The organism is Mesobacillus sp. ABV4_180, from assembly GCF_056158485.1.
In genome coordinates this window covers 4,346,908-4,390,986 of the sequence record NZ_JBSWTJ010000001.1, presented here as the reverse complement: position 1 = coordinate 4,390,986, position 44,079 = coordinate 4,346,908, and the positions used below count along the sequence as shown (strand labels likewise).

Below are 44,079 nucleotides of genomic sequence, written 5' to 3'. Positions count from 1 at the left end.
CACGAAAGAACAGCTGATTTCAGCTGTTCTTTTTTGTGTTCAAAATCCGTCATTGGAAAATTTTATACAGCTACCAAGAATAAATTTAGCTTAATGGTAAAATGCCTTTTACTGGCCAAAAATTTAAGGATGACATTATTAAACTGATTCTAACTTTTGTCCCCAAAAATCAGGAGAGTTTTTAGTATTTCTTCAGGATGAATGTCTATACCGCCTCAGTATTCTTGAATAAAGTGATAGGGAACTGTATAGTGGGGTGGAAAAATGAGAAGTGTAGTAACGAAATGCTGTATTGCTGCGGCTATAGCATTAATGGGTTTCATAGGGATTGGTCTTGGAATTGGAATATCAGGAGCGGCTGCGGTTGAAGCTATTGCAAGACAGCCTGAAATAGCTCAAAGGCTTACTGAGTTTTATTTATTATATGTACTCATACCTGAACTAATCTTGGGTTTAGTGTTAGTCTGGATATCTTGGATGCTGGCATTCAAAGTCGAGTGCCATAAAGATTGAATCGAGATATAAAAGGAAAGATAAAAAGGACAGTGTAGTGTCCTTTTTTCTTTGTCTATTTTTTTACAAATCTAGAGTTGAAGCCAACTTCTCATTCTTAACTTCTAAAAAATGTGTTTTGTGTACATATTCCCGTCCGCCATGTGCTTCGTACCAATTTTGGATGCGTTTGACGTGTTCACTGTCGCTTCTTACGTTATCTTCTATTTTTACGTAATCCTCGTAACTGTCATACTCCCAGATCGCGAATATTTCCGTTGTTGATTCATCGTGAGGCAGCATCCATCTTCCGGTTAACCTGGCACCATGCTTGAGTTGATTAGGAAGGTTAATTTCATTAAAAAGCTTATTAAATATATCTACAAAATCGTTTTTTACAATGTAAAATTTTCTTCTGTAAAACATTGACTACAACTCCTCTTTCTAAGAATAAAAACATTGAAAATTGGTATACTCTTCCATGCTACTTGTATTTATCAATCATAGTCAACTTAATTTGGAAAAACGAACTCAAAAAAAAGTTTCAAATTCTGGGCTTGAGGAAACCTAATATAAGATGTCTATTTCGTTAAAGAACTTGCAACTTGCTTTACAAGCGGTTTGATTAATGCGAACATTAAGGCTTATTAGAAGAGATGTCTGGAGGTTTTTAAATGCTGGAGAATAGTTTTGTCATGGTAGCCATCATCCTAATAATCAATATTGTCTATGTGTCGTTTTTTACAATCAGGATGATCCTGACGTTGAAGGGGCAGCGTTATCTAGCTGCTGGCCTTAGTACGATCGAGGTCGTGATTTATGTGGTTGGGCTCGGTCTGGTTCTTGAAAATTTGAATGAAATACAGAATTTGATTGCCTATGCAGTTGGATATGGTATCGGGGTCATTGTCGGTATGAAAATTGAAGAGAAGCTGGCACTTGGTTATATTACTATTAATGTGATCACAAAAGAATATGATGTTGACCTTCCCAAGGCTTTGCGTGCACAAGGCTATGGTGTAACGGACTGGGCAGCACATGGACTGGAAGGCGACCGCATGGCGATGCAGATATTAACCCCGAGGAAATATGAACTTAAGCTGTACGAAAAGATCAAGGAATTGGATCCAAAAGCGTTCATCATTGCCTATGAACCGAAGGCAATCCATGGCGGGTTCTGGGTAAAGTCTGTACGGAAAGGAAAGTTGTTTTCATGAGCAAGGTTGAAAAGAAAAGAATGTATGAAGTCGGAGAAAATGAATCAATTGATGATTGCCTCAATAGAATGAAGAAGGATGGATATGCTCCTGTACGCAGGATGGAGAAGCCGGTTTTCAAGGAAGTGGAGAAGGGCGGTTCGGTTGATTATGAGCCTGCGGGAAGACAGATTATTTTTGAAGCAAAGCTGATTGAAGAGTAAAATCCGTTAGTTATTTAAAGTGTCAAAATACGAACAATAGAAATTTAAAAACAATGCAATGTTCGATTATTGATTGACAAAAAGTCGATTTGGTTGGTAATATGTAGTTGTCGAAAGTGATATTTAGTTTTTCCCTCGTATAATAATGGGGATATGGCCCATGAGTCTCTACCCGGTAACCGTAAATCGCCGGACTATGAGGGGAAGTAGTTTTGCAGTGAAGGGAACAGGAATCATATTCTTTTGAGTATCGATTTCTTTGCGCATGCACCCGGACAGACTACTTTCTCTTCTTTATGTAGAGAGAGTAGTCTATCCGGGTTTTTTGTTTTGATACTCCAAACAGGGAGGTTAGATAGATGAGTGCATCGGTTGCAGTCATTATGGGGAGCAAATCGGATTGGGAAACAATGAAACATGCGTGCGACATACTTGATCAGTTAGAGGTTACATATATAAAAAAGGTAGTTTCAGCGCATCGGACACCGGACTTGATGTTTGAGTTTGCAGCAGGTGCGAGGAATGAAGGGATCAAGGTCATCATTGCTGGAGCTGGCGGAGCGGCGCATTTACCAGGAATGGTTGCGGCGAAAACGACTTTGCCGGTCATCGGTGTGCCAGTTCAGTCAAAAGCGCTTAACGGACTGGATTCACTTTTGTCGATTGTGCAGATGCCTGGAGGTGTGCCGGTTGCGACTGTGGCGATTGGCAAGGCGGGGGCAAAGAATGCGGGGCTGTTGGCAGCGCAGATTCTCGGTGCTTTTGACAGTCAAGTTGCCGAGAGACTCGAGCGATTAAGGGAAGAAACAAAGATGTCGGTGATAGAAAGCAGTGATGAGCTTGTCTAAAGTGATTTTACCAGGACAGACAATTGGGATCATAGGCGGAGGCCAGCTTGGCAAAATGATGGCTCTTTCGGCAAAAGCGATGGGGTTTCGGGTAGCAGTTCTCGATCCAACCGAGGATTGCCCGTGCGGCCAGGTGGCGGATGAGCAAATTGTCGGGGGCTATGATGAACTGGATAAAATAAAAGAGTTATCGGACATCAGTGATGTAATCACATATGAGTTTGAGAACATCGATGCGGATGCACTTGATTGGCTGAAGGAAAATGCGTATGTACCGCAGGGGACTGAATTGCTGCGGGTCACACAGGACAGGATAGAAGAGAAGCGCAATATCGAGGCTGCCGGGGTCAGAGTGGCGCCGTACACGTCGGTTGTTCAGATAGAAGATCTCAGGGCTGGAGTCGAAGTGCTTGGATTGCCTGCCGTCCTGAAAACGGCACGGGGCGGTTATGACGGCAAGGGACAGCTGGTCATCAGGTCTGTGGACGATATCCCGTTAGCTGAAACACTTGTCAGCCAGGGTGTGTGTGTGCTGGAAAAATGGATTTCGTTCGAGAAGGAAGTTTCCGTGATTGTTACCCGCGGTACGAATGGGGAGACCACTATATTCCCAGTAGCTGAAAATATCCATATGGACAATATCCTGCACCAGACAATCGTACCGGCTCGAATCAGCAAGCAGGCTGAAGAGAAGGCAATTATAGCGGCAAAGCAGATTGCTTCAGCACTTGAATTGACCGGGACACTTGCTGTGGAGATGTTTTTGACTATTGATGATGAGCTTTACATAAACGAATTGGCACCGAGGCCGCATAACTCGGGGCATTACACAATCGAAGCATGCGAGACATCACAGTTTGAGCAGCATGTCAGGGCGGTCTGCGGCTGGCCATTGGGCATCACGAATTTGCTGAAGCCAGCTGTAATGGTGAACATTCTTGGCGAGCACCAGCAACCTCTGCTGGATCGAATAACAGGTTTACAGGATTGGAAAATTCACTTATACGGCAAGAAGGAAGCAAAACATAAACGCAAAATGGGGCATGTGACCCTTTTACGAGAAAAAGTGGAGGTTGCGCTCCAGGAAGCTGAGGAAAGCGGCATCTGGAAAGGCGCAGCAGAAATGATCGGAGGACAAAAAAGATGATAGATCGTTATACAAGACCGGAAATGGGAGCAATTTGGACAGAGGAGAACCGCTTTAAGGCATGGCTGAAGGTCGAGATCCTCGCATGTGAAGCATGGTCTGAAATTGGTGATATTCCTAAGGAAGATGTACAGAAAATCCGCGAGAAAGCTTCGTTCGATATTGACCGGATCAAGGAAATCGAAGAAGAGACGCGTCATGATGTCGTTGCTTTTACAAGAGCGGTGTCAGAAACACTTGGAGAAGAACGTAAATGGGTACATTATGGCCTGACTTCGACGGATGTTGTTGATACAGCATTATCTTATGTACTGAAGCAGGCAAATGAGATTTTGCTAAAAGATCTCGAGAACTTTATTGAGATTTTAACAAACAAGGCAAAGGAACATAAGTACACAGTCATGATGGGGCGTACCCACGGTGTACATGCAGAGCCAACAACATTTGGCTTGAAGCTGGGTCTTTGGCTGGAGGAAATGAAGCGCAATCTTGAACGCTTTAAAATGGCGTCTCGGGATGTGGAATTCGGCAAGATTTCAGGAGCGGTTGGTACGTATGCGAATATTGACCCATTCGTTGAAGCTTATGTTTGCGAAAAGCTTGGCCTGCAGCCAGCGCCAATTTCTACGCAGACGCTGCAGCGTGACAGACATGCTTTTTATATGTCGGCTCTTGCCTTGATTGCTACTTCGATTGAAAAATTCGCTGTTGAAATTCGCGGGCTGCAAAAGAGCGAAACAAGGGAAGTTGAAGAGTTTTTTGCTAAAGGCCAGAAGGGGTCTTCGGCAATGCCTCATAAGCGCAACCCGATCGGATCAGAAAATATGACGGGGATGGCTAGGGTCATCCGAGGCTATATGACGACGGCATACGAAAATGTGCCGCTATGGCATGAACGAGATATCTCACATTCATCTGCAGAGAGAATCATTTTGCCTGATGCGACGATTGCATTGAACTATATGCTTAATCGCTTTGGCAATATCGTGAAGAATTTGACGGTATATCCTGAGAACATGAAGCGCAATATGGATCGTACTCTAGGCTTGATCTACTCCCAGCGTGTGCTGCTTGCCTTGATTGACAAGGGTATGTCCCGCGAGGAAGCGTATGATACAGTCCAGCCACGGGCGATGGAAGCCTGGGAGAAGCAGGTGCAGTTCCGCAGCTTAATCGAAAGTGATGAGAAGATTTCAGGGTTGTTAAGCGAAGCGGAAATCGATGACTGCTTTGATTACAACTACCATATCAAGCATGTTGATATGATTTTTGAACGCTTAGGTCTGTAAAAGAAACATTAATAGAGGGTGAGGATTTTCCTTGCCCCTGTTTTATCTGTTAGTGACTGAAGATTGCTAATTATCTCAATCGGAGGCGTTGAAATGGAAGAGCAGGCATTGTTGTATGAAGGAAAAGCCAAGTGGATTTATGCTACTGAGGATGCGGCGATTGTCAGGGTTCAGTATAAGGATTCGGCTACGGCGTTCAATGGAGAGAAGAAGGCCGAGATTGTCGGAAAGGGCACCTTGAATAACGAGATTACGAGTCTCCTATTCTTGAAGCTTAGCGAAGCGGGGATCCAATCTCATTTTATCGAAAAAATTTCTGCCAATGAGCAGCTTGTAAAGCGAGTGAGTATTATTCCGCTCGAGGTGGTCGTGAGGAACTACGCTGCCGGCAGCTTTTCGAAGAGGCTTGGCGTCGAGGAAGGCAAGAAGCTTTCACGGCCGATCGTTGAGTTTTACCTGAAGGATGATGCACTTGGCGATCCGTTGATTACGGATGAGCATGTTGATGTGCTGGAACTGGCTTCAGCTGAAGAAGTTGCACAGCTTAAGGATGCTGCTTTAAAAATCAATGGTGTGCTTGGAGGAATTTTCGCAGAGATAGGCGTTACATTGATCGATTTCAAGCTTGAGTTCGGGAAGGATGCTGCCGGGCAGATTTTGCTGGCTGATGAGATCTCGCCTGACACTTGCCGCCTTTGGGATAAGGAGACGCAGCAAAAGCTTGATAAGGATGTATTCCGCCGTGATTTAGGGAATCTGACAGATGCTTATGAAACTATTTTAACGAGATTGGGAGGACAACTGCATGTTTAAAGTAAAGGTGTATGTCACGTTAAGGGAAAGTGTTTTGGATCCACAGGGAACGGCTGTGAAAAGGGCGCTTGCGACGCACGGATACGAAGGCATTCAGGATGTCCGGATTGGCAAGTATATGGAATTGGTTTTGGATGAAAGTGTGAAGGACGTTGACGCGGCGGTCAAAGAAATGTGTGAGCGATTGCTGGCAAATCCGGTGATCGAGGACTACAGGTACGAAGTCGAGGAGGTTGTTGCACAGTGAAATTTGCGGTGATCGTATTTCCTGGTTCGAACTGTGACATCGACATGTATCATGCGGTAAAAGATGAGCTAGGCGAAGAGGCTGAATATGTCTGGCATGACTCTGAAAGTCTGGAAGACTACGATGCTGTGCTTCTTCCTGGAGGATTCTCTTATGGAGATTACTTGCGCTCTGGCGCGATTGCGCAGTTCAGCAATGTCATGAAGGAAGTCGTAAAGGCCGCTGAAGCCGGCAAGCCTGTGCTTGGCGTCTGCAATGGATTCCAGATTTTGCTCGAGGCAGGTCTTCTGCCGGGAGCAATGCGCCGGAATGACAGTCTGAAATTCATCTGTAAGCAGGTAGAGCTTCAAGTAGAAAATAACGAGACGATGTTCTCTGCTGGCTATCAAAAAGGCGAAGTCATCACGATTCCGGTTGCGCACGGTGAAGGCAACTACTATTGTGATGAACAGACTTTAGCTAGTTTGAAGGAAAATAACCAGATTGTGTTCACATACCATGGCGAGAATCCGAATGGAAGCCTTGAAAATATCGCGGGGATTATCAACGAACGCGGAAATGTCCTCGGGATGATGCCACATCCGGAACGTGCAGTGGATGAACTGCTTGGCGGCGCGGATGGTCTGCAGCTTTTCAAATCAATCGTCAAACAATGGAGGGAAGCAAATGCGGTTAATGCTTGAACCAAGTCCAAAGCAAATTAAACAAGATAAAATTTATCAGGAAATGGGACTTTCAGACAGCGAGTTTGCTTCTGTTGAAAAAATCCTTGGGCGTTTGCCTAACTATACCGAAACCGGATTGTTTTCGGTTATGTGGTCAGAGCACTGCAGCTATAAGAATTCTAAGCCTGTGCTGAAAAAATTCCCTGTCACTGGGGAGAAGGTTTTACAGGGACCAGGTGAAGGTGCGGGAATCGTTGATATTGGTGATGGGCAAGCAGTAGTTTTTAAGATCGAGAGCCATAACCACCCATCTGCGATTGAACCTTATCAGGGGGCCGCTACTGGAGTCGGCGGGATCATCCGCGATGTTTTTTCAATGGGAGCGAGGCCAATTGCATTATTGAACTCCCTCCGTTTTGGCGAGCTTGAGTCGCCGCGCGTGAAATATTTGTTTGAACAGGTTGTAGCAGGGATTGCTGGCTACGGCAACTGCATCGGCATTCCGACAGTTGGCGGCGAGGTCCAGTTCGACGGCGCTTATGAAGGAAATCCGCTTGTAAACGCGATGTGCGTTGGACTGATCAACCATGAGGACATCAAGAAAGGCCAGGCGCACGGTGTTGGCAATACGGTCATGTACGTTGGCGCGAAGACTGGCCGCGATGGCATACACGGGGCGACTTTTGCTTCTGAAGAATTGACTGAGTCATCTGAGGATAAGCGTCCTGCTGTCCAGGTTGGCGATCCGTTCATGGAAAAATTGCTCCTTGAAGCTTGTCTTGAGCTTGTTAAGAATGATGCACTTGTTGGAATCCAGGACATGGGAGCGGCTGGCTTGACGAGTTCATCTGCAGAGATGGCGAGCAAAGCTGGTTCCGGAATCGAGATGAATCTTGATTTGGTTGCACAGCGTGAAACAGGGATGACTGCATATGAGATGATGCTTTCCGAGTCACAGGAGCGCATGCTGATTGTCGTAGAAAAAGGGCGCGAGCAGGAAATCATCGACCTTTTTTCAAAGTATGAGCTTGAAGCGGTGGCAATCGGAAAAGTTACCGATGACAAGATGCTTCGTCTTTTACATAAAGGGGAAGTCGTTGCCGATGTACCGGCAGATGCACTTGCTGAAGAAGCTCCTGTCTATTACAAGCCTTCTTGTGAACCTGCTTATTTCCGTGAGTTCCAGGCGATGGCTAATGAGATTCCTCTTGTTGAAAACTATGAAACTACTTTGCTGGCATTGCTGCAGCAGCCGACGATTGCGAGCAAAGAGTGGGTGTATGACCAGTATGACCATATGGTGCGCACGAGCACTGTTGTATCTCCAGGATCAGATGCTGCTGTTGTACGGATCCGCGGCACAGAGAAGGGCCTGGCGATGACGACAGATTGCAACTCGCGCTATATCTATCTTGATCCGGAAACAGGCGGAAAGATTGCTGTTGCCGAGGCGGCGCGAAATATAGTCTGCTCTGGCGGTGAACCGCTGGCGATCACGGATTGCCTGAACTTCGGAAATCCGGAGAAGCCGGAGATTTTCTGGCAGTTTGAAAAAGCGGTCGACGGCATGAGTGAAGCGTGCCGGACATTGAGCACACCTGTTATCGGCGGAAATGTGAGTTTGTATAACGAAACGAATGGAACAGCTGTCTATCCGACACCGGTTGTCGGCATGGTCGGACTCGTTGAAAATTTGAAACATGTTACGACGCAGCATTTTAAAAATGCCGGCGATTTGATCTATCTGCTGGGTGACACAAAGGATGAGTTCGGCGGCAGCGAACTGCAGAAGCTTGTGTATGGCCGGATTTTCGGAAAGGCGCCTGAACTCGATTTAGAAGTGGAAGCAAGCTATCAAACTCAGATTTTAACAGCGATCAAAAATGGCCTTGTTGCATCAGCGCATGATGTCGCGGAGGGCGGCGTGGCAGTTGCGCTTGCTGAATCCGTAATCGGCAGCAATAGACTTGGAGCTAAGGTAGAACTGGAAGGCAATGCTGTATCGGCCTTATTCAGCGAATCACAATCCCGCTTTATTTTATCGGTAAAACCAGAGCACCAGATCGAGTTTGAAAGTTTAACAGACGCGGTGCTGATTGGTAAAGTCGTTGAAACTTCAGTTTTAAAGATTGATGTGAATGGGGAGAACGTGATCAATCATGATGCAGAGGGGCTGAAAAAGGCCTGGAAAGGAGCCATCCCATGCTTGCTGAACTAAAAGGCTTGAATGAGGAATGCGGCGTATTTGGTATTTGGGGACATCCCGAGGCAGCGCAAATTACGTATTATGGACTCCACAGCCTGCAGCACCGCGGCCAGGAAGGTACTGGCATTGTAGTGACGGATGGTTCTCAGCTAAAGGGCAGAAAAGGCGAAGGGCTTGTTACTGAGATTTTCACTGCTGATGCGATGGAGGATTTACAGGGAGTGGGCGCAATCGGCCATGTGCGCTATGCGACGGCAGGAGGCGGCGGCTATGAGAATGTCCAGCCGCTTCTGTTCCAATCGCAAAGCGGAGGATTGGCACTTGCCCATAATGGAAATCTCGTAAATGCAGATGCACTGAGGAACCAGCTTGAGGCACAGGGAAGCATTTTTCAAACTAGCTCTGATACTGAAGTCCTTGCTCACTTAATCAAGCGTGGCGGTTTCAGCCAGCTGAAGGAACGAGTAAAAAACGCGCTTCCGATGCTGAAGGGTGCGTATGCATTCTTGATCATGACCGAAACCGAAATGATGATCGCACTCGATCCGCATGGATTGCGCCCGTTGTCGCTTGGGAAGCTTGGTGATGCTTATGTAGTCGCTTCTGAGACTTGTGCGTTCGATATCGTCGGAGCTGAGTTTGTCAGGGATATCCTTCCTGGGGAACTGCTTGTGATTGATGCAGATGGCCTTCACTCCGAGATGTATTCGATGACTTCGACTACGGCGATCTGCACGATGGAATACATTTATTTTTCAAGACCTGACAGTAACATACATGGAATCAACGTCCATGCAGCTAGGAAAAACCTCGGCAAGCAGCTTGCAAAAGAGGTGCCAATCAAGGCGGATGTCGTAACGGGTGTTCCGGATTCTAGCATCTCCGCGGCAATCGGGTATGCGGAGGAATCAGGTATTCCTTATGAAATGGGTTTAATCAAGAATCGTTATGTTGGCCGGACTTTCATTCAGCCTTCCCAGTCATTGAGGGAACAGGGCGTGAAGATGAAGCTTTCACCTGTCCGCGGGATTGTGGAAGGAAAGCGGGTCATTATGGTCGACGATTCGATTGTGCGCGGCACGACCAGCCGGAGGATTGTGAACATGCTGAAGGAAGCAGGCGCAACTGAGGTCCACGTCGTCATCAGCTCACCGCCGATCCAGAATCCGTGCTTTTACGGAATTGATACGTCAACTCGCGAGGAACTGATCGCTTCCGAGCATTCGGTTGAAGAGATTCGAGAATTGATCGGCGCTGACTCACTGACGTTTTTAAGTGTCGAGGGAATGCTTGAGGCGATCGGACGCAATGAACCTGGCGAAACGCGTGGCCAGTGTCTCGCTTGTTTTACCGGGAAGTACCCGACGGAAATCTATCCGCAGGCAGTGACTGCCGGGCAGAAGTGCTGATTGGATTTGTGTTTGTAATCAGGTTGCAATTCCTGTTCAAAAATGAGGAAAATTGAAGGCTAAAAGAAGAAAAACAGCCAAATCGGAGGTAGTGAACATGGCAAACGCGTATAAGCAGGCTGGTGTGGATATTGAGGCCGGGTATGAGGCGGTCGAACGGATCAAAAAGCATGTGAATCGGACGGTCAGGCCCGGTGTGATGGGGGCTCTTGGCGGATTCGGCGGGATGTTCGACCTTTCCAGCCTTGGGCTTAAGGAGCCGGTGCTGGTTTCTGGTACGGATGGCGTCGGCACGAAGCTGATCCTGGCTTTCATGATGGACCGCCATGATACGATCGGCATCGATGCGGTCGCGATGTGCGTGAATGATATTGTCGTCCAGGGAGCCGAGCCTTTGTATTTCCTTGATTACATCGCCTGCGGAAAGGCCCAGCCTGAAAAAATCGAAGCGATCGTCAAAGGGATCGCCGATGGCTGCGAGCAGGCCGGCTGTGCGCTTGTCGGGGGCGAAACCGCGGAAATGCCAGGAATGTACTCTCCTGAAGAATACGATTTGGCTGGATTTGCGGTTGGTGCCTGTGAAAAAGCGAATATTATCACAGGACAAACGATCAAAGAAGGCGATGTGCTGATCGGGCTGGCATCAAGCGGAATCCACAGTAACGGCTATTCGCTTGTCCGCAAGGTGTTTTTCGAACAGGCCGGATGGGAGCTTGACCGCCATGTTGAGGAGTTCGGCTGCACTCTTGGAGAAGAGCTTTTGAAACCGACCCGCATATATGTAAAATCAGTGCTTGCCGCGATGAAGCAGTTCGAGCTTAAAGGGCTTGCCCACATCACGGGCGGCGGATTTATCGAAAACATTCCAAGAATGCTTCCGGAAGGACTTGGCGCAGAGATTGAAGAAGGCAGCTGGGAAATACCGCAGGTGTTCAATACTTTGGAAGCATTAGCCCAATTGGATCGCATGGATATGTATAATACTTTTAACATGGGCATCGGAATGATAGCCGCTGTAGATAAAGAAACTGCCCAGGAAGTTGTACAGTTTTTTAATGAGCATGGCGAACAGGCTTCAGTGATTGGAACAGTCACTGGTTCTGAAGGAATCCAGGTAAAATCGGCTGGTGAAACTTTATGAAGAAAATCGCGGTATTTGCATCGGGAAGCGGGAGCAATTTTCAGTCGATCGCCATCGCTGCCCAGTCAGGAAGCCTGAATGCTGAAATCAGCCTACTCGTATGCGACAAGCCAGGTGCTTTTGCAGTTGACCGTGCAGAAATGCTTGGAATTCCTGCTCTGGTCATCAGCCCAAAGAGTTATTCATCCAAGGAAGCATATGAGGCGGAAATTTTACAAAAACTAACCAGTCTGGATGTCGATATGATTGTGCTCGCCGGTTATATGCGGCTGATTGGCCCTATACTGCTGAATGCTTTTGAAGGGAAAATTGTGAACATCCACCCGTCACTTTTGCCGGCGTTTCCCGGGAAGGATGCGATTGGCCAGGCGCTGGCCGCGGGAGTCGAGACAACGGGAGTGACCATTCATTATGTCGATGAGGGCATGGACACCGGTCCGGTTATCGCGAGTGCGGCGGTAAGAATTGCTGCCGGCGAGACACGGGAGTCACTCCAGAAGAAAATACAGCGGATTGAACACAGCTTATATCCAGAGGTTCTGGAGGAGCTGCTGAACGGAGAAGAGGAGGCAGTAAAATGGGAAAAAAGCGTGCACTGATCAGTGTTTCGAATAAAGAAGGAATCGTGGGATTTGCGCAACAGCTTGTCGAGCTTGGTTTCGAAATCGTGTCGACAGGCGGTACGAAAAATACACTTAAGGAAGCCGGAGTTCCGGTCATTGGCATAAGCGACGTGACAGGCTTTCCGGAAATTCTCGAGGGACGGGTAAAGACGCTTCATCCCAAAATCCATGGCGGCCTGCTTGCGAAGTACGATGATCCATCCCACCAGGCCCAGCTGTCTGAAAATGAAATCGAGAAAATCGAGCTTGTCTGCGTCAACTTGTATCCTTTTAAGGAAACTGTTTCAAAGCCTGGAGTGACGCCGGAGGATGCGATTGAGAACATTGATATCGGAGGTCCGGCAATGCTCCGAGCTTCAGCTAAAAACCACCAATACATATCTGTACTTGTCGATCCTGCCGATTACCCGCAGGTCATTGAGGAGTACAAAAATAACAACGAAACTACTCTAGAAACCCGTCGCCGCTTGGCTGCGAAGGTATTTCGCCATACAGCAGCATATGATACGCTGATTGCAGAATACATGACGAATCTCGCAGGCGAGGAACAGCCGGAAAAAATGACGGTCACTTATGAGTTGAAGCAAAGCCTCCGTTACGGGGAGAACCCTCATCAGAAGGCTGCTTTTTACCAGAAGCCACTAGGTTCTGCTTTTTCGGTTGCGGCAGCAGAACAGCTTCACGGGAAAGAACTGTCTTACAACAATATCAATGATGCCAATGCAGCATTGCAAATTGTAAAAGAATTCTCAGAGCCTGCTGCGGTTGCAGTCAAGCACATGAATCCGTGTGGAGTTGGCACAGGAAAAGACATATTTGACGCTTTTGGAAAAGCGTTTGAAGCGGATCCTGTTTCGATTTTCGGAGGCATTATCGCGTTGAATCGCGAGGTCGATGGAGAGACAGCACGCAAGCTGTATGAAATCTTCCTCGAAATCATCATCGCGCCTTCTTTTAGCAACGAAGCCCTTGAAATTTTAACGGCAAAAAAGAACCTTCGTTTATTGACGGTGTCATTTGATGGAGAAACGTCAAAGGAAACCACACTTTCTTCTATTGAAGGCGGATTGCTCGTCCAGGAGCAGGATGCTTTTGGATATGAGGAAGCGGAAATCTCGGTTCCGACGAAGCGTGAACCAACGGAGGCAGAGTGGGAAGCGTTGAAGCTGGGCTGGAAGGTTGTTAAGCATGTAAAGTCCAACGCCATTGTGGTAGCAAATAAGGATATGACAATTGGGATCGGAGCCGGACAGATGAACCGTGTCGGAGCAGCGAAGATTGCACTAGAACAAGCTGGTTCGAAAGCGGAAGGAGCTGCTCTTGCATCTGATGCATTCTTCCCGATGGACGACACTGTTGAAGCAGCGGCAAAAGCAGGAATCACTGCCATCATCCAGCCAGGCGGTTCTGTCCGTGATACAGATTCGATCAAGAAAGCGGATGAATATGGCATTGCGATGGTATTTACCGGAGTAAGGCATTTCAGGCATTAATCATGTTTGTTAATAGGGCGTGAATTACTAAGCAGTCCAGAATTTAGGGAGGTGCGGTTATGAAGGTTCTTGTGGTTGGAAGAGGCGGCCGAGAGCATGCAATTTGCATGAAAGTCTGTGAGAGTCCGCTTGTGACGGAGGTTTTTGTGGCCCCGGGCAATCCTGGTATGGAGGATTGCTCGAAGCTGGTCCCAATTAATGAAACCGAGACAGAGGAGCTTGTTGCATTCGCGAAGGAGCAGGAAATCGGTTTGACGATCATCGGTCCTGAGGTTCCATTGCTGGAAGGGCTGGCTGACCGCTTCATCGAGGAAGGCTTGAGGGTTTTTGGCCCAAGAAAAGCAGCTGCGATCATTGAGGGCAGCAAATCGTTTGCCAAGGATTTGATGAAGAAGTATGGCATCCCTACTGCTGCGTACGAAACATTCACTGACTATGCATCGGCAAGGGATTTTCTTATGAAGGCCGGTGCCCCGATTGTCATCAAGGCGGACGGACTGGCAGCGGGAAAAGGCGTTGTGGTGGCGATGACCATGCAGGAAGCAGAACAGGCATTGCAGGAAATGTTGCTTGACGGGAAATTTGGTGAAGCTTCGGCAAGTGTGGTCATGGAGCAATTTTTAACAGGGGAAGAGTTTTCACTGATGGCGTTCGTGAACGGTGGAACGGTGATCCCGCTTGAGATTGCCCAGGACCATAAGCGTGCATTTGATGGAGATCACGGACCGAACACTGGCGGCATGGGTGCATACTCCCCAGTTCCGCATATCCGCAAGGAAACAATTGATGAGGCTGTGCAAAAAGTTCTCCATCCAGCGGCGATTGCGATGGATATGGAAGGCAGGAGCTTTACGGGCATCCTTTACGCTGGACTGATCGAGACGGCGGAAGGCCCTAAGGTCATTGAGTTTAATGCCCGATTTGGCGACCCGGAAACGCAGGTGGTTCTGCCAAGGATGAAATCGGATCTGGTCGAGGTCATGCTGGGGCTCCTTGATGGCCAGCAGCCTGAGCTTGAATGGTATGAAGAAGCAATGGTCGGCGTAGTTGTCGCGGCCAATGGCTATCCAGAGGAATATAAAAAAGGGGCTGTGCTTAAAGGCATTGAGAGCATGTCACAAGTTTTCCATGCCGGCACGGCGAAAAACAGCCAGGGCGAGTTCGTGACTAACGGTGGCAGGGTGCTGCTTGTCGGTGCAAAAGCGGCATCGTTAAAAGAAGCGCAGCAAAAGGTATATGCTGAGCTTGAAAAGCTGGACTGCCCGGAAACCTTTTACCGTAAGGACATTGGCAGCAAGGCTATCGGGCACGTCTCTTGCTAGAACCTTTCAAATAAACAAGAAGCAATGCGATGATGCTTCCAATCAAAGCAATCCAGACGAAGCTTACATCCATTAAATATTCCCAGAACATAGTATCATCTCCTTTTGATGAAGCCCCCAGGTTTGGGGGCTTTTATATATATTTCACTTAGAGAACTGTCCAGCGCCTAGCCCCTCGAGTCGTTTCGGTCCGCTCAGGTGAAGTCAAAGAGCGACTTCACTGGTCGGCCCTCCAACGCTTGTCGGGGCTGACTAAGGGCTTACGCTTTTCTAATTAACTAGGGTTATAAGGAATCCAGCCTTCTGACTCGCCGTTCTCGGCATTTTTCTGCTCCATCATATCCTGGCCTTTCTCATAGGCGGCAGTCAGCGGGCAGTAGCGGACAATCCCTTCGCCGACTTTCATCGCGCCAAGCATCGCCATGAAAATATAGGAGTCCTTCCATGGCCGTTTCACCATTTTTGACGTGGACCATGCTAGAATCGTCAGCCCTGCTGTGATTCTCACGAGTGCGTTGATGATACCGATATTCGGACGAACATTCATTTTCCCATCGCTCCTTTACAGATTTTTTACAGTTAAATTCAAATTCTTTAGTGCGTTAAACAGTGAAATATGTTACGATAATACAATAATGTAAGGGCTTTCTTTTTTTATGGAACTTTGATTTTTTTAAATAGAGAAAAGGGGAACATGGCATGGAACAACGTTATCGATGGAAAAACAAACAATTGCGCGACCATGCTGCTGTTTTGGACGGCACCCTTTCACCGACGGTCTTATTGAAGAATGCGACGTATTTGAACCAGACATTCCGCAAGTGGATGACTGCGAATATTTGGATTTACAATGACAGGATTGTGTATGTTGGTGAAAACCTGCCTGAAAATACAAAGCAGTGTGAGATCGTGGACTGCACAGGAATGAAGCTGGTGCCTGGTTATATTGAACCTCACGCCCACCCGTTTCAACTTTATAATCCCCATTCTTTCGCTGCCTATGCATCGCAGACGGGGACGACAACCCTGATCAATGACAATATGGTGCTTGCTTTACAATTAGGTAAAAAGAAAGCGTTTTCTTTTATTGAAGAGCTGAATGACAATCCGGTCACGATGTACTGGTGGTGCCGTTTTGACGCACAGACTGAAATCCAGCATGAGGACGAGGTGTTCTCCAACAGCAATATAAGGGCATGGCTGGAGCACGAGAATGTAGTACAAGGCGGTGAGCTGACATGCTGGCCGAAGCTCATGAACGGCGATGATATGATCCTTCACTGGATGCAGGAAACGAAACGCCACCACAAGAAAATCGAAGGACATTTCCCTGGCGCATCGGAAAAAACGCTCGCAAAAATGATGCTCTTCGGCGCGGATTGCGACCACGAAGCAATGACTGGCGAAGAAGTCAGAAGAAGGCTGATGCAGGGATATATGGTGTCGCTGAGGCACTCATCGATTCGTCCGGATTTACCGAAACTGCTCGATGAGATCCATGAGCTTGATATCGCGGTGTATGAACGTTTCATGATGACGACGGACGGCGCTTCGACTGCTTTTTACGAAAATGGCGTGATGGACGAGTTGATCCGCATCGCGCTCGATAAGGGTGTTCCTGTCATTGATGCCTACAATATGGCGACGATCAATGTGGCGCGCTATTATAACTTCGAGCATCTTCACGGTAATATTGCGACTGGCCGGATTGCGAACATCAATATCTTGAGCGATGAGAAAAATCCAACACCTGTTTCAGTGCTGGCAAAAGGCGAGTGGGTGAAGCGTGATGGCGAGGCGATCGATGCAGCGAGGGAACTTGACTGGTCCAAAATGGGATTTGAGCCGCTGAAATTGGATTGGGATCTTACGATGGACGATATGCAATTCTCGATGCCGTTCGGGATCAAGATGGAGAATTCGGTGATTACGAAGCCATATTCCATCTCAATCGATGTGTCGGATGAAGAACTATCTTCAAATCATGACGAGTGCTTTTTCATGCTGATTGACCGTCATGGGCATTGGCGAATCAACACAGTCCTCAAAGGCTTCGCTACAGAGCTGCAGGGGCTTGCAAGTTCCTTTTCCAATACCGGTGACATCATTTTAATCGGTAAAAGCAAGCACGATATGATCGCTGCTTTTAACCGGATGAAAGAGCTGGGCGGCGGCATTGTTGCCTGTGAAAATGGGGTGCCTGTCAGGGAAATACCGTTGAGGCTGCAGGGGATCATGTCCAGCCATCCGGTAGCTGAATTGATGGCGGAAGAAAAGCATTTGCTTGAGTACTTAAAGGAAAAAGGATATAAGTTCGCCGATCCGATTTATTCGCTATTATTCTTCAGTTCAACGCATTTGCCTTACATCCGGATTACGCAGCAAGGCATCTATGATGTGATGAAAAAAACGGTACTCTTTCCAACGATAATGCGTTAAAATATAAAAGTGCATCTAGACAGAAACAGCCATGAACGAACTAGGGGTTCAAGGGGTGGCGAGAATGATGAAAAAATGGATCGCTGTGCTGGCAGCATCAATGGTGCTAACAGCTGGCTGCAGCAGTAAAGAGACAGAAAAAGAAGAAGTAAAAGAACATAAAGAAAAAGAAGTAGAAAAGGTCGTAAAGGAAGTAGAGGAATTCAAGCATCAATTCCCTCTGACCGGTGTTGGCAGCAAAGAGGAATCCTCAGCTAGAGCAGTTGCAGTGGTGGTCAATAACCATCCTAAAGCGCGTCCGCAATCAGGCCTCCATAAAGCGGATATCGTCCACGAAGTTTTGGCTGAAGGGGACGTCACAAGGTTTGTCGCGGTTTTTCAGAGTGAAAAGCCTGAGAAAGTAGGTCCAGTCCGCAGTGCGAGGGAATATTTTATCGACATTGCTTCTGGGTTTGACAGCTTTTTCATTGCGCATGGCTACAGTCCAGAAGCGAAGGCAAGACTTGAACAAGGGGAAATCGATAACATCAACGGCATGCAATATGATGGAACGCTGTTCAAGCGCGCAGATTTCCGCAAGGCACCTCACAATTCTTATATTACCTATGAGAATATTGTAAAAGGTGCGGAGAAGAACGGGTATGGCCTGGATGAAGCACCTGATGCAGCGGTATTCCTCAGCAGTGAGGAAACTGAAGCGCTGGAAGGTGTTGCTGCCGAAGAATTCATGGTGTCCTACGGATCGCCTTCGTTCGATGCCATCTATGAATACGACGCGGAAAAAGGGAAGTATCACCGTTTCTCAGGCAGTGAAGAAACGGTCGACCTTGAATCAAAGGAACCTGTTTTGCTCGACAACGTACTCGTCGTGCAAATGAATCATAAGGTGGTCGACAACGCAGGACGCAGGGTGATCGACATGAACACCGGCGGCAAGGGATATCTGTTCCAAAAAGGCAAAGTCAATGAGATAGAATGGAAAAATGAAGCTGGCAGGATCGTCCCTTATAAGGATGGGGTAAAAGCTGGTTTCGTTCCCGGGAAAACATGGATCAATATCGTCCCATCAATCAGCGATGTCTCATTCGACTCACAGCAATAAGGCGATTTCGCTGATGCGAAAACAGCCGTAATAAATTCTGAGTGAATTAAGGGGTAGACTATATGCAAATTGATAAATTAAGAGGTAAAGAGCTCGATCAATTATTCAAGGCGGTTTTATCGCTAAAAGATCTGGATGAAGCGTATCGTTTCTTCGACGACTTGGCGACAGTGAATGAAATTCAATCACTCGCACAGCGCCTTGAAGTTGCCCGCATGCTTCGCGAGGGCAAGACTTATCATAAAATCGAGACAGAAACAGGCGCAAGCACGGCAACAATTTCCCGTGTGAAGCGCTGCTTGAACTACGGAAACGATGCCTATGAAATGGCTCTTGAAAGACTGAAAGAGCAAGAGAATACCGAGAAAGAACAAGCGAAATAATCTTTTGCAAAGAGGACGGAACCTGAGAGGTTTCGTTCTTTTTATTTTGGTTCAAACAACCTTATGTTTCCTTTTTTATATACAAGCAACAAATGCTATAATGGTGGAATGGAAAGATAGAATGGGGGCAATTCAAGGATGTACGATGTTCGCGAGTGGAGACATGTGTTCAAACTCGATCCTAATAAAGAGATAACTGATGAAGAATTAGATAGAATTTGCGAGTCTGGTACCGACGCGATCATGGTTGGAGGAACGGATGGGATCACCCTTGAAGGAGTCCTTGATTTGATGTCCCGCGTCCGCCGTTACACGGTTCCGTGCATTCTCGAGGTTTCGACGCTCGATTCGATCACTCCTGGATTCGATTTTTATTTTATCCCGACGGTGCTGAACAGCGGCAATCCTGAGTGGATCACCGGGCTTCACCATGAGGCTGTCAAGGAGTATGGTGACCTGATGGATTGGGAAGAGGTTAGAATGGAAGGTTATTGCATCCTTAATCCGGAATGCAAGGCAGCAAAACTGACTGAAGCGAAGACTGAGCTTTCAATCGATGATGTTCGGGCCTATGCAATGATGGCGGAGAAAATGTTCAGCCTGCCGATTTTTTACTTAGAATACAGCGGCACTTATGGCAATCCTGAATATGTTGAAGCGGCTAAAGATGTCCTTGAAAGTACCGTCCTTTTTTATGGAGGCGGAGTTGAAACGGCACAGCAGGCGGCGGAAATGGCCGGACATGCCGATGTCATTGTGGTTGGAAATGTTGTTTACAGCAATCTTGATGAGGCATTGAAGACAGTAGCAGCAGCGAAAAAATAAGCTAATGGACAAGTTGTATGTCACTTTGTTTTGAGATAAAATAAGAACAAATGTTTGTATGGTGGTGAAAAATGTGCAATTTTTAACAGATAAATTATTGAATGGCCTGAACCCGGAGCAGCAGAAGGCTGTCAAGACACTGGATGGGCCACTCCTGCTGATGGCAGGGGCAGGTTCTGGTAAAACAAGAGTATTAACACACAGGATTGCGTATTTAATGGTGGAAAAAGGGGTAAATCCTTATAACATCCTTGCGATTACGTTTACGAATAAAGCAGCACGCGAAATGCGTGAGAGGATCCAGAAGATGATGGGCGGAGCGGCAGACGATATTTGGATTTCGACGTTCCACTCGATGTGCGTGCGCATTTTGCGCCGTGACATCGACCGACTGGGATACAACCGCAACTTCACGATCCTTGATTCGACGGACCAGCAATCGGTCATCAAGTCGATTTTGAAGGACAAGAACATGGATCCGAAAAAATTCGATCCACGTGCAATTCTTGGTACGATCAGCTCGGCGAAAAACGAATTGATCACACCTGAGGAATACGCAAAAACGGCAGGCGATTATTTTTCCCAGAAGGTCAGCGATGTTTACGAGGAGTATCAGCGCAGGCTTCGCAAAAATAACGCCCTCGATTTCGACGATTTGATCATGACGACAATTACGTTGTTCATGCGCGTGCCGGAAGTGCTTGAATATTATCAGCGCAAGTTCCAATACATCCATGTCGATGAGTACCAGGATACGAACAGGGCGCAATATATGCTCGTGAAATTGCTCGCGCAAAGATTCCAGAACCTTTGTGTCGTAGGTGACTCCGACCAGTCGATCTATCGCTGGCGCGGCGCGGATATCGCGAATATCCTTTCGTTTGAAAAAGATTACCCGCGGGCGAATGTGATTTTGCTTGAGCAAAACTACCGCTCGACGAAAAAGATTTTGCTGGCAGCGAATATGGTCATCCAGAACAATATGAACCGTAAGCCGAAGAATCTCTGGACAGAAAACCCTGAAGGAAACAAAATCATGTATTACCGAGCTGACAGCGAGCAGGGTGAGGCGCAGTTCGTCATCGGTAAGATTCAGGAGCAGATGCGCAATGGCCGTAAGCTCTCCGATATCGCGATTTTATACAGAACGAATGCCCAGTCCCGTGTGATCGAGGAATCGTTCCTGAAGTCGAACATCGAGTACTCGATTGTCGGCGGCATCAAGTTCTATGACAGGAAGGAAATCAAGGACATCCTTGCGTACCTTCGTTTAATATCTAATCCGGATGATGACATCAGTTTGCAGCGCGTCATCAATGTGCCAAAGCGTGCGATCGGCTCGACTTCGATTGATAAAATCGCAAATTTCGCAGCGATGCACGACTTATCAATGTTCCAGGCACTGGAGACAATTGAAATGATCGGCCTCAGTCCGAAAGCAGAAAAAGCGGCGGTTGAATTCCGCAACTTGATCAGCAACTATACACACCAGCAGGAATACCTGTCGGTGACTGAACTGGTTGAAGAAGTTCTTGATAAAACTGGCTATCGTGACATGCTGAAGGCGGAAAAATCGCTGGAATCACAGAGCCGATTAGAGAACTTGGATGAATTTTTAACGGTTACAAAAAGCTTTGAAGAAAGCAGTGAAGATAAGAGCCTGGTTGCGTTCCTGACAGATTTGGCGCTTGTTGCTGATATCGACAAACTTGACGATGATGGCCAGCAAAAGACGGAATTTGTCACGCTGATGACATTGCACTCAGCGAAGGGTCTCGAGTTCCCTGTTGTGTTCCTGATCGGAATGGAAGAGGGAGTTTTCCCGCACAGCCGCTCCCTGATGGAAGAGGAAGAAATGGAAGAAGAACGACGACTTGCATACGTGGGTATCACCCGTGCTGAGGAAGAGCTGTTCATCACGAACGCCCAGATGCGTACCTTGTTTGGACGCACGAACATGAACCCTGAATCACGATTCATCAAGGAAATTCCGGCTGATCTCGTTGAGGACGCAGTGCCAAGAGTGAGAAAGCCTTCACCATCAAGCGGTGGTGGAAGACCTGTAACTTCGGCAAGGCCATCCATGCCAGCACGAGGAGCCGTTTCCCGTCCGGTCGCAGCAGCAAGCGGCGGCGAAGGAATAGAATGGAAAGTCGGCGACAAAGCCCAGCACGGCAAATGGGGAACAGGAACGGTTGTCAGTGTAAAAGGCTCCGGAGAAGGAATGGAGCTTGATATCGCATTCCCAAGCCCAACAGGCATCAAGCGTTTGCTGGCAAAGTTCGCCCCGATCACAAAAGCGTAACCTATTTTATTCTTACAATTAAATTACTGTCTAGCTCCAGCGCCTAACCCCTCGAGCCGCTTCGGTCCTGCCAATGAAGTCAAAGAAGACTTCACTGGCAGGATCTCCAGCGCTTGTCGGGGCTGACCAAGGCGCTTGCGCTTTTCGGTTATGAAAGGGCTGGATTTATGGATTTTCAGAGCGCTGAGAAAAAAGCCAAGGATTTGCAGAATCTGCTTAATCAATATAGTTATGAATATCATGTTCTTGACCAGCCGTCCGTTCCAGATGCGGAATACGACAGGCTGCTGAGGGAACTGATTGAAATTGAGGAGCAATTCCCTGAATTGCAGACTCCCGACTCTCCTACACAGCGTGTCGGCGGCGAGATTTTAACAATGTTCAATAAGGTCCAGCATGCGATTCCGATGCTGAGTCTTGGGAATGCCTTTGATGAACAGGATCTGCGCGATTTTGACCGGCGTGTCCGCCAGGGTGTTGGCGACAATGTATCTTATGTATGCGAGCTGAAGATCGATGGACTGGCTGTTTCGCTCATTTATGAAGATGGGATGCTTGTCCGCGGAGCGACACGCGGAGATGGTACGACAGGCGAGGATATTACGTCCAATCTGAAGACGATCCGTTCCTTGCCGATTCGGCTGAAGGAGCCGGTCTCGCTTGAAGTCCGCGGCGAGGCATTCATGCCGAAGAAATCATTTGAAAAATTGAACAAGGCGAGGCTGGAAAGAGAAGAAGAGCCGTTTGCGAATCCGCGTAATGCGGCGGCAGGCTCTCTTCGTCAGCTCGACCCTAAGATTGCGGCATCAAGGAATCTCGATGTTTTCCTATATGGGATTTCGAATGTTGGTGATACCGGTATTCGTGCTCACAGCGAGGGTCTTGATTACCTGGAAAAACTGGGATTCAAGGCGAATAAAGAACGCAGGAAAGTCGACAGCATCGAGGGTGTCATCGAATATGTGAAGAGCTGGGTCGAAAAACGCCCGAACCTTCCGTATGATATTGATGGCATCGTCATCAAGGTTGATTCGCTTGACCAGCAGGCCGAGCTTGGCACAACCGCGAAAAGCCCGCGATGGGCAATCGCCTTCAAGTTTCCTGCAGAAGAAGTCGTCACGACCCTGAAGGACATTGAACTGAGTGTCGGCCGTACAGGCGTTGTCACTCCAACTGCCATCCTTGAGCCTGTGCAGGTTGCAGGAACCACTGTTGGCAGAGCTTCACTGCACAATGAAGACCTGATTCGTGAAAAAGATATCAAGATTGGCGATAAAGTCGTTGTCAAAAAAGCAGGCGATATCATTCCTGAAGTCGTGAATGTGCTTGCCGAGCAGCGGACTGGTGATGAAGTCGAGTTCCATATGCCGACTGAATGCCCTGAATGTGCTAGTGAGCTTGTGAGGATAGAAGGAGAAGTCGCACTTCGCTGTATCAATCCAAAATGTCCGGCGCAAATCAGGGAAGGTCTGATTCACTTCGTTTCCCGTGATGCGATGAACATCGACGGCCTTGGCGAAAGGGTGGTCAGCCAGCTTTTTGCGGAAGCGTTGATCAAGGATGTTGCTGACATTTATAAGCTGACACGCGAGCAGCTGCTGTCGCTGGAACGGATGGGCGAGAAGTCCGCCAGCAACCTGCTGTCTGCGATCGAGGCTTCGAAGGACAATTCATTGGAAAAGCTGATGTTCGGGCTTGGCATCCGCCTGGTTGGGGCAAAAGCGGCTAAGACATTGGCGCAGGAATTCGGTACGATGGACCAATTGATGCAGGCAACAAAGGCTGAATTGACGGCGATCAATGAAATCGGCGACAAAATGGCCGACTCGATCGTCACTTATTTTGATAATGAAGAAGTAAAGGAATTGGTTTCCGAGCTCAAGGCAGTCGGAGTCAATATGGAATACAAAGGACCGAGAAAAGTCTCGGCTGAAGACTCTGATTCATTTTTTGCCGGTAAAACGATCGTGTTGACCGGTAAGCTTGAGCAGATGGGCCGGAACGAAGCGAAAGAAAAAATCGAGGCGCTCGGCGGAAATGTGGCCGGCAGCGTGAGCAAGAAAACGGATTTAGTCATTGCTGGTGAAGATGCCGGCTCGAAGCTGACAAAAGCGGAAAGCCTGGGCATTGAAGTGTGGAACGAGGAGAGAATGCTGGAAGAATTAAATAAATAAGAGGTGTAAACCATGAGAAAGCTCTCAATGGTCGCTCTATCCCTTGTCCTTCTGCTGACGGCCTGTGCTCCTAATTTTCAAAAGCAGGAAGAGGTCGTCCAGGAGAAGGATGATGATACAAAAGAAAAAGCGATTATCCCGAAATACAAGATTTCGGACAAATATTACCGAACAATCATGCCGTTCGAGCCTGGGGAAGCACGTGGCATGGTCGTCAACAATTTAAGCACGCGCTACGATATCACCGAGTTCGAAACCGGCCTGATGCGGATTGCGCAAAATTCTTTTCCGACTGAAGACTACGTCTTCAAGGAAGGTCAGTACCTTGACAGCAATACAGTCTCGTCATGGCTCGAACGATTGATGACGGAAGAACAGGTCAAAGCCAAGGAAAAAGAATTGCAGGCTAAAGAGGAAAACAAAGACAAAAAGAAAAAAATAACCGTCAAAAATATTGGGCTTAATCCCACTGATTCAGGAAAGGGAGACGTCCACGCACGTAATGAGAAGAACCCAATTTACCTTGCCCATATCCTTGAGCATAACTACCTTGTCCAGTCAGGCGGGGATAAGGGGACGTACCAGCTTGGCGGTGTAGCCATCGGACTTGCGCTGAATTCTGTACATTATTACCGTACAGAGGCATATGGTGCTGTGTATGAGAAAAATATTTCCCGATCGGTTTTAGAGGCGGAAGGGAAAAAAATCGCCCAGGAAGTCGTGAAAAGACTTCGAAACATTGAAGAATTGAAAAACGTCCCGATCACCATTGGATTGTTTGAGCAGGAGAGCAGGTCCTCCGTCGTGCCAGGAAACTTCTTCGCCTATACTGAGGTTTCCCAGGGCAGCAGCAATATCGGCAGCTGGAAGGATGTTAAAGAAGACTACATCTTGTTCCCATCAGAAAAAGCAGAGAAGGAACACAGGGATGACCTGACATTCTTCCAAAACTTCAAACAAGACGTGGAAGAATACTTCCCGAACTTCAATGGCGTCATCGGAAAAGGATTCTATCTTGAAGGACAGCTTCAAGAGATGAACATCGACATCCCGATCCAATTTTACGGAAAAGCCGAGGCCATCGGCTTCACCCAGTATGTAACAGGACTGGTCATGGAACACTTCCCGAACTACGTATCCGTGCAGGTCAAAGTATCATCCGTAATGGGGCCGGAAGCATTGATCGTCAAGAAACCAGACCAGGACGAACCATTTGTGCATATTTATCAGTAAAAAAGCAAAGAGCTGCGGCTCTTTGCTTTTTTTGTGTGGCTGAGGCAAGGTGGGAAAGTGCCCAAAGAGAGGTGAAAATCTTGAATACAGTCACATAGGAGTGGTCTATGTGCCCGATGTGAAGGAGAAACCAGGATGACGGTCACATGAAAGCGAATTATGTGCCTGCCCGAAGTCCCGGCAGAATCGAAATGACGGTCACATGGTTTCGGAGCAATGAGGAAATTACTCAAAAAGTGTATCTAACAGTCTTTAAGGAGCGTCTTAATAGGAAAGTGGTTCAAGGGGGAAATCGAGTTGCGGCTATGGTCCTTTGGTGGAATGCTTCTTATTTTATTATTGGCGGGATGTTCACAATCCGGGTCAATCACTGTCTCGGAAAAAGACAAACGGGAGATTGATAAGTACATCCGGCAGGAAGTGATGTCACCCAACTTTGGTGGAGAGGTTTTCAGTGCTTATGAAATACTGGATTCTGATCGAAAGAAGGGTGAACTTTACATATGGGCGCTTATCCAGGAATACTACAAGGAAGGCACAGGGATAGAGCAGGGCACAGGCATGTCTGTGCCGATGGTACTGAAGATTGAACGAACCGGAGACTCACTCACAGTGTTAAGCCATACCTTGCCAAGAGACGGAAGTTTTTACGCAGAGGACATCAAAGACATGTTTCCATACTTTGCCGGCAGGAAAGCTATTGATCATCCTGACAAGGTGGTCAGCGAATTAATTGAAGAAGCAGAGGCTGAAGCAGAGAAGAAGCTGAAGTGACCTTTATTAGTGTAATTAAGTAAAGAGAATATGTCTCTTTGCTTTTTTTTTATGGCTCTGTTTTGACCAATGTGGGTTATTAAAACCTGTTGATTTTAGTGGAAGGCGCACAGACTCCTCCTAAAATGCTAACGCATTTTCATCGTGCGTGAGCGGGTTCGAGGAGGCTCCCAGACTGCCCGCGGAAAGCGAAGCGCCTGGAACGAAAATCAACAGTCAAATTAAACAGAGCCAATTTTAAAAAAACTCGTCCACCACAAAAAAGTACAGATGATATTAAAAGAGTGCTAGTGTTAGCGCTTTCACATAAATCCACCCTAGCTATAATTAACTTGTAAGCAAATAAATACAAGTTTTGAAAGGGGAATGGCAATGAAGAAAGCTTGGAAAATGATTTCTCTTATGCTGGCTGTGCTGATGTTTACGGTGCTGGCTGCTGGATGTAACAACGGTGGAGGCGAGGTAAACGTCGGTATCGTGCTTCCGACTAAGGATGAGCCTCGTTGGGTGCAGGATGAGCAGCGTTTCAAGGATGCTTTAGCTGATACAAAGTACTCGACAGAAGTTCTTTTCAGCCAGGGGTCTTCTGCAAAGGAAAAGGAAAATGTTGAAACTTTGATTAACAAAGGGATCAAGGTCCTGATCATCTGTCCGCAGGATGGCGATGCTGCAGCGGCTGCAGTAGAAGCTGCAAAAAAGGAAGACATCACGGTTATTTCTTATGACCGTTTGATTACGAATACAGATGCAGTTGATTACTATTTAACGTTTGACAGCTTGGCTGTAGGTGCTGCACAGGCGCAATATTTAATTGACAATGTTAATGGTTCTGGAGTGCCTCTATATTTATATGCTGGCGCTGCTTCTGACAACAACGCGTTCTTGTTCTTCGAGGGTGCATGGAAGGTGCTTCAGCCGAAGATTGCTGATGGAACATTCAAGATCGCAAACTCAAGCGAAGCTGAAGCTTTGAAGGATACTGCTGAACTTACACGTGACCAGCTAAGCAAAATCCTTGGACAGGTTACAACAAACTGGGATCCAAACGAAGCGAAAAACAAAGCACAAACACATTTGACTGCTGCTGGCGCTGACATGAAAGGCGATGTAGCGATTCTTGCACCAAACGATGGAACAGCTCGTTCAATCGCTGACGTTTTTGCGACAGATGGCGATGTATCAAGCTTTGTTGTAACTGGTCAAGATGCTGAAAAGGCATCGATCCAATACATTATCGATGGCAAGCAATCTATGACAGTATTCAAGGATGTACGTACTCTTGTAAAAGATGCAATCGATATGGCGGTAACAGTACTTGATGGCAAACAGCCTGAAACAACTGGAACTTACGACAACGGCAAAATCGATGTAAAAGCAAAGCAAACAGACGTCATCGTTGTGGATAAGGAAAATGTGAAAAAAGAACTTATTGACTCTGAGTACTATAAAGCAGACGACTTTACCGGATTAGAATAAAACTCAAGATCTGTGCGGAATAGTGGTGGAGCAATCTGCCACTATTCTGTAAAATGCAACAGTTGTTTGGTTAAGGGAGGGATCAGGATGAGCGACTATATTTTGGAGATGAACCAGATATCGAAGGAGTTTACAGGAGTCAAAGCGCTCTCTGATGTGAATTTTAAAGTGAGAAAAGGCGAGATTCACTGTTTGATTGGGGAGAACGGGGCCGGCAAGTCCACCCTGATGAAGGTGCTCAGCGGTGTATATCCATATGGCACATACGAGGGTGATATCGTTTTCGAAGGAGCCGTGCAGCAGTTTAATAGAATCAGTGACAGCGTAAACGCCGGCATCGCAATTATTTACCAGGAGTTAGCATTGTTTCCTGATCTTACGGTTTATGAAAATATTTTCGCGGGCAACGAAGTAAAGCGCGGTTCGATCGTCGACTGGAACCAGACCATCGTGAAAGCGAAGGAAATGCTGCATAAGGTGAAGCTGGATGTAAGCCCTGAAACGCTTGTAAAGGACTTGAGCGTAGGGAAGCAGCAGCTCGTCGAAATCGCCAAAGCGCTAAGCAAAAATGTAAAACTGCTCATTCTTGACGAACCAACTGCGGCACTTAATGAGGACGACAGTGAAAATCTCCTCGAGTTATTGGCAGATCTGAAAAATCAAGGCATCACAAGCATCATGATCTCGCACAAGCTGAAGGAGGTCATTTCGATCGCCGACCAGGCGACAGTTCTGCGGGACGGCCGGACAATCTGTACACTCGACGCTTCCAAAGGAGAAGTAGCCGAAAGTATCATTATCAAGAATATGGTCGGACGGGAAATCGAAGATATTTATCCTAAGAGGCCTGAAAAGAACTTTGGGGATACCATTCTCGAATTGAAGAACTGGTCAGCATATGATGCCCAATTGGGCCGCCAGGTGGTTAAGGAAGTCGACCTCCATGTGAAACAGGGGGAAATCGTCGGGATTGCCGGATTGATGGGCTCTGGCCGAACTGAACTTGCTTTAAGTATTTTTGGGAATCCAAGATCGTATAAAGTGCAGGGTGACCTGCTGCTGAACGGCTCATCGCGGAAGCTTAAGCACCCAAGAGAGGCCATCAAGGCAGGCATCGCTTATGTGACGGAAGATCGCAAGGGTGATGGGCTGTTCTTGCTTCAGGATATCAAGAGCAATGTCTCTGCGGCACATCTGCAAGGTGTATCCGCAAATGGTGTCATAAACGATAACGAAGAGATTAAAATCGCCACGGATTACAAAAAATCCTTGAACATCAAATCATCTTCCCTCGAGCAAGTGGTAGGCAACTTAAGCGGCGGCAACCAGCAGAAAGTATCACTTGGAAAATGGCTGTTCGTTGGACCGAAGCTGCTGATTCTCGATGAACCGACTCGCGGGATCGATGTTGGAGCCAAATTTGAAATCTACACAATCATGAACAAGTTAATCAGCGAAGGCATGAGCATTATCATGATTTCCTCTGAACTTGGCGAGGTGCTCGGAATGAGTGACCGGGTGTATGTCATGGCAGAAGGACAAATCAAAGGTGAATTGTCTATCGACGAGGCAAATCAAGAAAATATCATGCAGCTTGCTACGCAATAGGAGGTTATCCCTTTGAACTTTTTCGCAGAACTAAGGTCGTTGGTCAAAGTCAATATCCGTGACTACGGAATGTATATCGCATTGATATTCATCATGCTTACTTTTTCAATCATGACAGATGGACTGTTCATGTCCTCACGAAATATAAGCAATCTGCTCGATTCAGCAGGTTATATCGCAGTACTGGCGGTTGGAATGACACTCGTCATCGTCATCAGGCACATCGACTTGTCCGTTGGCTTCCTGGCAGGTTTTCTCGGCGCAATCGCTGCGATTCTGCTTACGCAGGCAGGAGTGCCTGTTCTTTTAACGATTCCAATCATCCTCGTGCTTGGAATCATCATCGGAATGTTCAACGGCCTTTTGGTCGCTCAAATCGGAATTCCTTCATTTGTGGCGACACTGGCTGGGATGCTCATTTTCAGGGGAGCATTGCTCCAGGTGACGGAAAAATCAGGAACGATCATTATCAAGGACGATCATTTCAATGCAATAGGGAATGGTTTTATCCCGTCAATCGTTGAAGTGAATGGACTGCACCTGCTCTCTTTAATCGTTGGAATCATCGGCATACTAATCTATATCTATAGTGAAATCTCCACGCGCCAAAATAAACTGAAGTACCATTTTGAAGTAGTTTCTAAAGGAATCTTCACTCTGAAACTAGTATTCGTTTCAGCGATCATTGCCTATATTACCTGGATTCTCGCAGGATATAACGGGTTCTCCTGGACAGTTGTCATCATGCTGCTTGTCGTCCTTGTTTATCACTTCCTGACGACGAAAACCGTGCTTGGCAGACATATTTACGCTGTTGGAAGCAACCCGGAAGCAGCCCATCTTAGCGGAATCAACGTCAAGAAAATCACTTACACCGTCTTCGGCTCAATGGGTATGCTCGCTGCTTTGTCTGGGATTTTATTCACTTCCCGACTGCAATCAGCGACGACGACTGCCGGAACATTGTTTGAACTTGACGCGATTGCCGCGGCCTATGTTGGCGGTGTTTCATCTGCAGGCGGTGTCGGTAAAGTTACAGGCGCGATCATCGGTGCCATCGTAATGGCCTCCCTGTCAAACGGGATGAACCTGCTTGGTGTCGGTATTTCCTATCAGTACATCATCCGCGGAGGAGTATTGGCTGCTGCCGTAATCTTCGACGTCATGACACGCAGGAAAAAAGCATAAACAGAACTAGAATATCTAAGGCTGTGTGAGTGATTCACATGGCCTTAAATTTATTAAAAACACTTTCCGGACTCCCGTCCTAATAAGCTATTGAACATTCTCCAGCAGATGGTATTATGAAACTAATTTACTAGTAGAAAAGGAGAGTCTTCTTTTGCGAAAAATAGGCATATCCCTGCTCACTGTCATAACTTTGATTCTATGTTATTTTACATTTTCATCTGCAGGAAAAGTCTTTCGTTCAGATTGGGAAGTACCTGAGACAGCTTCATCAAAAGAGTCACAATACCGTCTCGTGCTGATTACACAGGAGCTGGATACCCCTTTTTGGGATAAAGTAGGAGCCGGCGCGAAAAAGCAGGCAGGAGATGAGGGTGCTAGCCTTGAGGTATGGGGCAGCTACGGGAAAAACCAGGAGGATTTCCTGAAAAAAGTAGAGATCGCCATCCATTCAAAGGTTGATGGGATCATCGTCCAGGGCCTGGATACAGATGAATTTAAAAACCTGACAAAGGTGAAGGCGGCTTTTTACGGAATACCCATCATAACGGTTGCCAATGATGTGCCGATGACGGAAAGCCTGAGAAGGACTTATGTTGGGTCCGATCAATATATGGCCGGAAGGATGATCGCCAATCAGATGGTGGCCGACATGGGCTCCACAGGAAAAATCATCCTGATGTCTGATAGCCGCCATGAATATTATCAGGATCAGCGGCTGACCGGTATGCAGGATGTTCTAAAGGATTATCCGGATATACAGATGATCAATGCGGAAACAACCGAGGCGCGGGACCAGGTCATCGCAACGACCAGGGACATGCTGAACAAGATGCCTGACGCAGATGGTTTTATCGCTGTCAATGCAAATATTGCAGGGTCGATGATCCAGGAAATCAGCAGACGCTCGCAAGTAGAGCCTTTTCATATTTATACCTTTGACGATGCCCCGGATTCACTATCGCTCTTAATGCGCGGAAAGATTGACGGAGTGATCGAGCAATCCCCTGAGGATATGGGGAAGGTCAGTGTCAACCTGATCATGAAATGGCTGAGGAATGAGACGGTTCCACTTAATGAAAATGGCTACCTGACAGACATTCGGATGCTGAAAGCGAAGGACGAGAGATGAACAGAATTCAGAAGAAAATATGGATGCTCGCTATGGTCGTCCTGGTTTTTATGTCGGTAATTTGGATAGCGCTTACATATTACAACCATAAAACTCAAAGTCAGTATAACAATATTTTGCAAAGATATCTGGGGTTTAACGAAGTATCGATTGCGAGCCAGCAGCTGGTCACGGACCTGAATAATTACCTGCTGCTTCCTTCGACGGCTAATTTGGAGAATATCAGCGAGAGCAAGGAAAAGATCCGTTCAGCGAAATATGAGGTCTATAAGCTGAAAAATGCTGAAAATGATTTCGCGCTTACAAACTATATGAATCTTATTGATAGTCTGATGGAAACAGCAGACAGGGCATTGCTGTACCAGTCGGAAAAGGAAACCGAGGATTCTGCAAAAGAGTTTTCTGAAGCGACAAGGATTTCGATGTATATTTCAGAGACTTCGCTCACGCTTCTTGATAAGGAATTGAAGACATACGAGTTGATGTACAGGGGAATCATTGCCCAGTCAAAAGAACTGAACAAGCTCGGGGTCTGGCTGTTCCTGCTGATTACTACATTAAGCATGCTATTAACCTATTGGATCTCGTTAAGCATTACGAGACCGGTAGAAAACTTGACCAAGGCGGCGAATGAACTGTCGAAAGGCCGGTTCGACCTGCAAATCAAGGTTGATTCCAACGATGAAATCGCCTTCCTTGCCAAGACATTTGACCATATGCGCGTCAATATCAATAACCTGATTTCAGAAATTCAGGAGAAGGCTCAGCTTGAGCATGAACTCCAGCAAAATAAGCTCCTGTTACAGGAAAGCCAGCTGATCAGCCTGCAAAGCCAGATCAACCCGCATTTCCTGTTCAATACTTTGAATACCCTTTCAAAAAAAGCCTATCTTGAAGGATCTGAGGAAACGAGCGATATAATCGTGAATGTTGCAGGTTTATTGCGCTACAGCCTGAAGAGACTGGACAGGTCCGTCACGTTATTTGAGGAAGTAGCGGTTTTGAAGCAGTATATTGACATCCAGAAAGCAAGGTTCACGGAACGTCTGCAATTGCATATGGAAGTGGATGAAGCGTGTCTCGGTGTTCAGATTCCTGGCCTTACCTTGCAGCCAATCATTGAAAACGCTGTGATCCATGCGGTTGAGCCTGAGGAAAATGGAGGCGTCATCTGGTTCCGTATTGCGGAAGTTGGAGACAATGTCCGAATTGAAATTGAAGACGACGGACCGGGAATGCCAGAGGAAAAAATAAGGCAAATCCTTGAGGGACAGCAGGTCGTCCAAACCGGCGGCCATTCGACTGGAATTGGGCTAAGCAATGTGGTGAAGCGCATGCGGTTATTTTACGAAAATGAAGATGTGCTTGAGATTCAAAGCGAAATGGGACACGGAACAAAGGTAGTGTTAACGATACCGAAAACAGGGAGGGACGATCATCATGATAAAACTCCTGATCGTGGATGACGAGCAAATTGAACGGCAAGGGATGCAGGCGATCCTGCAAAAAGCATATCCGGATTTGATCATAGAACAAGCGAAAAATGGGAAAATCGCTGTGGAAATGGTGGGAGAATTCAGGCCAGACTTGATCCTGATGGACATCATGATGCCAGGAATGAACGGACTGGAGGCAATCGAGCATATAAGTGCTGAATATCCAGAGGTAAAATTCGTCATGGTGACGGCCTATGATATGTTCGACTATGCCAGAACCGCATTGAAGCTGGGCGTGAAAGATTATTTGCTGAAACCGAGCAGGCCAAGTGAAATCGTCGAAACTGTCGGGAAGGTGCTGAAGGAAATCGAGGCAGAACAAGCATCACATGCCGTAAACAAGCTTCAGCAGGACGCACTTGAAAAAGCATTGAGCGTCGTCGAGACCGATGTGGTGACACAGTTGCTCTATGACCATGTTCATGAGGTCCATATCGACCTGCTGATGGAAATGCTCGGAATCCAATCAACAAGAGAAAGCTTTGTCATGGTCGTGATGCTTCCGGCGGGCTCTGAACAACTCTATCATGTGATCAAGGAAAAAGTGCGCAAAAACGGAAGCGGCTGGGTAGGAGCATTATCAGGCTGCCAGCTTCCGATCATCGTTTTCCGCGAACAGGACAAGTCTTTCCGGTCCCAGGCGGTTTCACTGGCAAGGGATATTTTGATGTCTTCGAAGGCGGAATCCTTGGGAAAGGACATTCTCACACCTGTAAACCCCAATCCAGCTGCCAGGTGGTTCATCGGGATTGGAAACCCATACAGCTCACTCGATGAGATCAGGCAATCCTATCAGGAAGCATTGAAATCCACGATGGATGTTTCCATCCCTGCCAAATACCGCTTTTATTCAGACATGCCGATTCTTGGAGCAGTCAGTGACGGGCAATTGGGCAGGCAGAGGGAAAAGCAGTTGTTTGATCAAGTCCGGCTTGGACAATGGGATCTCGTAACGGAGACTATCATGGATGTGATCCATAGCTATGCTAACGCTGGAGCAAATCTTTTACAGGCGCAGCAGCGGATTCTTGAGCTGCTTTGGATGGCATCCCGGGTGATGAGTGAGCTTGGAATTGAAATCGATACACCCACATATTCGCTCCAGGCTCAGGATTACCGCCAGCTTCGGATTGAAACAAGCCATTTGCTAGGACAGATGAGGCAGGTACATGAACAGTCCTATGACCGCCTGGAAGCTGATAAAATCCAACAGATCAAACAATACATCATCGAGCATTCCCACAAGGATATCTCGCTCGATGCCCTCGCAAATAAAGTGGGCTTAAGCCCGATCTATATCAGTAAAATGTTCAAGGAAAAGCTGGGCATCAACTATATCGATTTCCTGACAGAATGCAGGATTGAAAAGGCGAAGAAACTCCTCGCCGATTCAGAGAAAAGCCTGAAGGAAATCACCTTTGAAATTGGCTACCATGAGCCGAATTATTTTAGCAAGGTGTTCAAAAAAATGTGCAGCATTTCGCCAACGGAATACAGGAAAACTTTGCTCAGCAAGCAGGTCTGACGCAAGTGGAGGTGGGAGATTGACAAAGGCTAGAATCTTTTTAAAAGTTGGTTTGATCATAAGCATCCTGTCTCTGCTGTTCGCAGCCTCTGCATGCAAGGCGGAAAAAGAGAAAGCTGTTGTACCGATTCAGACATCCTCTCCAGAAAAAGAAAAACCAGCTTCCGCGGAGAAAATCAAAGTCGGTTTTACGATGGATACTCTCGTCGAGGAACGCTGGCTTAGAGACAGGCAATTGTTCAGGGATGCCGTTCGGGCGCTTGGCGCGGATGTGGAGATTTTAGCAGCGAATGGGGACGACGTCCTGCAAATCGCGCAAGCGGAATCCTTGATCAGCCAGGGAGTGGATGTGCTTGTGGTCGTTCCTCATAATGCCGAAGCGACCGCCACCATCGTCAAGAAGGCCCATATGGCCGGAATCAAGGTGATGGCGTACGACCGGCTTGTGAAAAATGCGGATATTGATATGTATGTGTCCTTCGACAATGAGAAGGTGGGCGAGCTACAGGCAGAAGTAATCACCCAACTGGTCCCTAAAGGCAAATATGTCTATATCGGCGGCGCCATCACTGACAATAATGCACACTTATTCAAGAAGGGCGTCTTCAACGTGCTTCAGCCATATATCGATAGAGGGGATATTTCGGTCGTATTCGATCAATGGACGAAGGACTGGACCCCTGCCAATGCCAAGGAGAATATGAGAGCTGCCCTGAAGGCGAACAACAATCAAATCGATGCGGTGATCTGTGCCAATGACGCAACGGCAGGCGGCGTGATCGAGGCATTGGCTGAACAGGGGCTCGCTGGCAAAATTCCGGTTTCCGGGCAGGATGCGGAGCTGGCGGGTGCTCAGCGGATTGTGGAAGGAACCCAGACCATGACCGTCTACAAGCCGCTCGAGGCACTGACACAAACAGCAGCCGAAATTGCCGTCCAGATGGCAAAAGGCGAAACCGTGGCCATCAACAGAAAAGTGAACAACGGGAAGATCGAAGTGCCATCCGTGCTGCTGACACCTATAGCAGTGGATCGCTTGAATATGGATGAGACAATTATCGCAGATGGCTTTCATTCAAGGGAAGATGTGTATCAGAATAAGGATTGAAAGACTACAGGCTGCATGGAGTGTATTACTCTTGCGGCCTTTTTTTATCCATTTTTCAAAACAAATAGCTTTTTTGAGCTGTCAATGGTTGATAAAAAAACGTCTTTAAGATCAGTGATATTTTGGGCTGAGAGTTGAGTAATCAGCCAAGACTCGGTTACTCCGGCTTCTTGAAGGTTTTCTCTAATGATTTTTCCTTCGTTGATGACAATTAAAGGCAATTCCGTCGCCTTGGCAGGGAGATTTAAATCCGATGGCGTCACCTGTGAGTGAGAGTCGTATTTCATGACCGTAATATGGCCATTGGGCTCCAAAACCGCATACTTTACTTCGCTTATGTCAAAAACATCATATGTTCTAAGCTCGGATAACAATAATTCAACATTAATAAATTGCTTTTTCAGCGTCTTTAGAACGACCTTTCCGTTTTCGATCAGAATGGCAGGCTTTCCGTTAAAAAAGAAGCTGAACTTCCTATTTTTCATTGAAATGAAACTGAAAGTGGTATGCCAGAAAAACAAGGTCAATAGAGGAACGATCATATAAGTGAATGAGACTTTTCCATCCAATAAAGGTGAAACGGTAATTGCACCTAAAATCCAGATTAGCGCAAAATCATAGGTGGTCAGCTGGCTGACTGCTCTATTAAAGACGAACCTTCCGACAAGGAACCCAACAAGCCCGACAATTAGAGTCCGGAGTAAATAGCCTAGTAATGTGATTTCTTCTATGCTTCCAAAAACGTCTGGCAAAGGTAGTCCTCCTATTTATTGATGTATAATTGTTGGTCTGGTGTTAGCAGTCCGATATAAACCTCGTTAATATCCGTGACATTGTTTAATTTAAGCTGCTGATGGACCCAATCCAGGTTAAGGTTGGAATCCTTGAGACTCTTTACATCTAAAATCCCCTCGTAAATTAATATCCTCGATAATTCCTTGGTTTTCGCTGGAATATTCATAGCTGTTTTCGTAACGGGCAGCACCCTGCTTTTTTTAGCTACACTGTAATCGCCATTGGGCTCGGCAATAAGGTAATCCACATTGCTTAGCTCAAATATATCTCTTTGCCTCATGATTGAAAGGAGATTATCGATGGTGAGCCTGGACTTTCGCAGATTCTCTTTCCGAACCTTTCCTTTCTCCACAAGCACCATTTGCCTTTTTGATGCAAAGTAGGGGGAGAGTTTTAAATAACTGTACGAAATCAATAAGATAATCAGGATATAGACGATGATAATGGCGATCGCGTCTACAGGCCTGGATTGAGGTTGTACCATCCGCGATGCTGCGATATGGCTGATCCCTGCGGCGACAAGGAAGTTATAAGGAGTGACAATCCCTGGCTGCCGAAACCCCAGTGATTTATCGGCTAAAAAAAGGACGAAATAGAGGATCGATGTCCGGATGAATAATTCCAGATAATTCAGTTCGTCTGCTTTAAAAAATACATCCTTCCAGTCCATTGTTGCTTTCACTCCTAATCTCATTTCTTTTTTATATTTTGCGGAGAGGCTGGAAATTTATTCTTAAGGAGAAGATCTTAATGAGTAACAATCGAGGCTGTGAAAAAGTTAAAAAGCAAAGAGCTGGCTCTTTGCTTTAGATGTATTTCTTAATATCGAGGATCGTCTGCAAATGCATGCCTTCATGAAAGATCGTTCGGGTGAGGACCTGTTCGATCGTATGCATGCCCATCTCGGTTGGCGCGAATTCCTCTTCCAGGCGGTCACCAAAGGTTTCTTTGATTCTTGCTGGCTGGGTTTTTAGCAATTCTTTTAACTAAGCGAAGGAGGGAGTATCTTCGTTGAAATTCGCCGGAGAGCTGCCGTAGCCGAACCAAGAATTGAACTCTTCTGGAACATCTGCCTTTTCCTTCGTCACCGCCTGGATCCATAGATATTGGTCAAGGTAAATATGCCCGAGGTTCCAGCGGATATTATTATTGAATCCGGCCGGAATTTTATCAGCATCCTCTACTCTGTCACCCCAATTAAATAGCTGCGATAGGTCTCCAGTTGATTGAACAACACTTCATGCCGTTTTTTCATGTAAAAATAGACCCCTTTTTTGAATGATAGATAAATATTCGGTAGATTCTGGGGACTGCTAAAAGTAAGTACGAAATTGGAAATGGATCAGGTTTATCAGTGAAAAATAGATTTTATCGACCACTTTTTCGAATATATCAGCGGAAAATGAAATATATCGACCACATTTGGGATTATATCGACCACATTCATGAATATATCGACCACATTTCTAAATATATCGACCAAGTTGAAAAAAGGCCCAAATTATAATATTGCTATAACGAAAATTAAGAAAATTCTCAATCCAATACTTGCTAGTACGTTGGCATTGAACACTATGAGATACTCGTGATAGAATGGGTAAGGATGTAAACGTTTTAATACATAGGAGGGGATAGGAATGGTTCAGCCATACAAACACGAGCCTTTCACGAATTTTAAAGATGAGGAAAACCGCGAAGGTTACCTAACAGGATTAAAGACAGTTGAAGGCTATCTTGGCCAGGATTACGACTTGGTGATTGGCGGAGAGAGAATCTCGACTGAGGACAAGATTGTATCTTACAACCCATCCAATAAAGAAGAGGTTATTGGACGTGTTTCCAAAGCAAACCGCGATCTAGCTGAAAAAGCGATGCAGGCTGCTGTAGAAGCGTTCAAGACTTGGAAAAAAGTGAAGCCTGAAACACGTGCAGATGTATTATTCAAGGCCGCTGCGATCATTCGCCGCCGCAAGCATGAGTTCTCAGCGCTTTTAACAAAAGAAGCTGGTAAGCCATGGAACGAGGCAGATGCTGATACAGCTGAAGCAATCGACTTCCTTGAGTACTATGCTCGCCAAATGCTGAAAATCAAAGACGGTATGCCAGTAAACAGCCGTCCAAATGAATATAACCGTTATGATTACATTCCTCTTGGAGTGGGAATCGTTATTTCCCCATGGAACTTTCCATTTGCGATCATGGCTGGTACAACTGTAGCAGCAATCGTTACGGGCAATACAGTTCTATTGAAGCCAGCTTCAACAACTCCGATTGTTGCTGCTAAATTCGTTGAAGTGATGGAAGAGGCAGGTCTTCCTGCAGGTGTCCTTAACTTCGTACCAGGAAGCGGTGCAGAAGTTGGTGACTACCTTGTTGACCACAAAGACACTCGTTTCGTAAGCTTCACAGGTTCACGTGACGTAGGTCTGCGCATTTACGAGCGCGCTTCTAAATTGAACGAAGGCCAAATCTGGCTTAAGCGTGTAATCGCAGAAATGGGCGGAAAAGACACGATGGTTGTCGACAAAGATGCTGATCTTGAATTAGCTGCTCAAGCGATCACGGCTTCTGCTTTCGGTTTCTCCGGACAAAAATGTTCTGCATGTTCACGTGCAGTCATCGTAGAAGATGTATACGACCAGGTTCTTAACCGCGTTGTTGAATTGACAAACGAGCTTAAGCTTGATGATCCTACAGATCAAAGCACATTCATGGGCCCTGTAAACGACCAGGGTGCATTCGACAAGATCATGAGCTACATCGAAATCGGCAAGGAAGAAGGCCGTTTGATGACTGGCGGCGAAGGAGACAGCTCAAAAGGCTATTTCATCAAGCCAACAGTATTTGCTGACCTTGATCCAAATGCAAGAATCATGCAGGAAGAAATCTTCGGGCCAGTTGTGGCATTCGCAAAAGCGAAGGATTTCGACCACGCGCTTGAAATCGCGAACAACACTGAATACGGCCTGACTGGAGCGGTGATCACACGCAACCGTGAAAACATCCAGAAGGCACGTGAAGATTTCCATGTCGGAAACCTTTACTTCAACCGCGGTTGCACAGGCGCAATCGTAGGTTACCAGCCATTCGGCGGCTTCAACATGTCAGGAACAGATTCAAAAGCTGGCGGACCAGACTATCTGCTTCTTCACATGCAAGCTAAGACTACTTCTGAAATGTACTAATACAGATTGGAATCCCCTTCTCGTTGTGAGAGGGGGATTTTTTTGTGCTCCTTTTATTTTTACTCCAAATCGTACCTTCCCCATTTTTATGGAAAAAACAAACTCCTTTTCGACTGAAATCAACGTGCATTCATTAGGGCGTTTTCCTTATTTTTAAAATTTTTCAGAAAAATTTAACAAACTAGTTGCAATCTAAAAACTCTGTTATATAATACATATTAGAGTTATCGACACTGTACTATAACAAAGGGGTGAAGACAGTAAATGTCGACACAAACTACAGGAATTGAAATTATAGGCAGCATGAAAAACGGATACGAAGAAATTTTGACACCCGAGGCTTTGAGTTTTGTAGAACAGCTTGAGAGACGATTCGGACAGCGGCGGGTGGAACTGCTGGCAACACGCGAAAAACGTCAGAAGGATATCAACGCAGGCAAGCTTCCGGATTTCCTGCAGGAAACGAAGCACATCCGTGAAAGCGAGTGGACGATCGCTCCGCTGCCGGAAGACCTGCAGGACCGGAGGGTTGAAATCACCGGACCGACCGACAGGAAGATGATCATCAACGCGCTCAATTCCGGAGCGAAGATTTTCATGGCGGATTGCGAAGATTCCACTTCACCGACATGGGATGCGATTGTGGATGGCCAGATCAATCTTAGGGACGCAGTCAACCGGACGATTTCCTTTGAAAACCCAAACGGAAAGAAGTATCAACTGAAAGAAGAAACAGCTGTTTTAATGGTTCGCCCGCGAGGCTGGCACCTGGAAGAAAAACATGTATTGCTCGATGGCAACCCAATATCAGGCGGCTTATTCGATTTCGCGATGTACTTTTTCCATAACGCGAAAAAGCTGGTGGAACAGGGAACAGGCCCATACTTCTACCTTCCTAAAATGGAAAGCCACCTCGAAGCGCGACTATGGAACGATGTGTTCATCTATGCACAGGATGAGCTTGGCATTCCACAGGGAACGATTAAAGCCACTGTTTTGATTGAAACGATTCTCGCTTCATTCGAGATGAATGAAATCCTATACGAATTAAAAGAGCATTCTGCAGGTTTGAATTGCGGCCGATGGGATTATATATTCAGCTTTCTGAAAAAGCTGCGCTCGCAAGAAAATGTCATTTTACCGGATCGCTCGCAGGTGACGATGACGGTTCCGTTCATGAGATCCTACTCACTGCTGACGATCCAGACTTGCCACCGCCGAAAGGCACCGGCAATGGGCGGAATGGCAGCGCAAATCCCGATTAAAAATGACGAGGAAGCAAATGCTGAGGCCTTCGCCAAGGTACGTGCCGACAAAGAACGCGAAGCGCGCGACGGCCATGATGGCACATGGGTAGCGCACCCTGGACTGGTTCCTGTAGCACTCGAGGCATTCAATAAGGAAATGCCGGAACCAAACCAGATCAACTCCGGTAAACAAATGGATATCGAGGTAAAAGCAGAAAATCTGCTCGCTGTACCAGAGGGCACTATAACAGAGGCAGGCGTGCGCATGAATATCAACGTCGGCATCCAGTACGTCGCTTCTTGGCTGAATGGCCGCGGCGCTGCTCCGATCCACAACCTGATGGAAGACGCTGCAACAGCGGAAATCTCCCGTGCCCAATTGTGGCAATGGATCCGTCATCAGAAAGGTGTTCTCGATGACGGCCGGAACGTGGATGTTGGAATGTACCAGCAGCTGAAGGAAGAAGAGCTTGTGAAAATCAAGCAGGAAGTCGGAGAAGCTGTTTTTGAAAATGGCAGATTCGAGCAGGCATCGAAGCTGTTTGACGAATTGATTTTAAATGATGAGTTTGTTGAGTTTCTGACATTGCCTGGATATAAGGCGTTAGCATAATAGATTGCTAGATTCATATAAAACCAACCATTTAGGAGGAACGAAAAAATGACTCAAGATCGTGTAAAGCAATTGCAGGAAAGCTGGGAATTGGATAGCAGATGGGGTGGAGTGGAAAGGACGTATTCAGCGGAGGATGTGATCAAGCTTCGCGGTTCGGTTGATATTGAGTACACACTTGCGCGTCGCGGTGCGGAGAAGCTTTGGAAGCTTGTGAACGAAGAGGATTTCGTCAATGCTCTTGGTGCATTGACTGGAAACCAGGCTGTCCAGCAGGTAAAAGCAGGCTTGAAGGCGATTTACTTGAGCGGCTGGCAGGTTGCTGCGGACGCGAACCTTTCCGGAAATATGTATCCTGACCAGAGCTTGTACCCGGCGAACAGTGTTCCTGCAGTTGTGAAGCGAATCAATCAGGCATTGCAAAGGGCAGATCAGATCACTCATGGTGAAGGCGACAACTCAATCGACTGGTTCGCGCCAATCGTTGCAGATGCAGAGGCTGGCTTCGGCGGACAGCTGAACGTGTTCGAATTGATGAAGGGGATGATCGAAGCTGGCGCAGCTGGCGTTCACTTCGAGGACCAGCTTTCTTCTGAAAAGAAATGCGGACACCTTGGCGGAAAGGTGCTCCTGCCAACACAAACTGCTGTACGCAACCTGATTGCAGCTAGACTTGCAGCTGATGTTATGGGCACTCCTACACTGATCGTTGCCCGTACCGATGCGAACGCCGCTGATTTAATCACAAGCGATGTTGATCCATATGATGCTCCGTTCATCACTGGTGAAAGAACTCCTGAAGGTTTCTTCCGTGTGAAGCCGGGCCTTGACCAGGCGATTGCCCGCGGTTTAGCCTATGCTCCATATGCAGACCTTGTTTGGTGTGAAACATCTGAGCCGGATTTAGAAGAAGCTCGCCAGTTTGCAAAGGCAATTCATGCGAAGTACCCTGGTAAGCTGCTTGCTTACAACTGCTCGCCATCATTCAACTGGAAGAAGAAGCTGGATGACGAAACCATCGCTAAATTCCAGGTGGAGCTTGGCAAGATGGGCTACAAGTTCCAGTTCGTTACACTTGCTGGCTTCCATGCATTGAACCACAGCATGTTCGAATTGGCTCGCGGCTACAAAGAGCGCGGTATGGCTGCATATTCCGAGCTGCAACAGGCGGAATTCGCCAGCGAGCAGCATGGCTACACAGCAACAAGACACCAGCGCGAAGTCGGAACAGGCTATTTTGATGAAGTTTCAATGGTCATTTCCGGAGGGACATCCTCAACTACTGCGTTAAAAGGTTCCACGGAAGAAGCGCAGTTTACCGCTTCCTGATCTGTTTGATTTTAGTGACGGGTTTTCTCTCCGCCCGAGCTGTTTTTCGGCCCAGGCGGGGATTTACCATAATTGATTGATTTTTTCACCTTGCATTCTCCTATTTGTGTCCTCCTCTTCAGGCCGAAGAGGAGGTTTTTTTTGCTGAAAATAGGTTAACCTTAAACTAGCACAGACTTTTGGGCTGATTCATACATAGTAGTAATGGAGATTTTAGCAAGTGGCGCAGCCGTGTTGCAGGATCAACAGATTTCAGTGCCCGAACGAGCGGTGGAAGAGCCTGAAAGGGAACGGAAGCTGGATTTCAGTGCCCCAACGAGTGGTGGATTAGCCTGAAAGGGAACGGAAACTGGATCTCAGTGCCCGAACAAGCGGCAGAAGAGCGTAAAAGGGAAAGGAAACTGGATTTCAGTGCCCGAACGAGCGGTGGAAGAGCCTGAAAGGGAACGGAAACTGGATTTCAGTGCCCGAACAAGCCGGAAAACGTTGCATACGGTAAAATAAATGAGATTACAGGTGAGTAAAACACGGAGGTGACCAGGTTGAGCAACAGCAAATTGGATGATTATTTGCAGCAGGGAATCCACGGGGCAAAGCAGACGAAGCCTGATGAAAGACGGAGGTTCCTTACGACGCTGCGGGAACGGGTCGTCATTGCGCTGACCCAGTCAGAGGTGATGGGCAAGGGTGTTGAGCATCAAGTCACCCAGCTGATGGAAGAAAACAAGCAAGCACATCTCTTTTTAAACGGTCATATTTCATATTCATATTTATCGAAGTATATAAAGGAAGCTGAGAAACGTGGCATCGAGTTTACGATCGTGACGAACAAGGATTATGATTCAGAACTTGGGCTTGTTTTAGCTCATGACCATGCGATTGATAAAGAGGATATTTATCTTGGCAAAAAGAAACCCGTTATTTCGGCAGAACCGGTCAAGAAGAAGGGGTTCTTATCTGGATTTGGGAAGTTTTTTAGAAAATAGTGACTAAGGAGAGCGGCCTTTTAGGTTAGCTCTTTTTTTTA

General features: G+C 46.8%; 39 protein-coding genes, 1 pseudogene and 1 riboswitch. Of the genes and pseudogenes, 34 read left to right on the top strand and 6 right to left on the bottom strand.

All coding sequences use genetic code 11. The features are described 5' to 3' along the window. Positions 1-264 precede the first annotated feature (264 nt). Positions 265-513 (top strand): F0F1 ATP synthase subunit C, encoded by a 249-nt coding sequence (locus ACXAEA_RS22285; RefSeq protein WP_475098026.1) that lies wholly within the window; start codon positions 265-267, stop codon positions 511-513. A gap of 63 nt (positions 514-576) precedes the next feature. Here the strand turns inward: ACXAEA_RS22285 and ACXAEA_RS22280 are convergent, their stop codons facing one another. After that, a complete protein-coding gene (locus tag ACXAEA_RS22280) occupies positions 577-918 on the bottom strand; it encodes an NIPSNAP family protein (protein ID WP_475098025.1) in 342 nt (113 codons plus the stop codon). A gap of 248 nt (positions 919-1,166) precedes the next feature. Here ACXAEA_RS22280 and ACXAEA_RS22275 point away from each other — a divergent pair, with 248 nt between their 5' ends. From ACXAEA_RS22275 to purD, 14 genes are all read left to right on the top strand, one after another. Then, complete coding sequence (locus ACXAEA_RS22275; protein ID WP_475098024.1) at positions 1,167-1,709, top strand: DUF2179 domain-containing protein; 543 nt, start codon at positions 1,167-1,169, stop codon at positions 1,707-1,709. Next, positions 1,706-1,912: an NETI motif-containing protein gene (locus ACXAEA_RS22270; protein WP_475098023.1), complete on the top strand. Its 207-nt coding sequence runs from the start codon at positions 1,706-1,708 to the stop codon at positions 1,910-1,912. Before ACXAEA_RS22275 ends, ACXAEA_RS22270 begins: the two co-directional genes overlap by 4 nt. A gap of 115 nt (positions 1,913-2,027) precedes the next feature. Then, positions 2,028-2,129: riboswitch (purine riboswitch) on the top strand. A 142-nt stretch (positions 2,130-2,271) separates the two neighbouring features. Beyond that, complete coding sequence (gene purE / locus ACXAEA_RS22265; RefSeq protein ID WP_475098022.1) at positions 2,272-2,760, top strand: 5-(carboxyamino)imidazole ribonucleotide mutase; 489 nt, start codon at positions 2,272-2,274, stop codon at positions 2,758-2,760. After that, complete coding sequence (purK, locus tag ACXAEA_RS22260; RefSeq protein WP_475098192.1) at positions 2,747-3,907, top strand: 5-(carboxyamino)imidazole ribonucleotide synthase; 1,161 nt, start codon at positions 2,747-2,749, stop codon at positions 3,905-3,907. Before purE ends, purK begins: the two co-directional genes overlap by 14 nt. Beyond that, on the top strand, positions 3,904-5,196 hold the full coding sequence (gene purB / locus ACXAEA_RS22255; RefSeq protein ID WP_475098021.1) for an adenylosuccinate lyase: 1,293 nt from the start codon (positions 3,904-3,906) through the stop codon (positions 5,194-5,196). The genes purK and purB overlap by 4 nt, the downstream gene beginning before the upstream one ends. 93 nt (positions 5,197-5,289) lie before the next feature. Beyond that, positions 5,290-6,009, top strand: coding sequence for a phosphoribosylaminoimidazolesuccinocarboxamide synthase (gene purC / locus ACXAEA_RS22250; protein ID WP_475098020.1), 720 nt, complete (start codon positions 5,290-5,292; stop codon positions 6,007-6,009). After that, entirely contained in the window at positions 6,002-6,256 is a 255-nt protein-coding gene (gene purS / locus ACXAEA_RS22245) for a phosphoribosylformylglycinamidine synthase subunit PurS (protein WP_475098019.1), read from the top strand. Before purC ends, purS begins: the two co-directional genes overlap by 8 nt. Continuing rightward, positions 6,253-6,939 carry a phosphoribosylformylglycinamidine synthase subunit PurQ gene (gene purQ, locus ACXAEA_RS22240; RefSeq protein ID WP_475098018.1) on the top strand — a complete coding sequence of 229 codons (687 nt, stop codon included), beginning with the start codon at positions 6,253-6,255 and terminating at the stop codon, positions 6,937-6,939. The genes purS and purQ overlap by 4 nt, the downstream gene beginning before the upstream one ends. After that, positions 6,923-9,139, top strand: coding sequence for a phosphoribosylformylglycinamidine synthase subunit PurL (purL, locus tag ACXAEA_RS22235; RefSeq protein WP_475098017.1), 2,217 nt, complete (start codon positions 6,923-6,925; stop codon positions 9,137-9,139). The genes purQ and purL overlap by 17 nt, the downstream gene beginning before the upstream one ends. Continuing rightward, positions 9,124-10,536, top strand: coding sequence for an amidophosphoribosyltransferase (gene purF / locus ACXAEA_RS22230; protein WP_475098016.1), 1,413 nt, complete (start codon positions 9,124-9,126; stop codon positions 10,534-10,536). The genes purL and purF overlap by 16 nt, the downstream gene beginning before the upstream one ends. Before the next feature lie 97 nt (positions 10,537-10,633). Then, positions 10,634-11,677, top strand: a complete 1,044-nt coding sequence (purM, locus tag ACXAEA_RS22225) for a phosphoribosylformylglycinamidine cyclo-ligase (protein WP_475098015.1) — start codon at positions 10,634-10,636, stop codon at positions 11,675-11,677. Beyond that, positions 11,674-12,276 (top strand): phosphoribosylglycinamide formyltransferase, encoded by a 603-nt coding sequence (gene purN / locus ACXAEA_RS22220; RefSeq protein ID WP_475098014.1) that lies wholly within the window; start codon positions 11,674-11,676, stop codon positions 12,274-12,276. Before purM ends, purN begins: the two co-directional genes overlap by 4 nt. Then, positions 12,255-13,793 (top strand): bifunctional phosphoribosylaminoimidazolecarboxamide formyltransferase/IMP cyclohydrolase, encoded by a 1,539-nt coding sequence (gene purH / locus ACXAEA_RS22215; protein ID WP_475098013.1) that lies wholly within the window; start codon positions 12,255-12,257, stop codon positions 13,791-13,793. Before purN ends, purH begins: the two co-directional genes overlap by 22 nt. A gap of 59 nt (positions 13,794-13,852) precedes the next feature. Beyond that, positions 13,853-15,115, top strand: a complete 1,263-nt coding sequence (gene purD, locus ACXAEA_RS22210; RefSeq protein ID WP_475098012.1) for a phosphoribosylamine--glycine ligase — start codon at positions 13,853-13,855, stop codon at positions 15,113-15,115. On the opposite strand, the gene ACXAEA_RS22205 is transcribed toward purD, so the two are convergent. Both ACXAEA_RS22205 and ACXAEA_RS22200 read right to left on the bottom strand, forming a co-directional pair. Beyond that, the gene (locus ACXAEA_RS22205) at positions 15,093-15,206 is read right to left on the bottom strand and encodes an EYxxD motif small membrane protein (protein ID WP_475098011.1); all 114 of its coding nucleotides are present in this window, start codon (positions 15,204-15,206) and stop codon (positions 15,093-15,095) included. The genes purD and ACXAEA_RS22205 overlap by 23 nt on opposite strands. A gap of 183 nt (positions 15,207-15,389) precedes the next feature. Next, positions 15,390-15,662, bottom strand: coding sequence for a YgaP family membrane protein (locus tag ACXAEA_RS22200; RefSeq protein WP_475098010.1), 273 nt, complete (start codon positions 15,660-15,662; stop codon positions 15,390-15,392). 152 nt (positions 15,663-15,814) lie between these two features. Here ACXAEA_RS22200 and ACXAEA_RS22195 point away from each other — a divergent pair, with 152 nt between their 5' ends. The 15 genes from ACXAEA_RS22195 to xylF all read left to right on the top strand — a co-directional run bounded on the left by ACXAEA_RS22195 (position 15,815) and on the right by xylF (position 35,883). Then, positions 15,815-17,554 carry an adenine deaminase C-terminal domain-containing protein gene (locus ACXAEA_RS22195; RefSeq protein ID WP_475098009.1) on the top strand — a complete coding sequence of 580 codons (1,740 nt, stop codon included), beginning with the start codon at positions 15,815-15,817 and terminating at the stop codon, positions 17,552-17,554. A 64-nt stretch (positions 17,555-17,618) separates the two neighbouring features. Further along, positions 17,619-18,656: a DUF3048 domain-containing protein gene (locus tag ACXAEA_RS22190; RefSeq protein ID WP_475098008.1), complete on the top strand. Its 1,038-nt coding sequence runs from the start codon at positions 17,619-17,621 to the stop codon at positions 18,654-18,656. 62 nt (positions 18,657-18,718) lie between these two features. Beyond that, on the top strand, positions 18,719-19,039 hold the full coding sequence (locus ACXAEA_RS22185; protein ID WP_475098007.1) for a YerC/YecD family TrpR-related protein: 321 nt from the start codon (positions 18,719-18,721) through the stop codon (positions 19,037-19,039). Positions 19,040-19,177: 138 nt separating this feature from the next. Next, positions 19,178-19,864 carry a heptaprenylglyceryl phosphate synthase gene (gene pcrB, locus ACXAEA_RS22180; RefSeq protein ID WP_475098006.1) on the top strand — a complete coding sequence of 229 codons (687 nt, stop codon included), beginning with the start codon at positions 19,178-19,180 and terminating at the stop codon, positions 19,862-19,864. A gap of 73 nt (positions 19,865-19,937) precedes the next feature. Continuing rightward, complete coding sequence (pcrA, locus tag ACXAEA_RS22175) at positions 19,938-22,169, top strand: DNA helicase PcrA (protein ID WP_475098005.1); 2,232 nt, start codon at positions 19,938-19,940, stop codon at positions 22,167-22,169. A 167-nt stretch (positions 22,170-22,336) separates the two neighbouring features. Further along, the gene (gene ligA / locus ACXAEA_RS22170) at positions 22,337-24,343 is read left to right on the top strand and encodes an NAD-dependent DNA ligase LigA (protein ID WP_475098004.1); all 2,007 of its coding nucleotides are present in this window, start codon (positions 22,337-22,339) and stop codon (positions 24,341-24,343) included. 12 nt (positions 24,344-24,355) lie between these two features. Next, positions 24,356-25,576, top strand: a complete 1,221-nt coding sequence (locus ACXAEA_RS22165; protein WP_475098003.1) for a CamS family sex pheromone protein — start codon at positions 24,356-24,358, stop codon at positions 25,574-25,576. A 297-nt stretch (positions 25,577-25,873) separates the two neighbouring features. Beyond that, entirely contained in the window at positions 25,874-26,350 is a 477-nt protein-coding gene (locus tag ACXAEA_RS22160; RefSeq protein WP_475098002.1) for a hypothetical protein, read from the top strand. Positions 26,351-26,722: 372 nt separating this feature from the next. After that, positions 26,723-27,826, top strand: coding sequence for a sugar ABC transporter substrate-binding protein (locus ACXAEA_RS22155; RefSeq protein WP_475098001.1), 1,104 nt, complete (start codon positions 26,723-26,725; stop codon positions 27,824-27,826). An 87-nt stretch (positions 27,827-27,913) separates the two neighbouring features. Next, a complete protein-coding gene (locus ACXAEA_RS22150; RefSeq protein WP_475098000.1) occupies positions 27,914-29,434 on the top strand; it encodes an ATP-binding cassette domain-containing protein in 1,521 nt (506 codons plus the stop codon). Positions 29,435-29,446: 12 nt separating this feature from the next. Further along, the gene (locus tag ACXAEA_RS22145) at positions 29,447-30,622 is read left to right on the top strand and encodes a sugar ABC transporter permease (protein WP_475097999.1); all 1,176 of its coding nucleotides are present in this window, start codon (positions 29,447-29,449) and stop codon (positions 30,620-30,622) included. Positions 30,623-30,776: 154 nt separating this feature from the next. After that, on the top strand, positions 30,777-31,754 hold the full coding sequence (locus ACXAEA_RS22140) for a sugar ABC transporter substrate-binding protein (RefSeq protein WP_475097998.1): 978 nt from the start codon (positions 30,777-30,779) through the stop codon (positions 31,752-31,754). Then, positions 31,751-33,220, top strand: a complete 1,470-nt coding sequence (locus tag ACXAEA_RS22135) for a sensor histidine kinase (RefSeq protein ID WP_475097997.1) — start codon at positions 31,751-31,753, stop codon at positions 33,218-33,220. Before ACXAEA_RS22140 ends, ACXAEA_RS22135 begins: the two co-directional genes overlap by 4 nt. After that, a complete protein-coding gene (locus ACXAEA_RS22130) occupies positions 33,195-34,775 on the top strand; it encodes a response regulator (RefSeq protein ID WP_475097996.1) in 1,581 nt (526 codons plus the stop codon). Before ACXAEA_RS22135 ends, ACXAEA_RS22130 begins: the two co-directional genes overlap by 26 nt. Positions 34,776-34,794: 19 nt before the next feature. Beyond that, the gene (gene xylF, locus ACXAEA_RS22125) at positions 34,795-35,883 is read left to right on the top strand and encodes a D-xylose ABC transporter substrate-binding protein (RefSeq protein WP_475097995.1); all 1,089 of its coding nucleotides are present in this window, start codon (positions 34,795-34,797) and stop codon (positions 35,881-35,883) included. Positions 35,884-35,927: 44 nt separating this feature from the next. Here xylF and ACXAEA_RS22120 read toward each other — a convergent pair whose 3' ends face one another. The 3 genes and pseudogenes from ACXAEA_RS22120 to ACXAEA_RS22110 form a co-directional block, all read right to left on the bottom strand. After that, positions 35,928-36,635 carry a YetF domain-containing protein gene (locus ACXAEA_RS22120; protein ID WP_475097994.1) on the bottom strand — a complete coding sequence of 236 codons (708 nt, stop codon included), beginning with the start codon at positions 36,633-36,635 and terminating at the stop codon, positions 35,928-35,930. A gap of 11 nt (positions 36,636-36,646) precedes the next feature. Then, positions 36,647-37,348: a DUF421 domain-containing protein gene (locus ACXAEA_RS22115; RefSeq protein WP_475097993.1), complete on the bottom strand. Its 702-nt coding sequence runs from the start codon at positions 37,346-37,348 to the stop codon at positions 36,647-36,649. A gap of 136 nt (positions 37,349-37,484) precedes the next feature. Then, positions 37,485-37,933, bottom strand: a pseudogene (locus ACXAEA_RS22110) (DinB family protein). A gap of 382 nt (positions 37,934-38,315) precedes the next feature. Here ACXAEA_RS22110 and pruA point away from each other — a divergent pair. From pruA to ACXAEA_RS22090, 4 genes are all read left to right on the top strand, one after another. Next, positions 38,316-39,863, top strand: coding sequence for an L-glutamate gamma-semialdehyde dehydrogenase (gene pruA, locus ACXAEA_RS22105; protein ID WP_475097992.1), 1,548 nt, complete (start codon positions 38,316-38,318; stop codon positions 39,861-39,863). Positions 39,864-40,127: 264 nt separating this feature from the next. Continuing rightward, positions 40,128-41,723: a malate synthase A gene (gene aceB, locus ACXAEA_RS22100; protein WP_475097991.1), complete on the top strand. Its 1,596-nt coding sequence runs from the start codon at positions 40,128-40,130 to the stop codon at positions 41,721-41,723. Positions 41,724-41,771: 48 nt separating this feature from the next. Beyond that, positions 41,772-43,052, top strand: coding sequence for an isocitrate lyase (gene aceA, locus ACXAEA_RS22095; protein ID WP_475097990.1), 1,281 nt, complete (start codon positions 41,772-41,774; stop codon positions 43,050-43,052). A 533-nt stretch (positions 43,053-43,585) separates the two neighbouring features. After that, positions 43,586-44,038 (top strand): YueI family protein, encoded by a 453-nt coding sequence (locus ACXAEA_RS22090; protein WP_475097989.1) that lies wholly within the window; start codon positions 43,586-43,588, stop codon positions 44,036-44,038. Positions 44,039-44,079: the final 41 nt, after the last annotated feature.

Bases quoted from the DNA above. Each gene is read 5' to 3' on its own strand.
- ACXAEA_RS22285 (WP_475098026.1), top strand. From the start codon at position 265: ATGAGAAGTGTAGTAACGAAATGCTGTATTGCTGCGGCTATAGCATTA.
- ACXAEA_RS22280 (WP_475098025.1), bottom strand. From the start codon at position 918: ATGTTTTACAGAAGAAAATTTTACATTGTAAAAAACGATTTTGTAGAT.
- ACXAEA_RS22275 (WP_475098024.1), top strand. From the start codon at position 1,167: ATGCTGGAGAATAGTTTTGTCATGGTAGCCATCATCCTAATAATCAAT.
- ACXAEA_RS22270 (WP_475098023.1), top strand. From the start codon at position 1,706: ATGAGCAAGGTTGAAAAGAAAAGAATGTATGAAGTCGGAGAAAATGAA.
- purE (WP_475098022.1), top strand. From the start codon at position 2,272: ATGAGTGCATCGGTTGCAGTCATTATGGGGAGCAAATCGGATTGGGAA.
- purK (WP_475098192.1), top strand. From the start codon at position 2,747: ATGAGCTTGTCTAAAGTGATTTTACCAGGACAGACAATTGGGATCATA.
- purB (WP_475098021.1), top strand. From the start codon at position 3,904: ATGATAGATCGTTATACAAGACCGGAAATGGGAGCAATTTGGACAGAG.
- purC (WP_475098020.1), top strand. From the start codon at position 5,290: ATGGAAGAGCAGGCATTGTTGTATGAAGGAAAAGCCAAGTGGATTTAT.
- purS (WP_475098019.1), top strand. From the start codon at position 6,002: ATGTTTAAAGTAAAGGTGTATGTCACGTTAAGGGAAAGTGTTTTGGAT.
- purL (WP_475098017.1), top strand. From the start codon at position 6,923: ATGCGGTTAATGCTTGAACCAAGTCCAAAGCAAATTAAACAAGATAAA.
- purF (WP_475098016.1), top strand. From the start codon at position 9,124: ATGCTTGCTGAACTAAAAGGCTTGAATGAGGAATGCGGCGTATTTGGT.
- purM (WP_475098015.1), top strand. From the start codon at position 10,634: ATGGCAAACGCGTATAAGCAGGCTGGTGTGGATATTGAGGCCGGGTAT.
- purN (WP_475098014.1), top strand. From the start codon at position 11,674: ATGAAGAAAATCGCGGTATTTGCATCGGGAAGCGGGAGCAATTTTCAG.
- purH (WP_475098013.1), top strand. From the start codon at position 12,255: ATGGGAAAAAAGCGTGCACTGATCAGTGTTTCGAATAAAGAAGGAATC.
- purD (WP_475098012.1), top strand. From the start codon at position 13,853: ATGAAGGTTCTTGTGGTTGGAAGAGGCGGCCGAGAGCATGCAATTTGC.
- ACXAEA_RS22205 (WP_475098011.1), bottom strand. From the start codon at position 15,206: ATGTTCTGGGAATATTTAATGGATGTAAGCTTCGTCTGGATTGCTTTG.
- ACXAEA_RS22200 (WP_475098010.1), bottom strand. From the start codon at position 15,662: ATGAATGTTCGTCCGAATATCGGTATCATCAACGCACTCGTGAGAATC.
- ACXAEA_RS22195 (WP_475098009.1), top strand. From the start codon at position 15,815: ATGGAACAACGTTATCGATGGAAAAACAAACAATTGCGCGACCATGCT.
- ACXAEA_RS22190 (WP_475098008.1), top strand. From the start codon at position 17,619: ATGATGAAAAAATGGATCGCTGTGCTGGCAGCATCAATGGTGCTAACA.
- ACXAEA_RS22185 (WP_475098007.1), top strand. From the start codon at position 18,719: ATGCAAATTGATAAATTAAGAGGTAAAGAGCTCGATCAATTATTCAAG.
- pcrB (WP_475098006.1), top strand. From the start codon at position 19,178: ATGTACGATGTTCGCGAGTGGAGACATGTGTTCAAACTCGATCCTAAT.
- ligA (WP_475098004.1), top strand. From the start codon at position 22,337: ATGGATTTTCAGAGCGCTGAGAAAAAAGCCAAGGATTTGCAGAATCTG.
- ACXAEA_RS22165 (WP_475098003.1), top strand. From the start codon at position 24,356: ATGAGAAAGCTCTCAATGGTCGCTCTATCCCTTGTCCTTCTGCTGACG.
- ACXAEA_RS22155 (WP_475098001.1), top strand. From the start codon at position 26,723: ATGAAGAAAGCTTGGAAAATGATTTCTCTTATGCTGGCTGTGCTGATG.
- ACXAEA_RS22150 (WP_475098000.1), top strand. From the start codon at position 27,914: ATGAGCGACTATATTTTGGAGATGAACCAGATATCGAAGGAGTTTACA.
- ACXAEA_RS22135 (WP_475097997.1), top strand. From the start codon at position 31,751: ATGAACAGAATTCAGAAGAAAATATGGATGCTCGCTATGGTCGTCCTG.
- ACXAEA_RS22130 (WP_475097996.1), top strand. From the start codon at position 33,195: ATGATAAAACTCCTGATCGTGGATGACGAGCAAATTGAACGGCAAGGG.
- ACXAEA_RS22115 (WP_475097993.1), bottom strand. From the start codon at position 37,348: ATGGACTGGAAGGATGTATTTTTTAAAGCAGACGAACTGAATTATCTG.
- pruA (WP_475097992.1), top strand. From the start codon at position 38,316: ATGGTTCAGCCATACAAACACGAGCCTTTCACGAATTTTAAAGATGAG.
- aceB (WP_475097991.1), top strand. From the start codon at position 40,128: ATGTCGACACAAACTACAGGAATTGAAATTATAGGCAGCATGAAAAAC.
- aceA (WP_475097990.1), top strand. From the start codon at position 41,772: ATGACTCAAGATCGTGTAAAGCAATTGCAGGAAAGCTGGGAATTGGAT.